Origin of the sequence: Pseudofrankia sp. EUN1h (assembly GCF_001854645.1) — a bacterium.
GTDB classification, from domain to species: Bacteria; Actinomycetota; Actinomycetes; order Frankiales; family Frankiaceae; genus Pseudofrankia; species Pseudofrankia saprophytica.
The window spans coordinates 57,672-115,342 of record NZ_MBLN01000063.1; the positions used below are offsets into that span (position 1 = coordinate 57,672).

The window sequence follows — 57,671 nt, forward strand, 5'->3', positions numbered from 1 at the left end:
TCGCGTTCTTCCAGATCGCCCCGGGCGACCAGATCCCCGACGGCACGATCCCCACCGGCTGGCCGGCCGCCGGCAAGGACGTGACGATCGAGCGCGAGGACGGCACGCCGCTGCCGACGGGCCAGACCGGCAACGTCGTCGTGACCTCGCACTACCTGTCCGCCGGCTACTGGAAGGCGCCGGAACTGACGGCCGGCAAGTTCACCGAGCTGCCCGACGGCCGGCTGCGCTGCCCCACCGGCGATCTCGGCCGGTTCGAGCCCGACGGCCGGCTCGTCCTGCTCGGCCGGGGCGACGCCGCGGTGAAGGTTCGCGGCTACCTGGTGGAGCCGAGCGAGATCGAGTCGGCGCTGCTGTCCCTCCCGGACATCAGCGAGGCGGTGGTCGTCGCGGTGCGCAACCCGCCGGAGCCGAACCGGCTGGTCGCCTACGTCGTCCCCCGTTCGGGCAACGCGACCCTGGCGGCGGCGACGATCCGCCGGCTGCTGCGCGCGAAGCTGCCGAGCTACATGGTCCCGGCGACGATCATGACGCTGCCCGCGCTGCCGCGCACCGAGCGCGGCAAGGTCGACCGGGCCGCGCTGCCGGCACCGCTCGCGGCGCCGGCCCGCTCCGGCGTGCCGCGTACCCAGTGGGAGGTGCTGCTCGCCGACCTGTGGACCCGGGTCCTCGAGCTCGAGGAGGTCGGCGTCGACGACGACTTCCTCGAGCTCGGCGGCGACTCGCTGGCGGCGGAGGAGCTGCGGGCGCTGGTCCGCGAGGAGCTGGGCGTCCACCTGCCAGCCACGGCGGTGATCGACGCGCCGACGCTCGCCGAGTTCGCCCGGAAGGTGTCGGTCGCGGACCGGTCGGGGCCCGCGCACCCGACGATCGTGCCGCTGCGTGCCCACGGCTCGCGCCCGCCGCTGTTCTGCGTCGCGGGCGCGGCGGGCCTCGCGCTGGGGTTCGTCTCGCTGTCGCGCCGGCTCGGGGAGGACCAGCCGGTCTTCGGCTTCCAGGCGCGCGGGCTGGAGCAGCGCGGCCTGCCGGACTGGACGGTCGAACGCGCGGCCCGCCGCCACCTGCAGCTGCTGCGGGTGATCCAGCCGTACGGGCCGTACTTCCTCGCCGGGCACTCGATGGGCGGCCTGATCGCCCTGGAGATGGCCCACCAGCTCGATGCGGCGGGCGAGGAGGTCGCGCTGCTGGTGCTGGTCGACACCTACCTGCCAGCCTCGCTGCGGTTGGCCTGGGGCAGCGAGGAACGACCCGCCGACCCGACCGCGGCCCCCGTCGGCGGCCGGGACGGCACCGGTGGCGTGGGCCTCGGGGTCGCCCGGGAGTACCAGCGCCGGACACGGGTGCGCCCGAGGCTGCGTTCGCTGGGCCGGGTGCTGCTGCCGGAGCAGCGGCGCAACCTGCTCAACAAGGAGACCCTGCGCCGCATCGCCCAGCTGCCGCTCACCGGCCTGCTCGTGCTACCGGGGCTCGACGAGTTCGAGGCGTTCTTCAACTACTCCCGGATGCTGGAGCGGTTCTACCGGCCCCGGCCGTGGCCGGGGCGGACGGTCGTCTACCGGGCGATGGGCAATCCCGACGAGCCGCAGGCCTGGTCGCGCTACCTGACCGGCGACCACACCTACCACGACGTCTCGACGGAGCACTTCTCGGTGCTGCGGGAGCCGCACATCCGCCAGATCGCCGAGGGCATCCGCGCCGGGATGGACGAGGTCCTCGCCGCCCGCGCCGCCGCGCCCGACGGCCGCGCCGCCCGTTGACCTTCGACCGCCTCCGGCGGGGTCAGCGGCCCTGGTAGCGGGGCGGGCGGCGCTCGACGAAGGCGGTGACGGCCTCGTTCAGGTCGTGGGACGGCAGGAAGGCGGCGTTCCAGGCCGCGACGTAGCGCAGCCCCGCGGCCACCGCCGGGCCGCGGGCGACGTCCAGGATCTCCTTGACGCCCTGCACGACGAGCGGCGGGTTGGCGGCGGCCTCGTCGGCGAAGGCGTGCGCGGCGGCGAGCGCCGCCGCCTGGTCGGCCACGACGTCGTTGACGAGGCCGATCCTCTCGGCGCGCGCGGCGTCGATGTCCTTGCCGGTGAGCGCGAGCTCGCGCAGGTGGCCGTCACCGATGATCGCCGGGAGCCGCTGCAGGCTGCCGAGGTCGGCGACGATCGCCACCTTCACCTCCCGGACGCTGAACCGGGCGTCGGCGCTCGCGTAGCGGACGTCGCAGGCGGCGGCGAGGTCCACGCCACCGCCGATGCACCAGCCGCTGATGGCCGCGGCGACCGGCTTGCGGCACCCCGCCACCGCGTCCAGAGCCCGCTGCAGGGAGCGGACCTTCGTGAGCATCGCCGTGCGAGCCCCGGCGAGGCCGCCATCGTCCGCGCCCCCAGCGGTGAGCCCACCGAGCATCGCGGTCAGGTCCAGGCCGTAGCAGAAGTGCGCGCCGGAGCCGGCGATCACGATGGCGCGCACCGAGTCGTCGCCGTCCAGCGCCGCGAAGACCTCGGGGAGCTCGCGGAAGAAGTCCGGGCCCATCGCGTTGCCCTTGCCCGGCCCGAGCATCGTCACCTGGACGACCCGGCCGCCGTCGCCGCGGCGCTCGACCCGCAGCGCCTTCAGACCCGGCGCGTACCCGTAGTCGGCCAGCTGGGCCGCCGGGTCCGCCTGGCCGCCGGCCTCGCCGTGGTCCGTCGTCGTCATCGCGGCGCCTCCGCTGGCCGGGGGTGTCTGTGCCCCGGGAGTGTCCTGGCAGTCCCCGGCCCGCCGCCTACCGTCGCACATCCGGCGCCTGACGCGCACGGGCCCGGGCGCGCAGCGCGCGCCCGGGCCCTCGTCGAGGCGGAGTGTCCCGCCCTACCTCACTTCTTGTCCTCCTCGTAGGTGACGGTGACGTTGGTGTAGCCCAGGGCGCCGAGCAGGCCCTTCAGCATCGCCGTCGTGTTCTGCTTGCCCAGCGCGATCACCTGGCCGTCACTGGCCGCGGCGGCCTGCATCTGCTCGGTCGCCCGGACGTAGAGGTCCTGGTCGGTGCTCTGGCCGCCGAACAGGCCCCCGATCCGGTCGAGCGCGCCGCGCTGGCGGGCGACGACGTAGCTCTTCTTGGGATCGAGGGTCGCCTTGCCGATCGTCGGCGCGGGCAGCCTGATCGTCACGGACTTGGTCGCCTCGTCGACCGTGACCCGCTTGCTGTCGAGGCCGGCGAAGTTGACCACCGAGTCGACGGTGCCGACGCCGACGAAGAGCACCCGCTCGCCCTTGAGCGAGGACGGGATCCACTTCGTGTCGTCCTCGACGTCGACGACCACCTCCATGTGGGCGCTCGCCGCGTGGTAGTCACTGAGGTTCTCCAGCGAGCGCAGCACCGGCGGCGAACTGCGGTCGACCTTCTTCTCGCTGAAGGGGTTGTGAAGCAACGACGGCCAGCCGGCGACGAAGCTGACCACGCTGGCGAGGACCACCAGCGCGACCAGCAACGTCACGATCTTGAGTAGGCCGCCGAGGGAAGGCGGCCATGCGCTCCGGCCACCGCGGCGGGACGCGGCGGCTCCGTCGGGGGTGGTGGGAGGCAGGGTGTCGGTCGATTGCGAGGTCGACCGACCGGACTCGTCGCTCATGGCTAGGGATCTACCCAAAAACACTGCCATCACGCAGGTTCGTCGCCCACAGGACAAATAACGAGGCCAGAGGGCTAGGCCCGAGCGCGGCGGGCTCCCGGCACGCTCGGGCTCAGCGAGAGCGCGATGGCGGTGCGGTCGTCGCTGGGGCGACCGGGAGCGTGGTCGCGCACGGCGGCGAACACGTCGTCGAGCAGCCGGTCGGGTGAGCGTCCGGAGACGCGGACCAGCTCGCCGACGAGCCGGTGGCGGCCGAACAGCCGGCCGCCGTCGTCGCGCGCCTCGACGAGGCCGTCGGTGTAGACGAACAGCACGTCGCCGTGGCCCAGGCGAAGCCGGCCGGTGCGCCAGGCTCCCGGCTCGGCGACCAGGCTGGACATCAGCGGCCCGGTGGATGCCAGCGGCTCCACCAGGCCCAGCCCGGCCAGCCGGTCCAGGCCCTCCGGATCGTCGAGATCATCGAGGCGGTCGAGCCCGACGAGGTCGTTGACGTCACCGAGGCCGTCCCCGTCACCAAGCTCGTCGAGGTCGTCAAGGTCCTCGAGCTCGTCGAAGTCGCCGCGGCCGCCGGGCTCGCCGCGCCCGCCGCCGTAGCCGGGGCGATAGCCGGCGGCGGCGCGGGCACGCGTCCGGGCGCCCGCGCCGGCCGCGGCGGGCCTGGCCGCGCGCAGCACGAGCGCGTCCGGGTGGCCGGCATTGGCGTAGATGATCTCGCCGTCCCACGGGTCGACGACCGCGATCAGCACGGTCGCGAACGTCTCGTCGGTGTCGCCGAGCGCCTCGACCACCCACTGCACCGCCGTCGCGGGCTCGGAGCCACGCGACAGCGACGCCGTGAGCAACTGCTTGAGCCGCAGCGCGAAGACGCCGGAGGCCGCGCCGTGCCCGGCGACGTCGCCGACGACGATCGCGACCCGGCCATCGGGCATCTCGATGGCGTCGAACCAGTCGCCCGCGAGCGCGCCCTCCGCCGGGTCGACCCGGCCGAGCAGCTCCAGCCCCGCCGTGTCGCGCAGCGACGACGGGGTCAGCGCGTCCCGCAGCGCCAGCACCGCCGGGCCCTCCTGGGCGAGCGCCTCCCAGGAACGCTCGTTCTGGCGGACCAGGCTCACCAGCTGGGCGCGCATCGTCTCGACGTTGCCGGCGAGGTCGACGATCTCGCGCGGGCCGACGGCGGGGATCGTGGTGTCGTGGCGACCGGCGGCGACGGCGTTCACCGCCCGGCGCAGCTCGTTGATCGGGACGATGAGCCAGCGCCGGGACAGGACGAGCATCAGCAGCGACATCGCCAGCAGCACGGCGACGATGGTGCCGACAGAGGTCAGCAGCAGGTCCGCCGAGTTCTTCACCCGGCCGGTCGCCGCGGACTGCTCGTCCGCGATCGCCTTCGTGAGGCCCTCGGTGGCCGAGCGCAGGTCGCGGAAACGCAGCAGGCTCTCGTCGCTGATCTCGAGGAGCTGCGCGGCCAGGGCGTTGCCGCCGGCCGCCTCGTCGAGCTCCGAGCGGACGACGCCGGTCCGCCAGGTCTGGTAGGTGCGGCTCAGCGCGTCGACCCGGGTGAGCAGGTCGGGGAAGTCGGTGACCAGGTCACGCAGACTCGCGGTCAGGACGGGGATGTTCCGCTCGGCGTCGCGAAAGGGGTCGAGCAGCTTGTCGTTCGCGCCGTCTGAGATGAGGTAGCCGCGCAGCGCGCTGCGCTGGTCGACGAACGCGGTGTAGAGCTGGGCGGTGACGGTCGCGGCCGGGTCGAGCCGGTTCGCGCGCTCCGCCGCGGCGTCGTTCGCCCGGACCGACGAGTAGACGGCGAGGACCATCGTCGCGACGATGGCGACGACGGCGAGCCCGACCAGCACGCGGACGCCGTGGCGCACCCCCGCCGATCCGCCCACGATCACTCCCTGGCATCCACGGCGCCGGCGTCATGCCGGCGCTCCTCTGACCCGACCCCGCCTGACCCAACCCCGCCCCCGCGCACGGAACCGGAGTGCCTCCCTCCGGACTACACATTGTGGGCCATTGTCGCCCAGCGGCTTGGAAGCGGACACGGCCGGTCGGCACTGGTGACGCGCGGTCACCACGTGGTATGCGCCCGTCTCGACGTGCGGCGGTGGCCGCCGAGCTGCCACGTGGCCTTGGGCCGAAGCCCGAGCCGACACCGGAGCCGGGGTGCGCATCCGGTAGGGCCAACACCAGAGCGGGTAGGCCTGCGCTAGGACGCACGCACCGTTATCCGATGGATACCTAGCGCGCACAGTCGAGATCGGCCTCGCGGGAGGAACAACCGGATGACGTCGGGCGAGCGGGGACGGGCGAGCCGGCGTCGGCGCGGCGACGCCGGCCCCGCGCAGGTCAGGGAGCCGAGCTCGTCGGTGTTCCCGAACCTGCCCAACCTGCGGCTGCCGCACCCGCTGCTCGGGCACACCCATCTGCCCCACCCGCATCTCCCCCACCCGCACCTGCCGCACCGCGACCCCCACCGCGACCCGTACGCCAGCCTCGGCCGGCGCCCGGACGCGGCCATCTGGACCCGCGGGCTCACCAAGCTGCACGACGGCCGCCGTTCCGTGGACCACCTGGACCTCGACGTCCCGGTCGGCGCGCTGTCCGGGTTCGTCGGGCCCAACGGCGCGGGCAAGTCGACGACGCTGCGGATGCTGCTCGGGCTGATCCGCCCGACCGAGGGGGTCGGCTACGTGCTCGGGGAACCGGTGAGCCATCCCGAGCGCTACCTCAGCCACGTCGGCGCGATGATCGAGGGACCGACCTTCCACCCGGGGCTGTCGGGCCGGGAGAACCTGCGGCAGCTGGCGGTGCTGCGCGGCGTCGACAACCGCCGGATCTACGAGGTACTGCGAATGGTCCGGCTCACGGGCCGCGCCGGCGACCCGTTCGCCAGCTACTCGCTCGGCATGAAGCAGCGGCTCGGCATCGCCGCCGCGCTGCTGCCGATGCCGGAGCTGCTGATCCTCGACGAACCGACGAACGGGCTGGACCCGGCAGGCATCCTGGAGATCCGCGCGCTGCTGCGCGAGCTCGTCGACGACGGGATGACCGTGTTCGTCTCCAGTCACCTGCTCGCCGAGATCGAGCAGATCTGCGACCACGTGGTGATGATCCGCGGCGGGCGGCTGCTGTTCCAGGGCCGCACCAGCGAGCTGCTGGCTGCCGGGGAAGCGCGGATCCTGCTGGCCCCCGAGCGCGGCGCCGACGCGCGCCGGCTGCTCACCGTGCTCGCAGAGGACGGTGTTCGGGCGGAGATCCGCCTCGACGGGCCGCCGACGGTCGCGCCGCGCTCATGCGACCAGCGTGTCGTCGTCGTCGCGCACGCGCCGGAGCGGATGGCCGCCGACCTGAACCGGGCCGCGATGCGGGCTGGCATCGCGCTGCGCGGCCTGCGCGCCCACCGGCCGAGCCTGGAGGAGACCTTCCTGCGTGCCACCGGCGGGTCCGACGGGTCCGACGGCGACGGCGACGACGGCGACGCCCTGTCCGGCGACACGATGCCCGGCGCCCAGCCGGTCAGGGGCCACGGCGTCGCGGCGCCGACGGCCGAGACCGGCGCGGACGACGCCGCCGCGTCGGCGGTCTACCCGGCCGAGCCCGGCCATCCGGCCGACACCGGCCGTACACGCTCATCCCCGGTCCTTCGGGCCGGGTCGAGCCGGCACCGGGGAGGTCGATAGATGGTCAGGGCATTCCTCGCCGAATGGTTCCCGCTGCGACGTCGGCGGTTCGTCGTCGGCACGTTCAGCGCGACGGCGGCCGTCGCAGCCCTCGGCGCCGTGCTGACCTTCATGGCCACCGGCGGGCGCGATTTCTACGGCGACTACCTGCACACCGCCGCCCTGTCCCGGCCCAGCGGCATTGTCGAGGGCCTGAGCTCGATCAGCATCCTGCTCGGCGTCGTCGGGCTGTGCGTGGTCGCCGCGGCGCTCGCGGGCGACTACAGCCGCGGCACCCTGCGCAACCAGCTCACGGCCCAGCCACACCGGTTACAGCTGCTCGCGGGCAAGTGCCTGGCGCTCGCGTCGTTCATCGCGCTGGTGGTGCTCGCGGCGGCGGCCGTCAGCGTCGCGCTGTCGTTCGTCCTCGCGCCGATCAAGGGAGTGTCGACGGACGCGTGGACGTCGGCGGCGGGGGTGCGCGAGCTCGGCAAGGGGATCGCGAACAACCTGCTCAACGCCTGGGGGTACGGGGTACTCGGTGCGTTGATGGCGATCGTGTTCAGGTCTCCAGCCGCGGCGATCTCGGTCGGCCTCGCGTACGTGCTGCCAGTGGAGATCATCATCACCGGCATCTGGGGGACCGCCGGCCACTGGCTGCCCGGCCAGCTCCTGCAGGACATCGCCAACGGCGGCCACGGCTACTCGACCACGTACGCCGACGCCGGCCTGCGCATCCTGCTCTACGGCCTCGTGGCCGCGCTCGTCACCGCCCTCCTCTTCCGCTACCGCGACATGACCTCCTGACCGCGCGGCCCAGCCGGCTGGCCGCGGCGCGCGCTGGCGCAGGATCAGCGTCCCGGCGACGGCGGCGGTGAACGCCTGGCACCCGAGACCGGCGAGCGCCGTACGCATGACCAGGCCGTCGGCCAGGGCGAGGACCACGGCGGTCAGCGGCGCGCAGCCCGCGAGCACCCAGACAATCTGCCGGGAGCGCGCGCCCAGCAGGAACGACGCGAACAGCAGCGTGACGGACAGGCAGGTCATCGCGAGCGCGAGCACCCACAGCCCGTCCGCGGCCGCCGTCAGCCTCGGTCCGAACACCAGCGCGAGGAGCTGGTGGCCCGCGACCGCGCCGACCGCCGCGAGCAGCAGCCCCGGCGTGACGACGACGCCCAGCGCCATCGCCAGCGCCTGGCCCGCGGGCCGGCCGTCCCGGCGCCGCAGCGCCGCCTCCGCGAGCAGGTAGTTCGCCACCGCCAGTCCCATGAACACCGGCACCTTGCAGGCGGTGGAGATCGCCGCGTAGCCGGCCACCGCGTCCGGGTTGCGCCAGCCGACGATGACCACGTCCATGTTCTGCAGCAACGCGAGGGGCACCAGCGTGGCCAGCGCCGTCGAGGTGTCGACGGCCAGGCCGTCCCGGGTCCGCCGGTGGACGCCTTGGCCGCGGGCGCGCGCGGCCGACGGCACCGCCCGGGTGGTCTCGCCGCCCGCCAGCCCGCCGGACGCCGGCAGCCAGGCCGGTCGAGAGGTGCCCGCCACCGCCCGACGGGCGAGCACGGCCCCGACGGCGACGCCGAGCACGAGCCCGAGCCCGACCCCGTCCACGCCGAGCCCCGCGCAGGCCAGGACGATGATGCAGGTGACCCGCAGGAAGGTCTCGAGGAACAGGTTGGCCGCCAGTGCCGGGTAGTCGCGCCGGGCCTGGAGCAGCCCGCGCTCGACGCACAGGCTTACCCACACCGCGGCGGCGAGCGCCGCCTCGGCGATCGCGACCGGGTGCGGGTAGGACAACAGCGTCGCCACCGGCCCGCACAGCGCGAACGCGACCAGCGCGGTGGCCAGGGTGGCGAGCAGGACCAGACCGCGCAGGCGCCGGGCCCAGCCCCGCCGCGCGTCGGTCTCCTCGTCCCGCGCGGCGAGGTCGCGGTGCACGACCGCGATCAGGACGGCGGTGCCGACGACCGACAGGACCATGAAGATGTTCGTCTGCTCGACGACGGCGCCGTAACCGTCCGCGTCCAGGACCCTGGCCAGCACGAGGTTCATGACGAGGTTGAGGAGGTTCACCCCGGCCGCGGCCGCCGCCAGCGCCATCGGACCGCGCAGCAGTTCGACGACGAGCTCCCGTCGGACCACCGCGTTCAGGGCCATCGGTGGCACCGCGCCGCGGCTCGGCCCGGCGTCATCGACGCCCGGCCGAGCTGGCTGGTCGCATCCGTGGCGAGCGCGGCAGCGCGGACCTCGCGCCGGCCCGCAGCCAGCTCTGCGGCGGCGCGGATGCCGGTGGCGGCGGCGGAGCCGGTGACGCCGACATGTCCGGCGACGTCGGTGCCGGCACCGGCGAGGCCGGGCCGGGCGGCCCGGGCGGCGCCGCCGGTGCCCGGCCAATGCGCCGAGGCCTCGCCGGATGCGACGACGGGGTGGGCGAGCAGGGAAGAACGGACCTCGCCCCAGCCAGCAGCCACGCCGGTGACGTCGACGGAGCCGGTGGTGTCGAGCCGGGTGGGGCCAGGCCGCAGGGTCTCTGCTCCGCCGCGGCCGCCGACGGGGCCGCGGCTGGCCGGGCGATCGCGCCGAGGGCGGCCGGGTCCGGTCCGCCGCGGGCGCCCAACCCGAGGCCGCACCACCCGCCGTCGTCAGCCGCCGGGCCGGCGGGCCTGAACCTGGCGACCCGCGCCCGCTGGCTGGCCCGGGTGATGTGGCGGCGAGCCTTGAGCAGATCGACGAGCATCGCCGGGGTGTGCCGCGCGGCGCTGAACGTCCCTTCCGGCTTCTCGATCCAGCGAACCGGGACCTCCGCTATCCGGTAGTCCAGCGACCGCGCGATGGCGAGCACCTCGACGTCGAAGGCGAAGCCGGTGACCTGGGACTGGCCGAAGAGGATCTTCGCCTCTGCCCGCCGGAACGCCTTGAAGCCGCACTGGGTGTCGGCCAGGCCGAGCGGAACGAGCCGCCGGGAGATCCCGTGGAACGCCCAGCTGCCGAGCCGGCGGGTGACGGCACGGTCGGCGCCGCGGCCCAGCCGACGCGACCCGAGCGCCACCTCGGCCTCCTCCAGCGCCGCCAGCAGCGCGGGCAGGTCGGAGATGTCGGAGGCCAGATCGGCGTCCATGAACACGATCGCCTCACCCGTCGCGGCGGCCACGCCGGCCCGCACCGCGGCGCCCTTCCCGTTGTTGCTCGGCAGGCTGATCACCCGGCCTTTCGCCAGGTCTCGCAGTAGTTCTGTGGCTATCCCGGCGGTGTCGTCGACGCTGCCGTCGTCAACGACGATCACCTCGGCGTCGTGGAGCGCGAGGCCGTGCAGGGCATCCGAAAGAACGGGGAGGGAGGACGGAAGCCGGTGAGCCTCGTTGAATGCCGGGATAACAACACTTAAAGGGATTTTGCCCATCAGAAACCCCCGCCGTGTCAACAGGTGAACAACAGGGCATGTGGGGCCGTCGCGCGCGCCGCATCCGGCCATCGGACAAGCAGACAGTTACTACAGGACATGTCAAGCGTGCCAGCACTGTAGCCACTTGCGTACGCATGCGCACGTTTTGTCGGCCGATGACATTCCGTCACCCTTGCCAGGCTTCCGCCCGGGCGACGTGACTGGTCGCGTCCAGCCGCGACCACCGCCGGCACGGCTCAGGGCACGGCGGAACTCGAACAGCCACTGCCGGTCACGCGGGCTTCATCGATCGCCGTCCGGCTGTGTCAGCTCACCGTCACACTCGGCGAGGGCTGTCCTGACCCGTCAGATGATGCCCGGTCTGTGCCGCTGGTGCATCAAATGGTTTGTTCGCCCCGGTCAGGCCCGGTACGTCCGACGCGATCGTGGCATCGGGTGGCATCGGGGTCGCCGTGCCCGTGGCATCCGTCACGCCGTGGCGCCCGCCACGCCCGCGGCATCCGTGCGTTCCGTGGCGCCCGCGAGTCCCATCATGCCCGTCGCCTGCCGGGCCCCAGGGCCGGCGTCCGCGGCGGGCCGTCCGCTCCCCCGTCCTCCGCGACGGAGCCGCCGTCGGGGGCGATCGCGGCCACGGTCGATCCGTCGGGCCCGGCCTCCTCGGCCTCCTCGCCTTCCTCGGGCTCGGCGAGGCCGTCTCGGGCCGAGGGAGACGCCTTGGCGGGCCGGGGCGCGGCGGCCGCCGTGGCGGCCAGCGCGGTCGCGGGGCCGCGAGGGGGGGCCGCCACCACGGTGTCGGGGCGCGGCGAGGGCACGGCGCCGTCCACCGTCCGGCCGGCGGCGAGGTGGTGGCTGTGCAGCCGGTACACGAGCGCACCGGCGACGGTCGCGGTGAACGCCTGGCAGGCGAGACCCGCGACGGCCGTCCGCATCACCGCGCCACCCGCGAGCGTGAGCACGACCGCGGTCAGCGGGGTGCAGGCGGTGAGCGCCCAGACGATCTTCCGGTAGCCCGCGCCGAGCAGGTAGGTGGCGAACATCAGGGTCACCGCGAGGCACGTCATCGCGAGCGCCAGCACCCACAGCGCCGACGACGCCACCGCCAGCTCCGGACCGAACACCAGGGAGAGGACCTCGTGGCCCGCGACCGCGCCGACGGCGGCGAGGAACAGCCCCGGGGTCACCACGAACACCAGCGCCATCGCGAGCGCCCGCCCGGCGGGCAGGCCTTCCTTACGCCGGCGGGCGGCCTCCGGCAGCAGGAAGTTGGCCACCGCCAGGCCGATGAACACCGGCACCTTGCAGGCCGTGGAGATCGCCGCGTAGCCGCCGATGCCGCTCGGGTTGCGCCAGCCGACGATGACGACGTCCATGTTCTGCAGCAGCGCGAGCGGCACCAGCGTGGCCAGCGCGACCGACGACTCGGCGATCAGGCTGTCCCGGGTACGCCGAGGCGACGCCGCGACCGGCACGATCGGGATCGGCCCCGTCGCCGTGGGCGTGAGGCCCTCGGTCCGTTCACTCAGCCGGGCGCCTGAGGACCGCCGGATGAGCGACGGCGTGCGCGCGACCGCGTGGCGGGCGTGCTCGCCGCCGGCCAGGCAGCCCAGGGCGAGAGCGAGACCCGCGCCGTTCACGCCGAGGCCGGCGGAGACCAGGGCGACGACGCAGGCGATCCGGAAACCCGACTCGAAGACCAGGTTGCGCGCCAGCGCCGGATAGTTGCCCCTGGCCTGCAGCAGGCCGCGCTCGACACAGAGCGCCACCCAGATCGCGGCGGCGATGGCGGCCTCGGCGATCGCGAGCGGGTGGGGGTAGGAGAGCATCACCGCGACCGGCTTGCACAGCGCCAGCGAGACGACCGACGCGACCAGGATCGCGGCCCAGGTGACGTTGCGCAACTGGCGGATCCAGGCGCGCCGTTCGCGGCGCGTGTCACCGATGTGCGCCGACTCGCGGTGCACGGTCGCCGTCAGCACAGCGGTGCCGACAACCGACAAAATCATGAAAATGTTGGTCTGGACGCCGAAGGAACCGTATCCATCCGGGCCAAGCGCCCGGGCCAGCACCAGGTTCATGATCAGGTTGAAACCGTTGATCAGGACGCCGGCGACGGCGAGGGCCGCCGGGCCGCGCAACAGCTCGGCGACGAGATCCCGCCGAACCGCGAGCGCCATTGCCCTCTCCCACTACGCCGGGTCACGGTCTCCGGGCGGCCATGTCGGCCCAAGACCCGCGCAATCGTATGACTGAGCCGTGGGCACCTTCCCCCCGGGCGTGGTCATGGCCCCGCGCGCCGTCGCGCTGGACGGCGGCGCCCTTCGCGCCAGTTGGGTCCCCTTGGGCTAGGTTGTCGGGCGCGGTCCGCGTGGCCGTGGGTCCTGGTGACGGACCGGCGTGACGGACCCCGGCCGGCGAGGAAACGACCGGCTGGTGCAGAAGGAGAGGACCACCAGTGCGCACCCCCGGCGCCGCGCCCGGCCAGCAGCCGCCCGCCGATGCCGCGCGGCGCGCCGTCGGCCGGCTGGCCGGCCGGCACGTGGTCTTCCTGAACTGGCGTGACCTGGAGCATCCCCAGGCGGGCGGCGCGGAGCTGTTCTGCCAGTCGGTGGCCGCGCGGTTCGCGGCCGCGGGGGTGGAGGTCACGCTGCTGACGGCCCGGCCGCCGGGGCTGCCCGCCCGCGCCGACGCGGACGGGGTGGTTATCCGTCGCGGCGGCGGCGCGTTCGGCGTCTACCCCTCCGTCCTGGGACGGCTGGCCCGGCTCGCCAGGTCGGCGCGCGGTGTCGACGCCGTGGTCGACTGCCAGAACGGGATCCCGTTCTTCAGCCCACTGGTGCTGCCCGCGGCGACCCCGGTGGTGCAGGTGCTCCACCACGTGCACCAGAAGCAGTTCCCGCTGTTCTTCCCCGGCCCGGTCGCCCGCGTCGGCCAGCTGCTGGAGGCACCGGGGAGCCGCTGGGTCTACCGGCGCCGCCCGGTCGCGGCCGTGTCCCCGTCGACGCGGGACGAGGCGCGTTCCGTGCTGGGCCTGCCCGGGCCGCGCTTCCTCGTCCCCAACGGGGTGACCCCGGCGGTCGCCCCCACCGACGCCGGCCCGTCGCCGAGCCCGTCGATCGTCTGCGTGGGCCGGCTGGTCCCGCACAAGCGGTTGCACCTGCTGCTCGAGGCGGTCCCCACCCTGGCCGCGCGCCATCCCGGCCTGGTGGTGCACCTGGTCGGCGACGGCCCCGACCGGGAGCGGCTGACCGCACGCGCCGCCGAGCTCGGTCTCGACCAGGGCGGGCCGGACAGCGCCGCCGTGCTGCGCTGGCACGGCCACACCGACGCGACGACCCGCGACGCCCTGCTGGCCAGCGCCTGGCTGACGGTCAACCCGTCGCACGGCGAGGGCTGGGGGCTGTCCGTGCTGGAGGCGAACGCGCTCGGCGTCCCGGCGCTCGCCTTCCGGGTACCGGGTCTGCGCGACGCGGTCCGCGACGGCGAGACCGGCTGGCTGGTCGATGCACCCACCCGGCTCACCGAGGCCGTCGACCTGGCGCTCACCGAGCTGCGCGACCCGGCGCGCGCGGCCGCGCTGCGCGCCGGCGCGCGCCAGTGGGCGGCCGGATTCCGCTGGGAGGCGACCGCCGCGCTCCTCGCGTCGGTCCTCGACTCCGAGCTCGCCCGCGCCGGCCGGCGCGACCGCCGGCGGGCCGACGACGCCGTCACTGTCGCCCAGTTCCCCCTGGGGCGCGACGACCCGCCACCGCGACTGCGCCGGACGGATCTCGTCTACCGGACGATCTTCGCGGACGGCGCCGGCCAGCACGCCGCGTCACCCTCGGACGGCGCGGTGGCCCTGCTCTACGGCGCGTCGCCGGCCCAGGCGCGCGCCGCTCTCGTCCGGGCCGGTGTTCCGGGCAACGCCGTGCGGCTGCGCCCCGCCATCGGCACCGACCTGCTCGTCGCCGCCGGCCGGGCCTGGACCCGCGACGCCGACGGGGACGACGCCGTCTCCCCCCGCGTCGTCCCGCTGTCCGCCGAGAGGCTCGCGCACGACCAGGAACCCGCCTCGCCGCCTGGACCCGCCCGGCGGGCCGTCGGCTAGGGCACGGCCTCAGCCGGTGCCGTCGGTGTCACGCCAGCCCGCCCCGGTCGGCCGGCGCCGCTGGCTGGTAGGCCGGCGGCGCTAGCTGCCGCGGATGCCGCCGGCTTCCTGGGGCATGGCTGATGGCTGCGGCTGCGGCGGCGGCCCCGGCGGCGGGCCACCGGCAGCCGCCGCGGAAGGGCTCGGCGGCGGCGGGCCAGCGGCCTGGTCCGCCGGGCGGGCGGGCCCGGCGGTCGGCCCGGCGGCGTCGCGACCTCGGCTCGGCGGCCACGCGGTGGGCTTCGCCGGCCCGGCTGGCACGGCTCGCTGGGCATGACGGCGTGCCCGCGCGAGCTCGGCCAGCATCGCCGGGGTGTGCCGCACGACCCGGAAGGTCCCGCCCGGCTCCTCCGACCAGCGGACCGGGATCTCGGCGATCCGGTAGCCGAGCGACCGGGCGAGGCTGAGCACCTCGACGTCGAAGCCGAAACCGTTCGCCCGCGACAGGCCGAAGAGAACCTTCGCCTCGGCGTGCCGGAACGCCTTGAAGCCGCACTGGGTGTCGGCGAGGTCGAGGGAGACCAGCGAGCGGGTGAGCTGGTTGAACGCCCAGCTGCCCAGGCGGCGGGTGGCGACGCGGTCGGCGCTTCGGCCGAGCCGGCGCGAGCCGAGCGCCACCTCGGCGTGCTCCAGCGCCGCCAGCAGCAGCGGCAGGTCGGCGACGTCGGAGGCCAGGTCGGCGTCCATGAACACGATGGCCTCGCCGACGGCGGCGGCCACCCCGATCCGGACCGCGGCGCCCTTCCCGTTGTTCCACGGGAGTCGGATCACCCGGCTGTCCGGCACGTCACGCAACAGCTCGGCGGCTACTCGGGCGGTGTCGTCGGTGCTGCCGTCGTCGACGACGATCAGCTCGGCACCAGGAAGGCGACGCAGGACGTCCGAGAGGACAGGGAGCGACCATGGAAGCCGGCGGGCCTCGTTGAATGCCGGAACCACGACGCTCACGGGCACCCGGTCCAAGTCCCACCCCACGCTGCGCCGACCCCGTGCGACTGGCGTTTGCCGGCCGTCGCGCGAATAGTACCTTCGTGCTATTTGCCGAGAAACATCGTCCAGGGACGAGTCCGACGTTCCGGAACTTTACTCACCTGTCCGACACCAACTCGTTGGACAAGTTGACCGATGGCGCGTCGTTGCCCGTCCGTTGACGTCTACATTGACGTGACAGTGCGGTACGACCGACACGAACCGTCCCTGACCGGAATGCCACAGAACGTGCACATACCGAGGGCACAGCGGCGGATCTCGCCGCTCGCGTCCACCGCCCCGGGGTCACGGTCGCGCATGGTCGACCGCCTCCACTCACCCCCAGCCGCCCCCCGTTGCTTCTGCCGTGGGCGACCAGTGGGCAGTGAATGATCATTCAGTGAACCGGCTGCGGACGGACACCCCCCACGTCGCCGACGGTCACGACGGAGAATGGTCTCCCTGCCGTCCACCGCCCGTCTCCAGCCGCGCGGCCGGCGACGGCGCGAACGGAGGAGACATGGCCGATCCGGGGCAGGACCGAAGGCGGGACGGCTGGCGCGACGGTGACGGCGCGCTGCGCGGGCTCGTCGGCGCGGGGCGCAGCAAACTCAGCCCGAGCGCGGCGATGCGGGCCCGTGACGTCGCCCACCCGGACGCGGAGGATCTGGCCCAGGCCGAAAGGCTGATCGCCGAGCGGCTCCGGGGACGCGCCGGCGCCGACCGGCCCGGTCTCGACCGGGCGGCGAGCGACGGGGCGCGGACCGCCCGGCCCGGCGGGCGGCCGTCGCCTGGCTGGCTCATCCGGCGCGGCCAGCCCGCGCCACGGGACCGACCCACGTCACGGGACCGACCCGCGCCACGGGACCAGCCCATGCCGCCAGGCCCCGCCTCCGGTCAGACCGCGGGGGGAGCGGGAGCGCCTGAGGGGACGGGGGGAAGCTCGCCGGTGCGCTCGTAGGCGGTCAGCATCCGCAGGCGGCGGGTATGGCGGGCCTCGTCGGAGAACGAGGTCGACAGGAACACCTCGGCGAAGGCGAGCGCCTCGGTGACCTCGTGCATCCGGGCACCCAGGCTGAGCACATTGGCGTCGTTGTGCAGCCGGCCCAGGCGCGCGGTCTCCTCGGACCAGGCGAGGGCGGCGCGCACCCCCGCCACCTTGTTGGCGGCGATGGCCTCGCCGTTGCCGGAGCCGCCGATGACGATCCCCAGGCTGCCCGGCTCGGCCGCGACGGCCGCGGCAGCGGCCATGACGAACGGGGGGTAGTCGTCGTCGGGGTCATAGTCGGTCGGCCCGTGGTCTATCGGGGTGTGGCCGAGCTCTGCCAGCCACTCGCCGAGGGCGGCCTTCAGGTGGTAGCCGGCATGGTCAGAACCGAGATGGACACGCACGATGAGCCATCATGCCCCCTCCGGCGGGGCCACGAGCACCCAGAGCCCAATAACGCTACCGAGTGCCGAGATCCTGCCGGGCCGGCGATGGCGCGACGATCACTGCCACGCCACCGTCGGCCGCGGCCGCGCGCGTCAGGACTCGCGGGTCAGGACTCGCGGGAGACGAGGCCCGCCGGCCGTTCGATCGGCTCCGGCGTGGCGGCCGGGTTCTGCCGGACCAACCCGCCGAAGGTCGCGTCCACGCTCACCGCCGGCGCGTCGAAGGTCAGGTTGTCGAACGTTGGCCCGACGTCGCGGGTCCGCTTGAGCTCGTAGAAGCCCGGCGTCTGCGCGACGAGCAGGAAGCCGTCCCACAGCCGGCCGGCCGCCTCGCCGGTCGGCGCCGGCGTCATCACCGGGCCGAACAGCGCCACGTCGCCGACGGCGACCACCGGCGTGCCGACATCCATGCCGACCCGGCCGATGCCCTCGGCGTGGCTCTCGCGAACCCGGTCGTCGTACTCGGTCGACTCGGCCGCGTCGGCGAGCGACTCCGGTAGGCCGACCTCGGCCAACGCAGCCTCGAAGACGCTCCGGCTCCATTCGGCCTTGTCGATGTGCCGGCGCCGGGCCAGCGCCGTGTAGAGCGGCCCGAGCACCTCGTCGCCGTGCGCGGCGGCCGCGGCCACGGCGATCCTGACCGGGCCCCACATCAGCGGGATCATCGACTTGTAGGGCTCGGGAATGTCGTCACGCCCGCCGTTGAGCACCGCCAGGCTCATGACGTGCCAGCGGACCTCGACGGAGCGGACCTTCTGGACCTCGAGCATCCACCGGGACGTCAGGAACGCCCATGGACAGCTCGGGTCGAACCAGAAGTCGGCCACTACCGCCGGCCCGCTCTCGGCCACCGATGACACAGTTTCGACGCCTGTACCTGCGGTCATGTGCTGTCTCCTGTCCGGACGGCGCACCCGACGGGCCATCGCCCGCCGCGTTCCCCCTCCGGCGTCAACCATCCGCCGCGGGCGGTRCCTTCCCACTTGTGGCGAGATATCTCGCCACCCGGTTGATCACAGCCACGGTCGGCACGGCGACGACCGCTCCGGGGATCCCGGCGAGCACGCCTCCGGCCGACAGCGCGATCACGATCGCGAGCGGGTGCAGCCRCACCGCGCGGCGCATCACCAGTGGCTGCAACAGGTGGCCCTCGACCTGTTGGACGAACAGCACCACGCCGAGCACGATGATCGCCGGCACCACTCCCTTGGCCACCAGCGTGACCAGGATGGCCGCGACGCCAGCCGCCGTCGCGCCGATGATCGGGATGAACCCGCCGAAGAACGTCAGGAGTGCCAGCGGAGCGACCAGAGGCGTGCCCACCGCGACCAAGCCGATCGAGATGCCGATGGAGTCGACGACCGCGACGAACACGGTGCCGCGGATGTAGCCGGTGAGGGTGTTCCACGCCTCCACCCCCGCGCCGCGGACCCGCTCCTCGGCGGTCGCCGGGAACCGGGACACGATCCAGTCCCAGATCCCGGCGCCGTCATAGACGAAGAAGAAGGTGGCGAACAGCGTGACCAGGATGGTGGTGAGCACCTCGAACAGCACCGAGGCTGTTGTGATCACACCGGACAGCACCTTGCCCCGGTTCTCGCTGAGCGAATGCTGGATGCTGTTGACCAGGTCGTCGATCTGCTTCTGCGACAGGTTCAGCGGACCGTTGATCAGGTAGTCGCGGACCTGGTCGATACCCGCGCTGACCTGGTCGATGACCTTCGGCAGTTCGTTGGCCGCGTTGAAGCCGACGGCGACCGCCGCGCCGCCGATCAGGATGAAGAAGGTCAGCAGCGCGATGAACGCCGAGGCGAGCCGCGGCACGCCGATCCGCTGCAGCCGGTGCGCGATCGGGACGATCAGCGCGCTGATCAGCAGGCCGGCGACGACCGGGATGACGACGGTGCGGACCCGCCCGATCGCGACCACCACGACGTAGACCGCGGCGCCGACGACGAGCAACCGCCACGACCACCCGGCGCTGACTCGTAACGCCAGCGGCACCGCCCGCTCGGCCCGCTCCCGCGTCGAGAGCCGGGCGGCCTCCTCGGCCGCCGCGGCCCGCCGCGCGGCGGCCTCGGCCCGGCGCGCCGCCGCCTCGGCCTCGGCCACCTCGGCGGCCCGGCGGACGGCGGCGGCTCTGGCCTCCCGGCGCGCCAGGACCCGCCCCTGCAGGTTCGCTCGAAGGCGCCCGCCCCGAGGGGGCGCTCCGGCGCCCGGTCCGTCGTCACCCGGTCCGTCGTCACCCGGCCCGTCGTCCGGATCAGCGCGGTCGGCGCCAGCATCGGCGTCGACGTCGCCCGCGTCGCCCGCGTCGCCGACCTCGTCGGTGCTCCCAGTACTGTCGCCGTCCGCGGCGCCGCTCCCGGCGCCGCCGCTGTTGGCGGGGTCCGCGACCTCGGCGGTGTCGTCGACCTCGTCCGTGCCGTGGGCGTCCGCGTCCGGCGTGTCGTCGCCGCCAGGCGGCGACGGGTCGGACTGCTCTCCGCGCGCGGCCCGTTCCACCTGGGGCTCTCCTCCGGTCGTCCGGTCGTCCGGTCGAGCGTCGTGCCGGATAGCCGGCGCTCAGGGTCGGCGACCAGCGCGTAGCGCACCGCTGAACCGGCCGGCCGGACACGCGGCCCCGAGACTACGCCGGAATCGTCCCACATCGTTGACAGGCCGCCGGCAGCTCGACCCAGCACGCCCAGCGGCGGGCAACGCCGTGAGCGCGGGCACGGCCCGGTCGCCCACGCAGCGTGGAAGACTGGCGGGAATGGTTCTTCCGCCGCGCCTCCGGAGGCCAACCGGAGCCACCTGGCCAAAGGAGGCGCGAAAATGTCCTTCTTCGCGCCTCCGGAGGCCAACCGGAGTCATCTGGCCAAAGGAGGCGCGAAAATGTTCTTCTTCGCGCCTCCGGAGGCGACCGGAGCCAAGAGAGGATCCGAGTGCCGAACAACCTCACCCGTGACGAAGCAAGCAAACGCGCCGGGCTGCTGAACGTCTCCTCCTACGACGTCGAGCTCGACCTGACAACCGGTCACGAGACCTTCGCGTCGACGACCGTCGTCACGTTCACCGCGACCGAGCCCGGAGCGACGACCTTCATCGAGCTGGCGGCGCCGGCGGTCCGCGAGATCGCGCTCAACGGCGTCGCGCTGGACCCCGCCGAGGTGTTCGACGGCGAGCGGATCACGCTGGCGAACCTCGCCGAGTCGAACAGGCTCGCCGTCGTCGCCGACTGCGCCTACTCGCGCACGGGTGAGGGCCTGCACCGGTTCGTCGACCCGGTCGACGAGGCGGTGTACCTCTACACCCAGTTCGAGACGTATGACGCCCACCGGATGTACGCCTGCTTCGACCAGCCCGACCTGAAGGCGGCCTTCACGCTGAGCGTCACCGCCCCGGCCGACTGGAAGATCATCTCGAACAGCCCGGTCGCGGCGGTCGCCGAGGCCGCGATCGGCGTGCGCGTGACCCGGTTCCTGCCGACCGTGGTGATGTCGACCTACATCACCGCGCTGGTCGCCGGCCCGTATCACGAGGTCCGCGACCACCACGACGGCATCGACCTCGGGCTGTACTGCCGGCGCTCGCTGGCCGAGTTCCTCGACCCGGCGGAGCTGTTCGAGATCACCCGGCAGGGCTTCGACTTCTACCACCGGGTGTTCGACTACCGGTACCCGTTCGGTAAGTACGACCAGCTGTTCGTGCCGGAGTTCAACGCCGGCGCGATGGAGAACGCCGGCTGCGTGACGTTCCTGGAGGACTACGTCTTCCGCGCCAAGGTGACCGAGGCGCGCCGGGAGCGGCGCGCCGAGACGATCCTGCACGAGATGGCGCACATGTGGTTCGGCGACCTGGTGACCATGCGCTGGTGGGACGACCTGTGGCTGAACGAGTCGTTCGCGACCTACATGTCGGTGCTCGCGCAGGTCGACTCCACCCGGTTCACCAACGGCTGGACGACCTTCGCGAACGCCGAGAAGGCCTGGGCGTACCGGCAGGACCAGCTGTCGTCCACGCACCCGATCGTCGCGGACGCCGTCGACATGGACGCGGTGCGCACGAACTTCGACGGCATCACCTACGCCAAGGGCGCCTCGGTGCTCAAGCAGCTGGTCGCCTGGGTCGGCCAGGAGGAGTTCCTCGCCGGCCTGCGCAGCTACTTCCGCGCCTACGAGTACAGCAACACGGAGCTGCGCGACCTGCTCGACGAGCTGGAGAAGTCCAGCGGGCGCAAGCTCACCGCCTGGTCGCGCGACTGGCTCGAGACCACCGGCGTCAACACGCTGCGGCCGCGGTTCGAGACCGACTCGTCGGGGCTGTTCACCGCGTTCGACGTCGTCCAGGAGCCGGCGTCCTCGCCGCCGACCGCGTCCCAGACGCTGCGGCCGCACCGCGTCGCGATCGGCCTCTACGACCGGGACGAGCAGGGTGACCTGGTCCGCCGCGAGCGGGTCGAGCTCGACGTCGTCGGCGAGCTCACCGAGGTGACGAAGCTGGTCGGAGCCCGCCGCCCCGAGCTGCTGCTGCTCAACGACGACGACCTGACGTTCGCCAAGATCCGTCTCGACGACCACTCGTTGCGGACGCTGGTCAGCGACATCGGGAAGGTGCGGGCGTCACTGCCACGCACGCTGTGCTGGGCGGCGGCATGGGACATGACCCGCGACGCGGAGCTCGCCGCCCGCGACTACGTCCAGCTGGTGCTGTCCGGCGTCGATGCCGAGGACGACATCGGCGTGGTGCAGACGCTGCTCGCGCGGGCCGCGCTCACGCTCGACAGCTACGGCGACCCGGCGAACCGGTCGGCGGCGCTGCGGGCGCTGTGCGCGCGGGCCGAGGAGCTGATGCGGGCGGCGGGCCCCGGCAGCGACCTGCAGCTGGTGTTCACGACGACGTTCGCCCAGGCCGAGGACCCCGACCAGGTCGAGAAGATCCGGGCGATCTTCGAGGGCCGCGACACGATCGAGGGCCTCGCGCTGGACACCGAGCTGCGCTGGACGCTGCTGACCCAGCTGGTCGCCCGCGGCGTCTACGGCGACGCCGAGATCGACGCCGAGCTGGCCCGCGACGCCACGGCGGCGGGTGAGAAGCGCGCGGCCACGGCACGCAGCGCCCGACCGACCGCGGAAGCGAAGGCCGCGGCGTGGGCGGCGGTCATGGAGTCCGACACGCTGTCCAACCATCTCCTGGTGGCGACGCTGGGCGGCTTCTGGATCTCCAGCCAGCGGGAGCTGACGAAGCCCTACGTGGACCGCTACTTCGCCGAGATCGCCGAGATCTGGAAGACGCGCAGCTTCGACACCGCGCAGACGATCACCCAGGTACTCTTCCCCGACGGGGTCATCGAGCAGGCAACGGTCGACAGGGTGGACGCCTACCTGGCGAGCGAGGACCCGGCGCCCCCGCTGCGCCGTGCCCTGGCCGAGGGCCGAGACGGCCTGGTCCGGGCCCTGACCGCCCGCGCCAAGGACACCGCGGCGTCGTCGGCTTAGGCCCCGCCGCCGCCCGGCTCCGGCCTCAGGGACGGAGCCGGGCGGCGGGGTCGCAGGCCGGCGAAGGCGATCACCGAGGCCGCCAGGCTGCTGGCGGCGACGAACCACCAGCCCTCGTGGAAGGCACTCACCAGGTGCTGACGCGCCGGAGCGCCGACGACGGCGATGAGGACGGCCACGCCGAGGACGCTCGCGACCTGGCGGGACATGTTCATCACCGCGCTGCCGGTGGCGAACCGGTCGGCTGGCAGGACCGTGGTCGCGCCGGCGGTCAGCGTCGGCAGCACCAGCCCCACGCCGACCCCGGTCAGCAGCATGCCGGGCAGGATTCCCGCCGCGTAGTGCGTGTGCAGTCCTACCCGCAAGGCCCACCAGGCCGCTCCTACGGCGTAGATCAGGGCGCCGGTGCCCGCGACCCGCCCGAGGCCGAACCGGGCGACCAGCCGGCCCGCCAGCAGCAGCGCCACCGGCGGCACCATCGCCGGCCCGGGGGTGACCGCGAGGCCGATCTTCAGCGCCGACCAGCCCCAGGCACTGTCCATGTAGGTCACCAGCGACAGCAGCATCGCCGCGAACGCGACGCTGAACAGGAACAGCGCGCCGATCGCCGGCGAGAACCCCGGCGAGCGCAGCACGGAGAGCTCCACCACCGGCGCCGGGTGGCGGGCGGACCGCGCCACGAACCCGGCCAGCAGCAGGGCGGCGCCCGCGAGGCTGCCGATGACCGCCGCCGACCCCCAGCCCCAGTCGGACGACTCCACCAGGCCGAGAGCGAGCAGGCCGATGCCGGCGGTCAGCGCGAGCACGCCGACGAGATCCGGCAGCGGCCCGGGGTTGTCCTCCCTCCGCCGCGGCAGCACCCGCGCGCCGAGCACGAGGGTCGCGATGCCGACCGGCAGGTTCACCAGGAACACCCACCGCCAGTCGGCCTCGACGAGCAGGCCGCCGGCGACCGGGCCGAGCGCGGCGGCGAGCCCGCCGACCGCCGCCCAGCCACGCACCGCGGCGGCCCGCCGCGCGGGCGGGGTGGCCGCGAGCAGCAGAGCCAGGCTCGTCGGCAGCAGCAGCGCCGCGCCCGCCGCCTGCGCGACCCGGCCGACGACCAGCGTCACGATTCCCGGGCTCGCCGCGCACAGCGCGCTCGCCGCGGTGAACAGCGCCGTCCCCAGCAGGAAGCCGCCCCGGTGCCCATACCGGTCGGCCAGCCGCCCGGCGGGCACCAGCAGCGCCGCGAAGGCGATCGCGTAGCCGTTGAGCACCCAGGACAGCGTCGACAGCCCGCCACCGAGGTCCCGGTGAATGTCCGGGAAGGCGATGTTGACGATGAACAGGTCCAGATTGGACATGAACACCGCCGCGGACACCACGCCCAGCACCACCCGTGCCCGCCGTCTCACCCCGGGCTCGGCGGCCGCGGGAGGCGCGGCACCGGTCGCCGTCCGCGCCGCGGGGACCGACACCGGCCCCCGCTCGGCCGCCGGGGGCGCCGTCCGCAACGCGTCGTCCACCGTCAGAAACCTCCTCGCCGCCGTCCGAGCCTCGGACGACCATCTGAGTTCATATATCGAACTCAGATGGGCCGCAAGGGTCCAGGGCGCATCGGTGGACGCCGTGGTGCGACGTCACATCCGAAGATCAGGTAAGCGCGAGGCCCGGGCCCTGCTCGACGGGTGCCGCCCGGGCCGTCCGCCTCGCTATGCCAGGCCGGGCTGAACCGCGCCTGGCCGAGACACGCCGGGCCGAGGGGATTCGGACGGCGGTCCGGCCGCGTCCGCGAGCTGACGGAGCCCCGAGACCAGGCCGCCGACCAGGTCGCCGACGGCGAAGCTGGACGTCATCGCCAGCGTGGCGAGCGAGGCGGCCACGTCGGGGATCCGGCGGCGGGCGGCCGGGGTGGTGGCGATCCGGACGAACCGCTGCCCCGGCGAGACGAGAATGAGCACGGCGGCGGGCTGGCCGTCCGCGATCTCGCCGAGGATCCGGTCAGCGGCGGCCTTCGGATCACCGGAGACCGCGCCGACGCGGACATGAAAACCGATACCGGTCTGCCGCTCGGCTAGAAGCCGCGCGTGGTTCAGCCGGTCAAGCTGGTCCTGGCGGAACGCCTCACCAGCTGCCACTGGCTCCGCCGGAGCCCGGCGCCGCCGTGTCCGCGGACTTCTGCGCCGTGGGCTCGGCGTCCGGGGCCGCTCCCTCGCCGCCGAGCCAGACCTCGCGGTGGTCCCAGGGCTGCCCGGGCCGGTAGCGGTCCGAACTCTTGCCGCCGGACAGCGCGGTGATGATCAGGGCGACCAGGAAGCCGCCGACGATCGTGCCGCCGTAGATCAGCCAGGACGACAGTGGGGAGAGCGGATCCGGGCTGTAGTGCGTGCCGATTCTCCCCCCGTCCGCGAAGGCGGCCGTGGAGAGGAGCGGAACGGTCAGAGCGGTCAACGCGGCGAGCGTCAGCGCACGACGCGCCCCGCGGCGCACAGGACGGCGAGTCACGGTTCCGAAGACTACCGGCATCGGTTCTCTTGCGAGAGCCGCATGGTCCCCCCGTGTTCTACCGGACGTAGACCGTTGAGCATCCGCCCCGTCAGCCCAAAACCAGAGCTCCATCGGCGCCCCGGACCGGGGCCTTCCGCCGGCGGGCCCGACGGCCCACCGGCGCGGGGTTCAGGTGGCGGCCGGCGGATCGGCGGTGGACACCTCGGACAGGATCTCGACGAGGCGGGCGACCCTGGGGTCGACCATCAGGTCCTCGAGGGTGATGGCGACGCCGCGGCCGTCACGAAGCGGTAGGCGCCAGTTCGGGTAGCTGTCGACCGTGCCGGGCAGGTTGGGCTGGTGGCGGTCGCCGACGGCGTCGCCGGGGGCGGCGAGGATGATCCGCGCCGGCGTGGCGACCAGCAGCCGGTGCATCCCGAGCACGGCGGCCCGGACGAGGGCCGGGTCCAGCTCGTCGCCGCCCGTGGCCGACTTCTCGGCGGCGGCCGGGTCCTCGGTGTCAGCCCGCTCCTCGGCGGCGGCCTGGGCCGCGGCCGGGTCCTCGGTGAGCAGGCCGTGGGCGCGCAGGTGGGTCAGCAGGCCGTCGCGGGCGGCGCGCCAGTCGGCCGTCTCGTCCGCCAGCGGCCGGGCGAGCAGGCCCCGGTCGGCGCGGGCCCTGACGTGCTCGCCCAGCAGGAAGCCGGCGGCGGTCGGCAGGTCGTGGGTGGTGACGCTGGCCATCGTGTGCTCCCGCCAGGCGCTCGGCGGGAGCGGGACGCCGTCGGCGTCGTTCTCGAACCACAGCACCGACGACCCGAGCACGCCGGCGTCGGCCAACCGGCTGACGACCGTCGGCTCGACGGTGCCCAGGTCCTCGCCGACGATCACCGCGCCGGCCCGCGCCGCCTCCAGCGCGATCACGCCGAGCATGGCCTCGGCGTCGTAGCGGACGAACGTGCCGTTCGCGGCGCCCGCACCGGCCGGGATCCACCACAGCCGGAACAGTCCCAGGATGTGGTCGACGCGCAGCCCGCCGCCGCGGGCGAGGACCGCGGCGACCATCTGGCGCAACGGCGCGTAGCCGGACGCGGCGAGCCGGTCCGGTCGCCATGGCGGCAGGCCCCAGTCCTGGCCCTGCTGGTTGAACGTGTCCGGCGGGGCGCCGATGCTCGCGCCCGCCGCGTAGGCGTCCCGGCCGGCCCAGGTGTCGGCGCCGGCGCGGTCCACGCCGACGGCCAGGTCGTGGACGACGCCGACCCGCATCCCGGCGTCCCGGGCGGCGGCCTGCGCCGCCGCCACCTGCCGCTCGCAGCGGTCCTGCAGCCAGCGGTGGAACGCGACCCGGTCGGCGAGATCGCGCTGGGCCGCGGCGACGGCGGCGGGGTCATGGTCGCGCAGCCCGGCGGGCCAGGCCCGCCAGTCGGGGCCGTACCGCTCGGCGAGCGCGCACCAGGTCGCGAACTGGGACAGCTCGTCATCCGCGGCCTCGCCACCGCCACTGGTGGCGGTGGCGGTGGCGGACGGCGAGGCGGGGACGGGGCCGGGGACGGCGAACAGCAGCTCGAGCGCTGCCCGCTTGGCCTCCCAGACGGCGTCCCGGTCGATCAGGGGGCCGAACTCGTCGTCGCCGTCCGCCGCCAGCGCTGGAGTGGCCGCGTTGCTCCCGCGCGCCCGCGCGGGCGGTACGGCGCCGTCGCCGGCCTGCGCCTTGCGCGCCGCGGCGGCGTAGCCGTCGACGGCGGCCCGGGTCGCCTCGCTGGCGGCGGCGTACTCGGGGGTGTGCTCCGGGCGCAGGTAGAGCGGGGACAGGAAGCGCCGGCTCGTCGGGTAGTAGGGCGACGACTGGACGGGCATGGTGGGCGCGGCCGCGTGCAGCGGGTTGACGAGCAGGACGTCCGCCCGCCCGCCGGCTGGCGAGCCCGACCAGGCGGCGAGCTCGGCGAGATCGGCGTAGTCACCGATCCCCCACGAGCCGGCCGAGCGCAGCGCGTAGAGCTGCGCCATCCAGCCCCACATCCGCCCCGATCCCGAACCCGTGGGCCCGTCATCCCTGGGCTCGGGCACCCGGTCGGGCACGGCGACGACCTGGGTGCGGCTCTCCCGCCCGCCCGCGCGCACCCGCAGGACATGGTCGCCCAGCGGCAGCCCGGCGGGCAGTAGCGCCGGCACCGCGGCGAGCTCCTCGCCGTCGACCTCCCGCCGCTCCCCCACCGGGCCGAGCGGTACCGCCACCCGCCCGCCGCCGTCACCCAGCTCGAGCTCGCAGCCGACGGCGCCGTCGGTGGCCGCGGCGGCGGCCACCGACGACGGGCCCGTCGCGGTCGCCGCGAGTCGCGCGGGCAGGCGCAGGATGACGGGCCGCGGCGCCGAGGCCTTCACGACCACGCTCGCTGGCGAGAGCAGCCGCCACGGGGCGGCCTGAACGTCGGCGAGCGCCGCCGCCGGGTCGGCGGTGTCGACGCCCATCAGCTCCAGCACGCGGCGCACCGCCGTGGCCGAGACGGCGACCGGCTGGTCGTGGGCGTCCAGGTAGCCGGTCGCGACACCGTAGGCCCCGGCGAGCGCGGCGAGCGCGGGGTCGACAAGATCCATGACGAGCAGCCTAAGGCTCGGCGTCGGCGCCCCCGCCGGGGCTGTGCGGGTCGGGGCGACCGGCGGCGGTGAAACCGAGATAGGCGCGGCGGACGGCCTCGTCGTCAGGGTCGCGAGGATCCGGCCGGCCCGGCGTGTCGCGCGCCCGCGGGCTCGCCGGGCTCGGCGACACGGGATTGGGCGCCCCAGGGCTCGGCGCCACGGGGCTCGGCGCCACGGGGCTCGGCGTCTCCGGTGGTCGCTCGGGCAGGAGATCGGGCTCCGGTGCCGCCCAGGGCTCCCCCGGCTGAGCCCGCGGCCCGTCCCAGAGTGGTCCCGGCTGCGTCTCCGGCGGCGCGGCGAGGGGCAGCCACATCCGCATGCGGGCGCCGCCGCCCGGGGCCTCGCCCGCTGTGACCGTGCCGCCGTGGGTGTGCACCGCGTCGGCGACGATCGCCAGGCCCAGCCCGGACCCGGGCAGGCTGCGGGCGTCGGTCGACCGGTAGAAGCGCTCGAAGACGTGCGGGCGGTCCTCCGAGGAGATGCCGGGCCCCTCGTCGCTGACGATCACCTCGCCGGCGGCGGTCTCGACGCGCACGGTCGAGTCCGCCGGGGAGAACTTCACCGCGTTGTCGAGCAGGTTCGTGACCGCCCGCTCCAGCATGTTCGGCCGCCCGTCCACCCAGGACGCAGCCGACGCCACCTCGATCACGATGCCCTTCGGGGCCGCGCGCCGCCGTGCCCGCGCGACGGCCGCGGCCACCACCTCGGCCAGGTCGAGCCGCTCGACCTCCTCCACCGGCGCCTCGTCGCGCGCGAGCTCGACGAGCTCGCTCACCAGGCCGGTCAGCTCGCGCGTCTGGCCGTCGACGTCGCGCAGCAGGTCCGCCCGGTCGGCCGCGGGCAGCGCGCGGTGCGGGTTCGCCTCGGAGCGGATGAGCAGCTCGATGTTGGTACGCAGGCTGGTCAGCGGGGTGCGCAGCTCGTGACTGGCGTCGTCGACCAGCTGGCGCTGCCGTGCCTTGGAGGCCGCGAGGGCGCGCAGCATGCTGTTCAGGCTTCCGGCGAGCCGGGCGATCTCGTCGGTGCCGGTCACCGGGATGAGCGCGGACAGGTCCTGGGTGCGGGCCACATGCTCGGCCGCGGCGGCCGTGGCGTCGACCGGCCGCAGGGCCGCGCGTGCCACGAGCAGACCGGCGACCGTCGAACCGCCCACGCCGACGATGCCCACGACCAGCATCACCAGACCGAGCTCGCCCAGTGTGCTGGTCACATCCGACATCGGGCGGGCTAGCTGAAGGCCGAGCCTGTTCGGCGTCATCTGGTAGTCGGAAGGGAAGGGGCTGTTGGCGAAGTTCTTCGACGTTATCCGCAGGGCGACGGTGGCGACGCGGTACTCGTTGCCGTCGACCTTCACCGTCCGCAGCCGGAGCTGGTCGTCCTGCGCCTGCGAGACAGYGATGTCGGCGCCGTCCACCGGCAGCTGGACGTAGTCGGTGGGGTTGGACGGCCCGAGGATGGTGCCGTTCGGCCAGAACACCTGCATGCGCAGGCCGAGCGGGTTCGCGTAGATCTGGATGCGGTCGTCCTCGAGGCTGTTGGGATCGGGCCCCTCGACGTACCAGAGCTTGATGTTGTCGCCCGCGACGTTGACCTGCTGGCGTAGCTGATCGTCGATCGAGTTGCGCAGGACGACGTTGGTCGCGCCGAGCGCGACGCCAGCGACCACCGCGATCCCGGCCAGCACGGCGGCGCCGACGAGCATCGCCATCCGGTTGCGCAACGCGAGCCGGGAGAACCACCTCCGGCGCCGCTGGCGCGGCGCGATGACGGTGGACCCGACCCGGGCTCCCGCGTGGCCACCGCCGGTGGAGGCATCGGCCGGGCGGATGGTGTGCCTGTCGGCGAGGAGATCGAACGGGTCGGTCATGAGGGTGCCGGGGTCGGCGACTGCTCACGCAGCACATAGCCGACGCCGCGGACGGTGTGCAGCAGCCGGGGCTCGCCGGCCGCCTCCAGCTTGCGCCGCAGGTAGCTCACGAACACCTCCAGCGAGTTCGACGACGGGCCGAAGTCGTACCCCCAGACCCGTTCCATGATCATGGAACGGGACAGCACCTGGCGCGGGTGGGTGAGGAAGAGCTCCAGCAGCTCGAACTCGGTCTTGGTGAGCGTCAGCTCCCGGCCGGCCCGGACGACCTGCCTGCTGCTCGGGTCGAGCGCCACGCCGCCGTAGCTGAGCACGCCCGTGCCGGCCGCCGCGGCGGAGCCTGCCCTGGCGCCGGTGCGGGCCGTGAGCGCCGAGCGGCGAGCGAGCGCCCGCAGCCGGGCGAACAGCTCCTCCAGCGCGAACGGCTTGACGAGGTAGTCATCCGCCCCGACGTCCAGGCCGCTGACCCGGTCGGCGAGCCCGTCACGGGCCGTGAGCATGAGCACGGGTAGGTCATCCCCGCGGGCGCGCAGCTGCCGGCAGGACTCCAGCCCGTCCATCCGCGGCATCATCACGTCCAGGATGGCGATGTCCGGCCGTTCCCTGGCGATCAGCTCCAGCGCCGCGACGCCGTCGGCCGCCGTGGCGACCTCGTACCCCTCGAACCGGAGCGACCGTTCCAGGGACTGCCGAACCGCCGCGTCATCATCCACAACCAGTACCCGCACGTGCCCAGTCTGCTCCGGCCGACGCCTCTCGGGGCTGTCCCGACAAAGGGCTCAGGGATATCTCGCTCCCCGTTCAGCATCCCTTCAGGCGGCGCCGGCCGGCCGCGCCATCCGCCGGGACGTCACCGGATGCCGGGCKAGGCAGGGGATCCCGGGCAGGCGCCAGGAGGCGAAGGGCGCCTCCGTCGGCCCGCGCCGCTGTGGGGACGCCAGTCCCCGTACCACCGTGGAGACGCCAGTCCGGCGCGGGCCAGGCGGACGGCTCAGGTCGCGGAGCCGCCGCGCCCGGCGCCCGGGCCCTGGGACGGCACCGGGCCGGGCTGGGCCGGTGGGTCGATGCGGGGGATCTCGTCCTCACCGAACTGCGGCGGCRCGCCGGGTTCCTCCTCGTCGTCGCCCTCCTCGGGCGACGGCTCGTCGTCGTCGTCATCGACCATGACGAGGCTGCGCTGTACGGCGCCCAGGTTGATGCCGGCTCCGACAAGGGCGAGGCGCAGGCGCTCGCGCAGCTCGCGGGCGACGTCCCACTGCTTGAGCGGCAGGGTCTTGACGGCGACGCGCAGCGTGTAGCCGTCCGCCGTCATCGACTCCATGCCCCAGACCTCGGGCTCCTCGATGATGAGCGCGGCCCACTGGTCGTCACGCCACATCGTGTGGGTGGTCTCCAGCAGGACGTCCTTGGCGCGGGCGACGTCGGTGTCGTAATCCAGCGGCACGTCGAGCACGGTGCGCGCCCATTGCTGGCTCTTGTTACCGATTCTGGTGATCTCGCCGTTGCGGACGTACCAGACGGTTCCCTCGACGTCGCGCAGCCGCGTCATCCGGAAGGTGACCGCCTCGACGGTGYCGGAGATGGTGCCGCCGACGTCGACGACATCGCCGACCCCGTACTGGTCCTCCAGCAACATGAAAATTCCGGAAAGGAAGTCTTTGACCAGGTTCTGTGCGCCGAAACCGACAGCGATTCCGAGTACGCCCGCGCTGGCGACGATCGGCGCGAGGTTGATGCCGAGCTCGCCCAGAACCAGGATGAACGCGATCCCGTAGATCACGATCGACACGACGCTGCGTAGCAGCGAACCGACCGTCTCCGCGCRCTGACGGCGCCGTTCCAGCAGGATCGCGCTGTCGCCGAACAGGCTGCCGCGCAGCAGCCCGCCGTTCCCGGTCACCGACGCCATATGCCGCGTGGTCCGTTTGATCAGCCGGTGCAGCAGCGATCGAATGATGGTCGCGACCAGCAGGATCAGGATGATCGTCACCGGTGTGCCGAGGAAGACCTGGGCGCCGGAGGCGAGATAGTCGCTGTGCGTCGAGTCGTAGACGGTCCGGCACAGGAAGCCGGGCGGATTGCCACAGGCGTCCATGAGCGCGGCCTTGACCCCGTCCAGGCTGACGTCAGGCAGGCCGGGGCTTGGCGTGGGGGACGTCGACAGCGACGGTGTCGGCGTCGCGCCGGCGGCAAGTGTCAGGGGCAGGGGCACGGCCTGGTCCTCCTCCTCGGATGGTCAGATCCTCGGTCGGTCGACTCCTCGGGCGGGGCGCACGCCGGCTGGCGGCGGCGAGCCGCTCACCGCGTCGCCGGACCACCGGGTCGCCGGTATCGCCGGGCGCGCGCCGAGGCACGCCTGGGCTGCCTGCGCGCGGCGGCGCCGCCGGGTTCGGACGGGCCCAGCCGGGACGGCACGTCCGTGCCCGTCACAGGCCCACGGCCAGCACCTTACGGGGTGCCGCACACACCCGACTGATCGGTACCCGTCACCCGGCCCGGGTCGCGGCATGCCCACGACGCGCCCACGGAGGGGGAGCGCGCGGGGCCAACGGGGCGGCACGCAGCGCGACAGCGCGGTCATCTCACCGATACCGTGGCGTGACAAAGACGACCAGATATGCCCATCGCCACTTTCACCGACCAGATGACCATGCAAACACGCTCGCGTTCCGCGCCGGAACACGGTTGACTATCCATTGTCACCGGAGACGCTGGTTAGAACGGGCTCCCGGGTGGGCGCCCGCCTCGACTTCGGCAGGAGGTCCGCGCGTGGCAGAGGCGCTGGTTCTCAATGCCACGTACGAGCCCCTGTGCGTGGTGTCCCAACGTAGGGCACTCATCCTCGTCCTGACGGACAAGGCGGTGGTGGTCGAGTCCGGTGGGCTGGTGCTGCACTCCGCATCAGCGTCCGTCGAGGTTCCCGCCGTCGTCCGGTTAGCGCGGTTCGTGCGGGTTCCCTATCGCTCGCAGGTCCCGCTGACTCGCAAGGGCGTGCTCGCTCGCGACCATCACCGGTGCGTGTACTGCGGCGCGCCGGCGACGTCGCTCGACCATGTCATCCCTCGGTCCCGTGGGGGCCCGCATGTCTGGGAGAACGTGGTGGCGGCCTGCGGCCGCTGCAATCATGTTAAAGCGGACCGCGCCGTCGCTGATCTCGGCTGGCGGCTCCGCACGGCGCCGCGCGCGCCGAGCGGAGCCGCCTGGCGCATTCTGGGCAGTCGTCGCATGGATCCCCGCTGGTCCCAGTACCTCAGCACCGAACTCGGCGAGGCGGCGACCGCTTAGTCTCCGGTTCGCTCCGTGCGGGCACGGCGCTACGGCCCCTTCCCTTGCTTCGCTGCAGGAAGGGACCTCCGCGCCGTGTCCTCCTCCGCTCACGGGCGCTCCGGCGACCTCGCTGCGGCCCAGCCCCGTTCGCTTCGCTCCGGGGCTGAGCCTCCGCGAGGCACGCCTCCGCGCCGGACAGTCACGTCTGGCTTGAACGTTACCAATTCAAGATCATCACAGTCTCGGGGGCACGCCGCCGACCCTAGGCCGGCGGACGGCCGAAGGTTGGCGCGTCGTCGGGAGGGGCCTGGCGGAGCAGGTCGAGGTCGAACCAGACCCGTTTGCCGCCGGGGGTCGTCTGGACGCCCCAGGCGTCGGCGAGGGCCTCGACGAGCAGCAGGCCCCACCCGGACTCTGCCTCCGGGTCGCCGCGGGCCGCCCGGCCAGGCTTTGGCAGTGTCGCGCCCTCCCGGTCCTCGACGCTGATCCGTAGCCGAGCCGGCTCCGCCCACACCCGAAGCGTCAGCTCGCTGCGCGCGTGCTTGATCGCGTTGGTGCAGATCTCGCTGACCAGCAGGGCGGCGTCGTCCGCCCGGCCCAGGGCGCGTGCCCCCACCACCGCGCGCACCGCCGTCCTCGCCTGCGCGGCGGACGCGGCCACCGGCGGCAGCGCCAGCTCCAGCAGCGGCGGGCCTGCGGCCTGCGTGGTCAGTACCAACAGCGCCGTGTCGTCGTCGGTGTCGGAGGGCAGGTCGGCGGCGAGCAGGCTGAGCTCCAGCAGGGCGCGAGCGGCGTTCTGCGGCCACTGGCTGTCGTCGAGGTCGACGGTGTCCGGCCCCGACCAGCTGCGGACGGAGAACCCGCCCCGGGTGCGGCGACGACGGTCGCCGCCGCGGCGCCGCTCGATCCCGCCGGGCGGGCGGCCGGGGCCCGGCGCGCGCCGGTCCCGGGTACGCCGATCGGCCCCCGTACGCCGTTCCGGACCCGTCCACTGGTCGCCTCCGCCGGCCCGGCGGTCCACCAACGGCTCGGGGGCCGGCCCGCCCGGACCCGGCAGACCGGGCGAAGCGGGCGAGGCGGGCGAGGCGGGCGCGCCCTCGGGCGCCTGCGCGGCCGGCGTGGCGGCCGGGTGGCGGCGCCGCGCCGCGTCGATCTCCGCGCGCCGCGCCGCGCCCCGGCGGCGAGTGAGCTGCTCACCCATTCCGACGCGCAGCAGGTCGAGGCCGTCAGACAGCGGGCGATGACGCGACTCGACCAGGCCGTCGGTGAAGAACACCAGGCTGGAACCGGGCGGCAGCTCGACGGCCGACTCGACGAACTGCGCGGGGTCGCCGACGCCCAGGGGCAGCCCGGGGTCGATCTCGAGGTAACGCGGATCGTCGTCAGGGGGCACCAGCAGCGGCGCCGGATGGCCGGCGCCGGCCAGCACGACCCGGGCGCACTGGTGGTCCGGCCCGTCCCCGGCGGGGTCGGCGTCTCGCGAGCCGGCGACCGGCGTCGCGGCGCGCGCCGGCTCGTAGATGCCGTACAGGCAGGTCGCGAACGGCAGGCCCGGCAGCGAGGAGACCATCACGTCGAGCCGGGCCAGCAGGTCGGCGGGCCCCCACTCCTCCAGCGCGTAGGCGCGCAGCGCGGCGCGCAGCTGGCCCATCACCGCGGCGGCGCGCAGCCCCCGCCCCATCACGTCGCCGATCGCGAGCCCGACCCGGCCGTCGGCCAGCGGGATGACGTCGTAGAAGTCGCCACCGACCTCCGTGCCGGCGGTGCCCGGCCGGTACTCCATCGCCACGTCGGCGCCCTCGAGCACGGGCGGGTGCGCCGGCAGCAGCGAGCGCTGCAGCGCCCGGCCGGCCTCCTGGGACTCGCGGTACATCCGGGCGTTGACGAGCGCGAGCGCGGCCCGGCCCGCGAGATCCTCCGCGAGTGTCTGCTCGACCTTCGTGTACGGAGGGTGGCCGTGTGCCCGACTCAGAGTCAGGGCCCCGATGACCTGGTCGCCGTACGGCATCGGCACGGTCATCGACGGCCCCCAGCCGAACTGACGGAAGCGCGCGTACTCCCGGGAGTCGGGGAACAGCGAGCGGCGCAGCGTCGGGGTGAGGTCCTCGATGCACATCGGCTCGCCGGTGCGCACCACCAGGCCCGGGGCGTAGTCGTCAGTCACGCGGGGCGGGTGGGTGGCGGTGAGCGCCCGGACGTAGGCGGCGGCCTGTGGGTCGGCATGGTCGACCAAGACCAGGTCGAGCACGTCGCCCTCAGGCGCACGCAGCCAGAGCATGGCGCCGTCGCCGAGGCGCGAGCGCGCCAGCTCGATCACCATCTCGATGATCCGATATGGCTCGAGTGAGCCGCCGAGCCGCAGGCTCGCGGCCGACAGGAACGACAGGCCCTCAAGGGCGGCCCGCTCCTCGGCGTGCCGCCGCCGCGCCCCGCGCAGCGAGCGGACGGCGCCCCACAACAGCTCGGCGCCGCGCGATCCACCAATCCTGGCCGGCCCGGATCCGCCGGGGGTGTCAGCCTCGGCCGACCCGCGGCTRCCGACCGGCCCGACCAGCCCGATCGGCAGCTCGGTCGCGACCGCCGGGTCGTTCTCAGTCGGCGAATCGGTATTCGCCGGCACGTCAACCGCCATCGCCACCTCGGCCGCCGGCGGAGCATCGGCCGCCGGCGACGTGTCAGCCGCCACCGGGAGCTCGGGCGCCTGGCATCCCGGCTCCGGAAGACGGTCCCGTCCCTCCGCACCGAGAGCCCTTAAGCGAGAACTCTTCGGAGTGGAACGATAACGGGCAGTCACGTCGTCCACTCGGGAAGTGTAGTTCAGCTAACCCAATGCTCGCTTGGTGAGAACATCTGCACCTTGCGCAACGAGGGCCCACCAGCCGCGACGACAGCCGGATGTCCTCCGCGCCATGACATCGGCCGACCTCGACGACCTCGACGGCATCGGTGATCTCGGTGCCCTCGGTGCCCTCCGTGACCTCGCCGATCTCGCCGATCTCGCCGACAGCCGGCGCCGCCAGCGGCTTGAATGCCCCTATGGCCCTGACCCCCGGCTGGTGGCGCGACGCCGTCTTCTACGAGGTCTATGTCCGCAGCTTCGCGGACGGCGACGGCGACGGGATCGGCGACCTCGACGGCATCCGCGCCCGGCTGCCCGAGCTGGCGGAGCTCGGCGTCGACGGCCTCTGGCTCACGCCGTTCTACCGCTCGCCGATGGCCGACCACGGCTACGACGTCGCCGACCACCGCGACGTCGACCCGCTGTTCGGCGACCTGGCCGCCTTCGACGCGCTCCTCGCCGAGGCGCATCGCCTCGGCCTGGCCGTGCTCGTCGACCTCGTCCCCAACCACTCCAGCGACGCCCATCCCGCCTTCCAGGCGGCGCTCGCCGCCCCACCCGGTGACCCGGCGCGGCACCGCTACCTGATCCGGCGAGGGCGCGGCGCCGCCGGCCTGGAGCCGCCGAACAACTGGATCTCGACCTTCGGCGGCGGGGCCTGGACCCGCCTCGACCAGGCCCGCCGTTTCCCGGCCTCCGCCGCGGCGACTCCGCCGACCACAGGCGACGAGGTGGCCAGAAGCGACCAGCCGGCCAAAGGCGACGAACCGGCCGAGTGGTACCTGCACCTGTTCGCGCCCGAACAGCCGGACTGGAACTGGTCCGACCCGGCGGTACGCGCCGATCACGAGCGGACCCTGCGGTTCTGGCTCGACCGGGGGGTCGACGGGTTCCGCATCGACGTCTCCCACGGCCTGATCAAGGACGACGAGCTGCGTGACAACCCACCGGGGCCGGCCGCCACCCCGGCGACCAGCTTCCGGGAGAAGCTGGAACCGCGCGTCTGGGACCAGGAGGGCGTGCACGACGTCTACCGGTCGTGGCGCACGCTCGTCGACGGCTACCAGCGCTCGGACGGCCGCGAGCGGGTGCTCGTCGGCGAGACCTGGGTCGAGGACCCGGACCGGCTGGCCCGCTACGTGCGCCCCGACGAGCTGCACCTGACGTTCGCGTTCTCGCTGCTGACCGTCGAGTGGTCGCCGGAGCAGTGGCGCCGGGCGATCCAGGAGGGCCTCGCGGCCACGGCCGCCGTCGGCGCGCCGCCGACCTGGGTGCTCGCCAGCCACGACGCGACCCGCCCGGTGACCCGCTACGGCGGCGGCGCGGCCGGCCTGCGCCGCGCCAGGGCCGCTCTGCTGACGCTGCTGGCGCTGCCGGGCGTCGTGTTCCTCTACCAGGGCGACGAACTGGCCCTCCCGCAGGTGGACGTGCCCCCGGAGGCCCGTCAGGACCCGGTCTGGGAACGCTCGGGGCACACCGCGGCCGGCCGGGACGGTTGCCGCGTGCCGATGCCGTGGTCGGGCGACAGGCCGCCGTTCGGCTTCGCGGCCCCCGGCGTCATCCCCTGGCTCCCGCAGCCCGCCGACTGGTCCGCGCTCACCGTCGAGGCTCAGCGCGCGGACCCGTCGTCCACCTGGCGGCTGGCCCAGTCGGCGCTGGCGGTCCGCCGTTCCTTCCAGGAGCACTCCGACCAGGAAGACCCTGACCAGGAAGGCCCCGCCGGGACCACCGGCCTCGGGTGGCCACGGGTCGCGGACGGCGTGCTGGCCTTCGAGCGCCGCGTCGTCGCGACCGAGCCGGCGCCGCCGCGGTCCACGCCCGCCGGGGCGCTCACGGACGCCGCCAGGAGCGCCCTCGCCGAGGTGCTCACGCGCGCCGGCCACGATGGGCCGCCCGCGGCCGGTCAGGGCGCCGGGCTCGTCCTGAGCTGCTTCCTGAGCACCGGGGCCGAGGCGCGGATCCCGGTGGCCGGCCGGCTGCTGCTCGCGAGCGACCGGGTCGAGCACGACGGCGAGACCCTGGTCATGCCACCCGACACCGCCGCCTGGATCATCCGGGCGGCGACCGGCGACGACGGCCGCGCGGCCTGAGGCGAGGCCTTCGGGCCGGACCGTTCCTCGGCGCGGGTCAGCCCACGGGCAGAATGGAGCGGTGAGCCGACAGCCGTCGCCTGCCCAGCCGACCCCCGAGCCGGCGCCAGCGCGACCGCCGGCGGACGCCGCGTCGCCCTCGGCGGACGCGGCGCGTCCCCCCTCGGGCCCGGCCCAGCCCATGCTGCCCGTCGGGCCGCCGCCAGGAGCGGACGAGACGTTCTACGCGTCCGTCGGCGGCGAGGAGACCTTCCGGCGGCTCGTGGCCCGCTTCTACGAGGGGGTCGCCGCCGACCCGGTGCTGCGCCCGCTCTACCCGGAGGAGGACCTCGGCCCAGCCGAGGAGCGGCTGCGGCTCTTCCTGATCCAGTACTGGGGCGGGCCGACGACCTACCACGAGCGGCGTGGCCATCCCCGCCTGCGGATGCGGCACGTCCCGTTCGCGATCGGCCCGGCCGAGCGGGACGCCTGGCTTGCCCACATGCGCGCCGCCGTCGACTCGCTGGACCTCTCCCCCAGCCAGGACGAGACGCTCTGGTCCTACCTCGTCTACGCCGCGGCCTCGATGCAGAACCGTCCCTAGCGAGCCGGGACGGCCGGCGCCGCGGCTTCCACGGTGCCCATCGTGCCGAGCGACCCGGAGACGGCGAGCGCGGGCGCGGYGGCGCCGCGCGGCAGCAGGAGGGTGCCGACACCCGCGATCGCGATCCCGACGAGGTCGAACACGAGGGCCGCGATCATGGCGTCGGCCAGGCCGCCGCGGTCCGCCACCGCGAAGAACACGGTCCCCATCCCGGCGACGCCGAGGGCCGACGACGCCTGCTGGGTGGTCRTGAGCAGTCCGCTGACCGCACCGCTGACGTCGGCGGGCGCGCCGGCGAGGACCGCGGCGACGAGCGCCGGGATCACCAGGCCGTTGCCGGTCCCCACCGCGAGCAGCGGCGGCATCAGCTGGGCTGTCGGAATCCCGGTGCCCTCGGCGGCGACGAGAGCGAGCATCCCGATCAGGCCCGCCGTGCTGATCAGGGCACCGACGGTGAGGGTCCGCGGGCCGTACCGGGCGACCAGGCCGCGCGCCGCCATGGACGACAGCGCGAACGCCACCCCGAGCGGCCCGAACACGAGCCCGGCGTTCAGCGGCGACCGGTGCTGCCCCTCCTGCAGGAAGATCGTGGCCGCGAGCAGGAAGCTGCCGAGGAAGGTGAAGAACCCGAAGCTGACCAGCAGCCCGGCGATGGTCCGCCGGGTCCGCAGCACGGCCGGCGGGACGATCGGGTGGCCGCCCGTCCGGGCGAGCCGGACCTCCCAGCGGCCGAACGCGGCCAGCACCAGCACGCTGGCGGCGAGCGCCACCCAGGTCCACAGGGGCCAGCCCTCGTCCCGGCCGAGCGTCAGCGGGACCAGCACCAGACCCAGCCCGGTCGCGAGCGCCGAGAGTCCGATGAGGTCGAGCGGCTCGGGCCGGGCGGCCTTCGACTCGGCGAGCAGCCGCCAGACCACCGCCATGGCGACGATCCCGATCGGCACGTTCACCAGGAAGATCGGCCGCCAGGCGAGCCCGAAGAGGTCCGCGTCGACCAGCAGGCCGCCGATGACCTGCCCGGAGACGGCGCCGAGGCCGATGGTGACACCGAAGAACGCGAACGCGCGTGGCCGCTCGGACGCCGGGAAGATCACGTTGATGATGGCGAGCGCCTGCGGCACCATCGCCGCCGCGCCAATGCCCTGCGCGAGCCGGCCGATGATCAGCGTCGCCTCGCTCGGGGCCACGCCGCACAGCGCCGAGGCGGCGGTGAACACCCCCATGCCGATCAGGAACATCCGCCGGCGGCCGGAGCGGTCGCCGAGCCGTCCACCGGTGATCAGCCCGGCCGCGTAGGTGAACGAGTAGCCGGCCACGATCAGCTCCAGGCCGGCGTCCGACGCCCGCAGGTCGCCGCCGATGCTCGGCGCCGCCACGTTGACGACGAAGACGTCGAACAGCGACATGAACGTGGCGACGAGGATCGCGGGGAGCACCCGCCAGCGCCGTGGGTCCGGTTCCGCCGGCTCGCCGGGCCGGGCCGAGCGGGCCGGCCCGGCCGCGCCGGCGGGCGCGGGAACGGCGACCGGGGCACGGCTGGCTGTGCTGGGCGAGGACAGCGGCGATGAGGGCGCACCCGCGGGCGTCTCGGTCGCGGGCTCGTCGACCTTGTTGGAGGCCATCAGGCTCCTCGACTCGTAGTTCGAGATCCGTCGAACTACGAGAAGTCGTCCGTGGCCCAGGGCATTCCCGGGAAACGATGCGAGCCTCGCGGCGTTCCTGACTGTGGTTGTCTGGTGGCCCGGGGCCGCGCCCCGAGCCGAGGGCTGGGAGGTGGGTCATGGGCACGCTGCCGATGCCGGCGACCCAGGACATCGATCTCGTCACCGTGCTCGCCTCGCTGGGCGACCCGTCCCGCCTCGAGATCGTCGGCGCGCTCGCCCAGGTCCAGGAGGCCGCCTGCGGTGAGCTGCTCGCCGGCCGGATGGCCAAGTCGACCCGCAGCCATCACCTGCGGGTCCTGCGCGAGGCCGGTGTCATCGCCACCCGCGCCGAGGGCACCCACAAGTTCTCCCGGCTGCGCCGCGACGACCTCGACGCCCGCTTCCCCGGCCTCCTGGACGCCATCGTGACCGGCGCGCTCCCGGCAGCGACCATCCCGCCACCTGCCACCCCGCCAGCGGCCACTCCAGCGGCGGCCACCCCGCCGGCCGCCGCCAGTGCCGGCCCCGCCCAGGCGCCGTCCTGATCGACCGCCGGCCAGCCCGGCGTCCCAGTGGCCTGGCGCGCGACAGCCAGCGTCAGGTGAGCACCGCGGCATGGTGCGCGGACCACTCGGCCAGCGCCCGCAATGGCCCGGAGGCGAACGACTCGCCCAAGGTCGTCAGCCGGTACGCGGAGCCAGGGCCTTCCTCATGAGTCAGCAGGCCCCGGGACACGAGGCGGCCCAGCGACTCGTGCAGGACCTTGTCACTGAGGCCACCGATCTCGCGGATGAGATCAGCTCGCCGGCGGGGTCCACGTCGAAGGGCCGTGAGCACCACGGGGTCCCAGGTGTGGGCCAGCAGTTCCGCGCCCGCTCGCACATGACAGTCGGCCACGAAGGTTGGGCAGTCCACGTCGTTCAGTCTCTCGCCTTTTCGCCTACCAATCGGTAGGACCGGGATCTCTAGCGTCCACGGCATGACCGATATCGGAATCCTCGGAACCGGCAACCTCGCCACCGCGCTGGGCACCCGCTGGGCGCGCGCGGGCCATGACGTCGCCATCGCGGGCCGTTCCAGCGACCGCGCCGCCACGGTCGCGGCGACCGTCGGCGGCCGTCCGACCACTCCGGCCGCCCTCGCCGCGGCCGAGGTGATCGTGCTGGCGATCACCCCGGCAGGCGTGCAGGAGGCGCTGACGCTGGCCGAGGCGACGAGCGGGGCGTGGAACGGCCGGGCACTCATCGACTGCACCAACGCCGTCGACTACGCCACGGGCCAGTTGCTGGTGCCCACGGGCTCCTTCACCGAGCGCGTCGCGGGGTGGGCGCCCGGCGCGCACGTGGTCAAGGCTCTCCACCTGTTCGCCGGGCAGATGTGGCTCGACGACCCCGACGCGCCCCGCACCGTCGCCGTCTGCGGCGACGATCCGGACGCGCTGGCGCTCACGTCCCGCCTGATCACCGACCTCGGGGGCCAGACCGCGGTTGTGGGCGGGCTCTCGGCGGCTCGACAGCTCGAGGAGGCCGCCGGCTTCGTCATGAGGCTCGTCGCGGCTGGATACAACCCGAGGACGGCCGTGCCGGACGTCACCCCGGCGCGTTAGGCGAAGGCCTTGGGCGCCGTTCGGGCCTCCGGTCGCGCTGGCTTCGCCGCCGTCGCGCGGCCGGGAGGCCCGCCAGCGGGTGTCAGGGCGCGCGCCGGTCCGTCCTGGGACGGTCCCAGCCGGGCGTGAGGGCGAACGGAAGGGCGCGCCAGGCCGGCTCCGGGCGAAAGTCGTGCCAGGTGCCGTCGAACGGGAAGAGCCCGGCCTCGACGTCCTTGATCAGTCGTTCGCCCTCGGCGCGGACGGCGGCGGCGTCGCGCACCCAGTAGCGGTCCGGGAAGGCGAGGCGCTCCTCGAGCTCGTCCTCGTCCTTCCACTCCCAGCCACGGTCCGGCCAGACCCAGATGTCGAGATCCTGGTCACAGCCATCGACACCGACGGCGCCATCGCCGTCACGCCAGCGGGTGACCGGCTCCTCGAGGTTGACGTACCAGGCGTCGAACTGGCCACGCCAGTCCCAGAACCACCAGACGCTGTGCGCCCGGTCGGGCGGGATCAGCATGAAGATGTCCGGGCCCCACCAGGTCGTCCGGGTGAGCACCGTCCGCTGCGTGATCCACTCGGCGAACGGCATGTCCCGGATCCCGCGGCCATCCTCGCTCATCCGGACCGCCGCCGGACCGCCGTGCGGGATCCAGACCCGCAACCCGCGCTCGTCGTCGCCGACCACGACGCCGCAGCGGACGAAGACCAGCTCGTCGTCGGTGAACATGCGGTGCAGGATCAGCTCGCCCGGCTCGAACGGCGGCCCGCCATGATCCACAGGCCCCACGATAGCGCCTTTCGGAGGCGCCTCGGCCCGGACGGCGCGGCGCGGGTCGGCCAAACGGTGGGAAACCGGTGACAAACGGGCACGTGCGGCCTCCCCTCCGATCACCGCGTCGCCGGGACCGCGGCACGGACCAATAGGGTTGACGCATGGCGCAGTACGTCTTCCAGATGCGCAAGGTGCGCAAGGCCCACGGCGACAAGGTCGTCCTCGACGACGTGACCCTGGCGTTCCTGCCAGGCGCCAAGATCGGGGTCGTAGGTCCCAACGGTGCGGGGAAGTCGTCCCTGCTCAAACTGATGGCCGGGCTCGACCAGCCGAGCAACGGCGACGCCCTGCTCTCTCCCGGCTACACCGTCGGCATGCTGGCTCAGGAGCCGGTGCTCGACGAGACCAAGGACGTCCGCGGCAACGTCGAGGACGGCGTGGCCGAGATCCGCAAGGTGCTCGCGGACTACGAGGCCATCAACGAGAAGATGGCCGACCCGGACGCGGACTTCGACACGCTTCTCGCCCGGCAGGCCGAGCTGATCGACAAGATCGAGGCCGCGAACGCCTGGGAGCTCGACAGCCAGCTCGACCAGGCGATGGACGCGCTGCGGCTGCCGCCCGGCGACGCCGACGTCTCCAAGCTCTCCGGTGGCGAGCGGCGCCGCGTCGCGCTGTGCCGCCTGCTGCTGGAGGCACCCGACCTGCTGCTGCTCGACGAGCCGACCAACCACCTGGACGCCGAGTCGGTGCTCTGGCTCGAGCAGCACCTGGCCCGCTATCACGGCGCCGTGCTGGCCGTCACCCACGACCGGTACTTCCTCGACAACGTCGCCGGCTGGATCCTCGAGCTCGACCGCGGCCGGGCACATCCCTACGAGGGCAACTACAGCACGTACCTGGAGAACAAGGCGGCCCGCCTCAAGGTCGAGGGCGCGAAGGACGCCAAGCGGCGCCGGATGCTCTCCCAGGAGCTGGAGTGGGTCCGCTCCAACCCGAAGGCCCGGCAGGCCAAGAGCAAGGCCCGCCTGTCCCGCTACGAGGAGCTCGCGGCGGAGGCAGACAAGTCCAGGCCGCGCGACTTCGACGACATCCAGATCCCGCCCGGCCCGCGGCTGGGCAGCCTGGTGATCGAGGCGAAGAACCTGACCAAGGGCTTCGGCGACCGGGTGCTCATGGACAACCTGTCGTTCAGCCTGCCGCGCGGCGGCATCGTCGGGATCATCGGCCCGAACGGCGTCGGCAAGACCACCCTGTTCACCATGCTCACCGGCGAGGCGAAGCCCGACTCGGGCGCGCTGACGATCGGCGACACCGTCGACATCTCCTACGTCGACCAGAGCCGGTCCGGCCTCGACGGGAAGAAGAACGTCTGGCAGGTCGTCTCCGACGGGCTCGACCACATCATCGTCGGCAAGGTCGACTTCCCGAGCCGGGCGTACGTGTCCTCGTTCGGTTTCAAGGGCCCCGACCAGCAGAAGCCGGTCGGCGTGCTCTCCGGCGGTGAGCGCAACCGGCTGAACCTGGCCCTCACCCTCAAGCACGGCGGCAACGTGCTGCTGCTCGACGAGCCGACGAACGACCTCGACGTCGAGACGCTGCGCTCGCTGGAGGACGCGCTGCTGGAGTTCGCCGGCTGTGCCGTGGTCATCTCCCACGATCGCTGGTTCCTCGACCGGGTCGCCACCCACATCCTCTCGTGGGAGGGCGACGACGAGAACCCCGCGAAGTGGTTCTGGTTCGAGGGCAACTTCGCCGACTACGAGGCCAACAAGCTCGAGCGCCTCGGCCAGGAGGCCGCCCGCCCGCACCGCGTCACCTACCGCAAGCTCAACCGCGACTGAGGCCGTCCCGTGCCGGACGCTCCGCGCCCGACGCCGGGCCGGGAGCCGGGGCCAGAGCCGCAGGGCCGCCGTCACAACGACGGCGGCCCCGCGGCGGTGATGTCATGGGCGCTGTCATGAACGGCTCGCCCGGTCGAGGCCGAGGCGCGGCACGCGGCGCGGACACCCGGTGGCCAGGCGACGCGGTTAAGGCGGTCTGACCGGGGAATCTCGCCGATGCGCTGTTCGCTGCACGAAACACGCTGCCGAGAGGCGCCGGCGGTCCTCCGGACCTCCGTTCATCGATGCTCCTTCGCAACCACCTGAGCATCGACGGCCTGTTCACTGGATGGCCGACTTTCAAGTCAGGCCGCCAGGCTGGTGAGGCTTCTCTGGCCCTTTTCCGCCGCGTTTCCTGGTCAGTAGTCGTCATTGGCGGCCGGTCATCACGGCTTGCCGCGCCACGTTTGTCATGCGTTCTTCTGGAGGTCGCCGCAGTGACTGCCACCCGTTACCCGCCCGCGACGTACCGGCCCGTACGCAACTTCTCCGGAACGATGATCCAGCCGACCAGGGGCCTCATCCCGCACGTGCAGGTGGGTCATGGCTCGCTGTTCCACTGGTTCGACAACCCGGCAAGCAGGGTCAGCGCGCATCTGTGGATCTCGAAGAACGGCACAATCGAACAGTACGTGCCACTCGACAGGAAAGCCTGGGCACAGGCCGCCGGAAATCCGCACTGGATCAGCGTCGAGTGTGAGGGGCTCGACAGCGAGGATTACACGCCTACCCAGGTGAAGCTACTGGGCGAGCTCTATGCCTGGGGCATGGACGAGTTCGGCTGGCCCGATCAGATCACCGACTCGCCGAATGGCCACGGCATCGGAACGCACCGGATGGGCGCCGGCCCGTGGGGCGGCCACTCGTGTCCCGGCAACATTCGGGCCAACCGGCGCCCCGACATCCTCGCCGTCGCGGTGGGCCTGCAGGGACCCCAGCCGAGGCCCGACGAGCACCCGCACTTCGCGAATATGCCCACGCTCCGTGAGGGGTCCCGCGGATCCGAGGTCGTGACGCTGCAGAATGCCCTCAACGCCGTGTTCAGTGCCGAGATCAGCGCTGGTCATCTTCCCGGGCTCGCCGCCGACGGCGCCTACGGGACGCTGACGTTGTCACGGGTGGCGTCGCTGCAGCGGTTCGCGTCGCCCTGGTTCGGGCCCATCGACGATGACGGGGTATGTGGTCCTGACACCTGGCGCAAGATCGACCACATCCTCGCCGGGATGCGTCAGCCAGTACCGGCATGACGGGACCACCGCCCGTGCCGCGCCACGGGCGGTGTCGCGTCCGACCTAGGACCAGGACGATCGAAGTCCGGGCGGTGCTCCCCGGCCGCAGGGCCGGGGAGCACCGCCCGGCGGAGCGCCCGTGTGTCCTCGCGACCGATGCGACCGTCCACCGATACGACCGTCCGAGGACCGTTTCCGGTCCGGGTACGCGGCTGTCTGATGGCAGGTTGGCCCTTTACTGGCCCGGCGCACGGTCCCGTGGCCCTGTCCTGCGCCCGCCATCTGCCGCGGCGGGGGCGGGGTATGCGGGCGATGTAGGCGACGTGGCCGGGTCGTCGATGTAGGCGGCGGCCTGGAGGGTGAAGAGCTCGGCGTACTGGCCACCGACGGCCATCAGCTCGCGGTGGGTGCCGGACTCGGTGATGCCGCCGTCCTCCAGGAAGATGATCCGGTCCGCCTGCCGCACCGTGGAGAAGCGGTGCGAGATGTAGAAGGCGGTGCGGCCGGTCGCCAGGGCGCGCAGCCGGGTGAACAGGTCGTGCTCCGCGCGGGCGTCGAGGGCGGCGCTCGGCTCATCGAGGACGAGGATCCGGGCGTCGCGCATGAAGCCGCGGGCGAGGGCGACCTTCTGCCATTCGCCGCCGGAGAGGTTCACCCCGTTGCCGAACCAGCGGCCGAGCGACGTGTCGTATCCGTGCGGCAGGGCACGGATGAAGCCGTCCGCGCCGCCGTCCAGGCCGGCCTGTTCGACGCGCGGCCGATCGGAAAGCGCGGCGAGCTCGCCCAGGCCGATGTTCTCCGCGGCGCTGGCCTGGAAGGAGACGTGGTCCTGGAAGACCGCGCCGATCTGGGCACGCAGCGCGTCCGCGTCCACGTCGGCGATGTCGACGCCGTCGACGAGGATCCGGCCGCCGTCGGGTGTGTAGAGCCGGCACAGCAGTTTGATCAGCGTCGACTTCCCGGCGCCGTTGCGGCCGACGATCGCGATCGTCTCCCCGGCGCCGACCTCGAAGCTGACGTCGTTCAGCGCCACCACCTCGGTGCCCGGGTAGCGGAACGAGACACCCTCGAAGACGACGTGCCCGCGCAGCGGCGTCGGCAGCGGCACCGGTGCCGGCAGCGGCGCGGGCGCGGGTGCCGGTTCGGGTGCGGGTGCGGCCCGCGGCGCCGGCACGGTGGCCGGGGCGTCGACCGGCGCCGCCTCGATCGCCGCCGCCTCGATCGCGGCCGCCTGGATCACCACCGCCTCCGATGCCACCCCGGGCGACGCGGCCGCCAGCCGGGCCGCCTGGTGCGCGGCCTGCCGCTCCGCCTCGGTCGGCGTGGCCAGCAGCCGGTACAGGTCGTCGACGTACAGGTTGTTCTCGTACATCTGGGTGAGCGAGCCCAACATGCTCGACACGTTGCCCTGCACGCTGGAGGCGGCGGTTCCGTAGAGAGTCAGGTCGCCGAGCGTGAGCCGCCCGGCGGCGGCCTGGAGCGCGACGTAGAGGTAGCTGCCCGAGCGGGCGAGCTCGGCGAGCAGGCTCCAGCCCAGTTCGGCGAGCTGACGGCGGATGGCCAGCTCACGCAGTCGTTGGTTGTAGTTGGCCGACAGCAGCCGGAATCGCTCGACGAGGTAGGGGCCCAGGTTGAAGATCCTGATTTCCTTGGCGTCGGTGTCCGTGGTCAGCACCCGCTGCAGGTAGTTGATCCGCCGGTTCACCGGCGACGTCCACCTGCTTCGCATGTAAGTCCACCGGCCGTAGCGGGTGTCGATGACGAAGGCGGGAATCGGCGCCACCAGCACGATGACCCCGAGTAGTGGGTTAAGGCTGACGAGCAGGCCGATCATGCTGACGAACGTCACCACCGTCTGCAGCAGCCCGAAGAACGTGGTGAGCGTGTCGAACGGCCGGGTGCCCTGCTGAGAGGCCCGCTGCAACAGGTCGTACGACTCGGACTGCTCGAAGAAGCTCAGCTCGAGCTGGCTGGCCTTCTCGACCACCATCGTCTGCACGGTGAGCGACAGCCGGTCGGACAGGATGCGTTGGACGATGGACCGCGCGGCCGACAGCAGCTGGCTGAGGATGGACACCGCGAACTGGATCAGAGCGAGCCAGAAGACGACCTGGGTGCTGGTCAGCGTGGCCACCCGCGGGCTGCCGGGCACCGGCAGTGCCAGGACCGACTGGTCGGGCTGATGGCCCGCCCGGATCTGCACCGCCCGGACCACCGCGTCGACGAGCAGTCGCGCCGTCGAGGCGGTCAGCGCGGGGAACAGCCCGACCACGACGGTCAGCAGCGCGAGCATCACCGTCGCCGACGCGCTCGCCCGCCAGCACAGCCGCAGCACCCGGGGAAGCCCGACCACGGTCGCCTTGGTGCCACGGCCGGCGTCCCGTAGCCGTTCACGCCACGGCTTCGGCGGATCCGGTGGCGGATCGGGGATGTCGACCGGCCCGGTCAGGCCGCTCGGCAGGCCGGACTCGTCCCGCTCCGGCCCGCGTCTGACGGAACGGCGCCTACCCGGCATGCGACCCCCTCGCGCTCCTCGACCGCTGGCGCCGGCCGGGTAACTCTCTCTGCCGGGACCATCGTCCTCTCCCGCGCATTCGGGACTTGCGACGTTCGCGCACGGCCGACCGAGACGCCGCCTGCGGACGCCGGCCGGCCGCCGGCGCAGGTTGTGGGGGTTGGCTGCCGGGTACGGGCCGACGTATGCCCGCAAGGACCCACGCGGCCCCCCGTGGACCGGATGGGCGGCCGCAGGCGAGGACCAGTGGCCACCCGCGGCCCTCATATCCGCCGGACCCGCTCGCAGCTGCCACGATGCGCCGGGCGCGCCCCGCTCACGGGGGACGGCCGGGCGGGTCGAAGCGGCCTCGGCGCGCGGCCATGGGCCGGCTCCAGGCGGCCTGGTCGCGGCGCACCCTGTGGGCGGTGGTGCTCCCGGCGCTCACCCTGCTCGCGGTGATCCTGCTGGAGATCAGCAATCGGACGTGGACGATCCGCGAGCTCGTGGTGATCAGTCCCATGGCCGCCGCGACGCTCGCGGGCCCGGGACTGACCGCCGCGTACGCGGTCGCCGCGGTCGTCACCGAGTTCGGGCTCGGTTGGTACGACGACCTCGACACGGCCGCGGCGGGCGGCTGGACGGCACAGATCGTCCGGCTCGGTGGGGTCGCGCTCGGCGGCGTGCTGGCGGTCCTGGCCAGCCGGTACAACACCGGGCGAGAGACCAAGCTGGCCAACGTCAGGCGGGTCGCGGAGGCCGCGCAGCAGGCGATCCTCACCGAGGTGCCGCCGACGTCCCGGGAGGGCCTGCGGCTCGCGGTCCGCTACGAGAGCGCCGCCGCCGAGGCGAGGGTGGGCGGCGACCTCTACGACCTGGTCGACAGCCCGTGGGGCACGCGGCTGCTGGTGGGTGACGCTCGCGGCAAGGGGCTCGAGGCGGTGCGGCTGGCCAGCCGGGTGCTCGGCTGCTTCCGCGTGGTCGCCCGCGGCCGCCAGCACATCCGCGAGGTCCTGCCCGACCTCGACGCCGAGGTGGCCAGCGTCGGCGGGCTCGACGACTTCGTCACCGGCATCGTCGCCGAGCTCGACGGGCGCCGGCTCACCCTGGCCAACGCCGGCCATCCCGACCCGCTGCTGTGGCGGCGCGGCCGGGTGCGGCTGCTCGCCCCGCTCGACCGCCAGCCGCCGCTGGGCCTCGGCGCGGGGGCCGCAGGGGCCGACGCGGGCGTGGTCACCGTGCGGCTGGAGCCGGGCGATCGCCTGCTGTTCTATACCGACGGGATCGCCGAGGCCCGGGAACGACGCACCCGTGCCTTCTTCCCGCTGCTCCCCGCCACCGAGCRTGCCTTCGGCCGCGCGGGCACCCTCGAGGAAGCCCTCTCGGATCTCGCCGCGGCGGTCCGCGCGTGGACCGGCTCGGCCCTGAGCGACGACGTCGCCCTGCTCGCCGTGGAAGTGCCGCTCGCCGCGGAGCCGCCGACCGACTCACGCTTCATCCCCGCGGGGACCTCGGCATGGAACCGGCCAGACCAGGCACCCAACCCGACAGGACATCCGATCAGACAGGACATCCAACCGGACAGGACACCGAGACGACGCTGGAAGGCGGGGGATGACGGGGATGACTCCACTCACCGAGCTGGACCTGCACCTACCCGAGCCGGTGCTCGACCTCCCACCGGGTGAGGCCGTACCGGAGACCGAGTTCATCGAGGCCGCGATGCGCTGGCATTTCGGCCCGACCACCGGCTCGCCGTTCTGGCTGCGGGCGGCCGATGACCTCGACTTCGACCCACGCCGCGACGTCCACACCGTCGCGGACCTGGCGAAGTTCCCCAACCTGGTGGACCTGCTGCGCGAGGTGCCGGCCTTCGACCTCGTCCCCCGCGGCTACGGACCAGACCCCGGGATCGGCGGGGTGTACGAGAGCGGCGGGACGACCGGCCCGCCCAAGCGGGTCGTCTTCCTGGAGGACTGGCTGGACTGGCTGATGGGTTACAGCGTCGCCGACCTGGCCGCCCGGCGCTGCCCCAGCGGCGTCGACTGGCTCGCGGTCACGCCGAGCGGGCCGCACATGTTCGGTGCCTTCATCGAGCGGTTCGTGCGCCGGTCCGGCCGGCTCCGGTTCACGATCGACCTCGACCCGCGATGGGTGAAGCGCGTCATCGCCGAGGGCCACGCCGACGAGGCCGACCGGTACGCCGACTACCTCATCGACCAGGTCCGGCACGTGCTGACCACGCAGGACATCCGCGTCATGGTCATCACGCCGCCGCTGCTGGAGCGCCTCGCCCGCCGCGACGACCTCGTCGAGCTCGTCCAGGCGAAGGTCAGGATGATCGAGTGGGGGGGCGCCCACATGGACGCCGACACCCGCGCCCTGTACATGACCGAGGTCTTCCCCGACGCCACGCTCTACGGCCGCTACGGCAGCACGATGGTCCTCGGCGCGGCGGTCGAGCGGCATGGGCTCACGGCGGACGACCCGTGCGTGTTCGACCCGCCGTCCCCCTACGTCACCTTCTCGGTGGTCGACCCGGAAACGCTGCGGCCGGTCGAGTACGGCGCCAGGGGGCAGGTCGTGATGAACCACGTGAGCCGCTCGGCGCTGCTGCCGAACAACCTGGAACGCGACCTCGCCACCCGCGTCGAGCCCCCGCCGGGGTCCGGACAGGCGGGCGACTCGGTCGCCGACGTCACTCCGGTCCACGTGTTCGGCGGGGAGACGGTGGTCGAGGGGGTGTACTGATGACCAGTCCGGTCAGCACCGACCTGCTGCAGCTGGACGCGCTCGGACCGGGCGGGCCGTTCCGGTCGCGGGAACGGCTGACGATCAACGACGTGACGGGGACGCCGATGGCCGAGCTGAGCCTGGTCCCCCGCCTCTTCGTGCACCGCGCCATGGCCGCGCTGCGGGGGGCGCAGACCTTGCCGGCGCAGGAGCGGCTCGCGGCGCTGGCCCGAGCCGCCGAGGCGTTCGAGCACGGCGCGCCCGCCGAGATCCCGACCGACGAGTACACGCACCTGGTCAGCCGGATGTCCGGGATGCCGATCTCCGTGGTGCGCTCGGCCGTGAAGGGAATCGCGCGCAGCCTCGCCGGCGCCGGCTCGGATGTCGGGTGCGCCCGCCCGACGGCCGCCGTCGAGAGCTGGCGGGACCCGGCGACCCGCGAGGGAAGCGCTGTGTGGACCCGGCGCGCCGAGGTGTTCGCGGTCCACGCGGCCGGCAACCACCCGGGAGTGCACTCGCTGTGGCCGGAGGCGCTGGCGCTCGGCTACCGGGTCGCCGTCCGGCCGTCGCGCCGCGAGCCGCTGACCCCGTACCGACTGATCACCGCGCTGCGCGACGCCGGCTTCGGCGCCGACCAGGTGGTGCTGCTGCCGACCGACCACACCGTCGCCGACGACATCCTGCGGGCGGCGGACCTGTCGATGGCCTACGGCGGCGACGAGGTGGTCCGCAAGTACGCCCATGACGGCACGGTGCTGCCACAGGGGCCGGGCCGGTCGAAGATCCTCGTCTCCGGCGGGGACTGGCGGCCACACCTGGACATGATCGTCGACTCGGTGGCCGACGAGGGCGGCACCGCGTGCGTGAACACGACCGCGGTCTACGTCGAGGGCGACCCGACCCCGCTCGCGAAGGCGCTGGCCGAGCGGCTGGCCGCGCTCCCGAGCCTGCCGCCGCAGGACGAGGCAGCGGTGCTGCCCACCCAGCCGATCGAGACGGCMCGCGCGGTGGAGAAGTACCTGCTCGACCACGCCGGTGACGCCACTGGGCGCCTCGGCGGCGACGGGATCGTCGACCCGCTGCCCGGCGGCGGCGCCGTGCTGCGCCCGGCCGTCTTCCAGGTGGACCGCGCCGACGCGCCGCAGACCGGCATCGAGCTGGGCTTCCCGTGCGTCTGGGTGGCGCCGTGGTCGGCGAAGGACGGCGCCGGGCCGCTGCGCGACACACTGGTGCTCACGGCGATCACCGAGGACGCCGGGCTGGTGGACCGGCTGGTCGACGACCCGTCGATCAGCAACGTCTACCTCGGCGACCACCCGACGTACTGGATGCGCCCGAACGTTCCGCACGACGGCTACCTCGGCGAGTTCCTGATGCGCACCAAGGCCGTCATCCGGGATTAGGCCTGCTCGATGCCAGCAGACGAACGGCGGCCGGCCGCCAGGCGAGACGCCTGGCGGCCGGATACGTCGTTGCTTGGCGAGCGGTTACGCCCAGCCCGGCATGGGGTAGCCGGCGGTGAGGTCGCGGACCTCGCCGGCGATCTGGGCGAGGACCGCCTCGTCGTCGTCCGCGGCGGCCTTGACGGCCTGGTCGATCCAGGCGGCGATCTGGCGCATCTGCCCGGGGCCCATGCCGCGGGTGGTGACCGCGGCGGTGCCGAGGCGCAGCCCGGACGGGTCGAACGGCTTGCGGGTGTCGTACGGGACGGTGTTGTAGTTCAGCTCGATGCCGGCCCGGTCGAGCGCCTTCGCGGCCGGCTTGCCGCCGATGCCCTTGCTGGTGAGGTCGACGAGGATCAGGTGGTTGTCGGTGCCGCCGGAAACCAGGTCGAAGCCGCGCTCGGTGAGCGCCTCGGCCAGCGCCGCCGCGTTCGCGACGATCTGGTGGGCATACGTCTGGAAGTCGGCCGTCGCCGCCTCGCGCAGCGCGACGGCGATCGCCGCGGTGGTGTGGTTGTGCGGGCCGCCCTGCAGGCCGGGGAAGACGGCCTTGTCGATCGCCGAGGCGTGGGCCGCGTCGGTCATCAGCATCGCGCCGCGCGGGCCGCGCAGCGTCTTGTGGGTCGTGGTCGAGATGACCGGTGCGTAGCCCACCGGCGACGGATGCGCGCCACCGGCGATCAGGCCCGCGATGTGCGCGATGTCGGCGGCCAGGACCGCGTCGACCTCGCGGGCGATCTCGGCGAACGCCGGGAAGTCGATCGTGCGCGGGATCGCGGTGCCACCGGCGAAGATGACCTTCGGGCGCTCGGCGAGCGCGAGCTGGCGGACCTCGTCCATGTCGACCCGGCCGGTGTCCTGGCGGACGTTGTAACGCACCGAGCGGAACCACTTGCCGGTCGCGGAGACCGACCAGCCGTGGGTGAGGTGGCCACCCATCGGCAGCGCCATGCCCATCACGGTGTCGCCCGGCTGCAGGAACGCCAGGTAGATGGCGAGGTTGGCCGGCGAGCCCGAGTATGGCTGGACATTGGCGTGCTCGACGCCGAACAGCGACTTGGCCCGCTCGATGGCCAGCGCCTCGATCGGGTCGATGAACTGCTGGCCCTCGTAGTACCGCTTGCCGACGTAGCCCTCGGAGTACTTGTTCGTCAGGATCGTGCCCGCCGCCTCGAGAACGGCGGTGGAGACGTAGTTCTCCGACGCGATCAGGCGGATCTTCTCGTACTGCCGCCGTGCCTCGGACTCGACCAGGTCAGCGATCTCCGGATCGGCGCTGACGAGGTGTTTGATGGCTGGCTCGTGCATGGGAGACCTCCAGGGATGTGGCTGCCCGGCCCGTCCGCGTCCACACGTCGCCGGTAGGTCGTCCGCATGGGCCGCCGACGGACGATGYGCACTGTGGGCAGGCGCTGTCCGCCGGTGACACCCAGGCGCACGGTGCCGTGCCRATCGGTCGCTCCCCGGTGGTTGATTCCACCCCAGCACGCCAGTCACGACTTGGCCTGAAGTCTAGCCGCCCGCCCCTGGCGAGCTTTCCACGCCCGGCGGGGGCACCGGACCGACGCGGTCAGGAGCGGTCGGAGCAGTCGGGAGCGGTCAGGGGCTGTCCGGCGGTCAGGAGCAGACGGTGCCGGGCTTGGGCGTGACCAGGTCGATCAGGTAGCGGTTGACGGCGTTGTGGACGCAGGTGCTGGGGCCCTCGTAGGCGCCGTGGGTGTAGGAGCGCCACGTCAGCAGGACGGCGTTCTCCAGCTGGCCGGCAAGCGAGCGTGCCTCCGGGTACGGCGTCGCCGGGTCGCCGGTGGTGCCGACCAGCAGGATCGGCGGCGAGCCCTCGGCCCGGAACGGCCCGGTGTAACGGTCGGCGGACGGGACCGGCCAGAAGGCACACGTCATGCCGCCGAGCGCCAGGGACGATCCGAAGCGCGGGGCCTCCCGGGAGAGATCGCGCACGAACCGCCGGAAGACGGCGAGGTCGGCTGGATAGGTCTGGTCGGCGCAGTTGATGGCGGTGTTCGCGTCGAAGGAGTTGTCGTACGTGCCGTCCTGGCGCCGTCCGGATCCCTGGTCCGCCAGCGACCGCAGCACGGAGCCGTCGTTGAACTCGTCGGCCAGCTCCAGGGCGACCGCGAGGATCGGCCACTGCTCCTCGCTGTAGAGCAGCTGGAGCACGGCCGTGATCGCGGTCGAGTCGTCGACCGGCCGGGTCCTGTCGGCGTCCTTGCCCTGTGCGTAGATCGGGTGCTTGGCGAGCCGGGCGATCAGCCGGTCGTAGGCGCCCCCGGGGTCGCCGTGGCCGAAGCCGCAGTTCGGGTCGCTCGCGCAGCTGGCGAGGAAGGCGTTGAAGGCCGCCTCGAAGCCCAGGGCCTGCAACCGGGTCTCCGCGAACGGACTGTTCGCGGACAGCCTCGGGTCGACCACCGCGTCGAGGACCATGGCGCGAATGTGGGTCGGGAACAGCTGGGCGTAGGTGGCGCCCAGCTCCGTGCCGTACGAGGCGCCGTAGGCGGTCAGCCGATCGTCACCGAGCGCGGCGCGCAGCACGTCGAGGTCGCGGGCCGCGAACTCGGTCGACAGGTACGGCAGCAGCGTCGCGCTCCAGCGCTCGCAGCCCCGCGCGACCAGCCGGTCCGACGCGGCGGTGTCCTCGAAGCCGGCCAGCACCTCGCCCTCCCGGGCGGGTGGCTGCCCGGCGGGCGCGGCCGTGGCGGGCGACGAGGACGGGCCGTGAGCCGGGCTGACGACGTCCGGGGAGACGGCCGTGGAGGAGCCCGAAGAGCCGCCCGGTAGCCGGTCGACGTCCTCGTCGATCTCCTCGCCGGCCCCGGCACCCGCACCGGCACCCGCGCCCGCGCCGGCTCCGGCGGCCCGGTGCGGAACGACGGCGCCGCCGGACAGCTCGCTGGCCTTCTGCCGGTCGGTGAGGCAGCGGACGGGCGCGCTCGCGCCGACACCCCGCTGGTCGAACCCGACGATGTCGAACCGGTCGCGTACCGCCTTGTCGAACAGCTCCGGGTACGTCCGGATGGAGTCGACGCCGGAGACCCCGGGGCCGCCTTCCAGGTAGACGAGGGATCCAAGTCGCCGCGCCGGTTCGCCCGCCGGTCGGCGGATCACCGCCAGATCGATCGTCCCGTTGCCGGGATGCGCGTAGTCCAGCGGGACGGGCAGCGTCGCGCATTCCAGTCCCGTGCCACACGCCGTCCAGGCCGACAGCCGGCCCGTCCCGGCCTGCGGCGACGGAGCCACCGCCATGCCGGCGGCCGGCGCCGGGGCGACCAGGCCGGCCACGGACAGCGAGGCCAGGGCCAGGGCGCTGGTGAGCCGCGCCCGCCGCGAGCCGGCGGGCGCCGCGGCGCTGGTGGTCCCCCGGGGACCGGCTCGCCGATGATCTCGACGAGGCCCTCGACGCTCGGCCCGACGCTGGCCTTGGTGCTGGCCTTGGTGCTGGTACCGCCAGGGCTGGTTCACGGGCCTCGGCCTCCGGTCGGGTCGGCGCGGCGCCCGGGGGTCCCTGCCAAATCGGCGGAACCGATCCGGCAGGTCTGTGGCGCGGCGATCAGCGACGAGCCGCCAACACAAGCGACAGCTCAGTCACAGTGCGTGACAGTCGCGTCGTGCTCCCTCCCCGTCCCGACCGGACCCCAACCCTCGGCGTCGACAACCCCCCGCCGGGTGCGACCCCTGCCCAGTAGCGAGGCCGGGTGCGTTTCGGGCAGGAAAGCGGCAGACTCCGGGCGTGGACTATCCAGCGCTGTTCCAGGCGGAAGCGGAGGCGCTGCTCGCCGCCGCGACCAAGGACCTCGATGCGCCCGTGCCGTCCTGCCCCGGCTGGGACAACCGCCGGCTGCTGAGCCACGTCGGCYGGCTGCTGGACTCGACGGTGACGCACCTTCCCCGCGGCGTCGTCGACCCACCGCCCCGCGTCGAGCGGCCACCGGCCGAGAACGACGCGCTCGCCGGGTACTTCCGGCGTGGAGTCGCCGGCACGCTCGCCGCGTTCCGGGATCTCGACCCGGCGGCTCCGGCGTGGAACTTCACCCTCGAGCCGAAGGTCGCCGGCTTCTGGCGACGCCGGCTGGCCCACGAGACGCAGATCCACGCCTGGGACGCGGCCGGCGCGATCGGCGAGACCCGCGAGTTCGACCCGGCGTTCGCCGCCGACGGCATCGACGAGGCACTGCGCGTCCTGCTGCCGGCCGCCCGCGCCGCCGGCCTGTCCAAGCCCGGCGACGGAACCGCCCACATCCATCTCACGGACACGCCGGGCGAATGGATGATCAGCCTGAATGGCGGGACCGTCGACGTCACCGAGGGCCACCACAAGGGTGACGCCGGCCTGCGCGGCCCGGCCGGCCAGGTCCTGCTGGCCCTCTGGGGCCGGGTCCCGTTCGACGCCCAGGGCCTGAACGCCTTCGGCGACCAGGACCTCCTGGTCGCGCTGCGCCCCACCTGATCCCGGTCGCCCGGCGTGCCGTCAGCTGGCGAAGTTGGCCTGGATGCGCTGGAGAAGGTAGTCACCGGCGGTGATGTCCGGGTGGCGGCCTGAAGGACTGCTGATCACGGCGTCGGTGTTGGCCTGGGCGAAGAACGCCAGGCTGTAGCGGGAGCCGTCGCGCTCCCCCGCGCCGGGCAGCCGGACGCGGTGGAACGTCGACGGCAGCGCGTCGTCGCTCCAGCGCATCAGCATGTCGCCGATGTTGCACGTGACGGCGTCCGCGGTGGCCGGCACCGACGTCCACCGCTCGTCGGCGGCCTCCTTGCCCGGCATGACCTGCAGGCCGCCCTGCCCCTCCCGCTGGAACAGCAGGGTGAGGCAGTCGAAGTCTGTGTGCGCGCCGGCGCGCCAGATCCCGGGTGTGTCACGGACCGCCGGCGGCACCGGGAAGTAGTGCAGCAGCCGCAGCGTGCTCTGGTAGGTCGGGCGCGCCGGGTCGTGGGCGGCGGTGAAGAAGTCGCGCGGGAGGCCGAGGCGATCGGCGAAGCAGCCGAGCACCCGCATCGCCAGCTCCCAGCAGCGGCGCTCGAACCCGAGCATGGTGGCCTGGAACCCGGCGAGCTCGTCCTCACTGGGCCAAAGTCCGTCCATCCGCGGCCGGGTGACCTGAAACGACTCCTTCTGGTCTGCCGTCCGGGTGGACGGCMGGACCTGGGTCATCTTCTCCCAGCCGGCGTTCTGTCCCTTCTTCAGCGGGAACCGACCCTTCACCGCGTCCGGCAGCGCGAAGAACGCCTCCGTCGCGGCGAACGCCGTGTCGACCTCCTCGGAGTCGATCCCGTGGTCGACGAGTTGGAAGAACCCGATGTCGGCCGCCGCCGCCCACAGCTCGCCGGTGATCTCGTCCCGCCGGGCGTCGAAGTCCCGCAGCGAGATCCGCCGGATCTCCCGGTCGGTCGCCTCGGTCCCAGCCCCGCCCAGCCGGCTCTCCCTGGCCAGCTCGGTCAGCGCGTATTCGGGT

40 protein-coding genes and 1 riboswitch (2 of these 41 cut by a window edge) are annotated in these 57,671 nt (G+C 73.5%); of the genes, 16 read left to right on the top strand and 24 right to left on the bottom strand.

All coding sequences use genetic code 11. From position 1 onward, the window contains the following. Positions 1–1,757: the 3' portion of an alpha/beta fold hydrolase gene (locus BCD49_RS23065; RefSeq protein ID WP_007515099.1), read on the top strand. It extends 1,156 nt beyond the left edge of the window; 1,757 of the gene's 2,913 nt are visible here — the last part of the coding sequence; its start codon lies off the left edge, out of view; the stop codon is at positions 1,755–1,757. Between the two features lie 22 nt (positions 1,758–1,779). On the opposite strand, the gene BCD49_RS23070 is transcribed toward BCD49_RS23065, so the two are convergent. The 3 genes from BCD49_RS23070 to BCD49_RS45925 form a co-directional block, all read right to left on the bottom strand. Beyond that, the gene (locus tag BCD49_RS23070) at positions 1,780–2,685 is read right to left on the bottom strand and encodes a crotonase/enoyl-CoA hydratase family protein (protein ID WP_007515098.1); all 906 of its coding nucleotides are present in this window, start codon (positions 2,683–2,685) and stop codon (positions 1,780–1,782) included. Positions 2,686–2,843: 158 nt separating this feature from the next. Beyond that, positions 2,844–3,599 (bottom strand): DUF4230 domain-containing protein, encoded by a 756-nt coding sequence (locus BCD49_RS23075; protein ID WP_007515097.1) that lies wholly within the window; start codon positions 3,597–3,599, stop codon positions 2,844–2,846. 74 nt (positions 3,600–3,673) lie between these two features. After that, positions 3,674–5,488, bottom strand: a complete 1,815-nt coding sequence (locus BCD49_RS45925) for a PP2C family protein-serine/threonine phosphatase (protein WP_051467273.1) — start codon at positions 5,486–5,488, stop codon at positions 3,674–3,676. A gap of 396 nt (positions 5,489–5,884) precedes the next feature. Here BCD49_RS45925 and BCD49_RS23085 point away from each other — a divergent pair, with 396 nt between their 5' ends. Together BCD49_RS23085 and BCD49_RS40945 are read left to right on the top strand one after the other, a co-directional pair. Continuing rightward, positions 5,885–7,282 carry an ABC transporter ATP-binding protein gene (locus BCD49_RS23085; RefSeq protein ID WP_007520065.1) on the top strand — a complete coding sequence of 466 codons (1,398 nt, stop codon included), beginning with the start codon at positions 5,885–5,887 and terminating at the stop codon, positions 7,280–7,282. Further along, the gene (locus BCD49_RS40945) at positions 7,283–8,068 is read left to right on the top strand and encodes an ABC transporter permease (RefSeq protein WP_083401645.1); all 786 of its coding nucleotides are present in this window, start codon (positions 7,283–7,285) and stop codon (positions 8,066–8,068) included. A gap of 1,381 nt (positions 8,069–9,449) precedes the next feature. Here BCD49_RS40945 and BCD49_RS44250 read toward each other — a convergent pair. Next, a complete protein-coding gene (locus tag BCD49_RS44250) occupies positions 9,450–10,661 on the bottom strand; it encodes a glycosyltransferase (RefSeq protein WP_007520062.1) in 1,212 nt (403 codons plus the stop codon). Positions 10,662–11,194: 533 nt separating this feature from the next. Continuing rightward, positions 11,195–12,838, bottom strand: a complete 1,644-nt coding sequence (locus BCD49_RS23100; RefSeq protein WP_007520059.1) for a lipopolysaccharide biosynthesis protein — start codon at positions 12,836–12,838, stop codon at positions 11,195–11,197. 278 nt (positions 12,839–13,116) lie between these two features. Here BCD49_RS23100 and BCD49_RS23105 point away from each other — a divergent pair, with 278 nt between their 5' ends. Beyond that, entirely contained in the window at positions 13,117–14,751 is a 1,635-nt protein-coding gene (locus tag BCD49_RS23105; RefSeq protein WP_007520057.1) for a glycosyltransferase family 4 protein, read from the top strand. Positions 14,752–14,832: 81 nt separating this feature from the next. Here BCD49_RS23105 and BCD49_RS23110 read toward each other — a convergent pair whose 3' ends face one another. The 4 genes from BCD49_RS23110 to BCD49_RS23130 form a co-directional block, all read right to left on the bottom strand. Further along, a complete protein-coding gene (locus tag BCD49_RS23110) occupies positions 14,833–15,738 on the bottom strand; it encodes a glycosyltransferase (RefSeq protein WP_241832382.1) in 906 nt (301 codons plus the stop codon). 918 nt (positions 15,739–16,656) lie between these two features. Next, positions 16,657–17,151 carry a ribose-5-phosphate isomerase gene (locus tag BCD49_RS23120; RefSeq protein ID WP_007520577.1) on the bottom strand — a complete coding sequence of 165 codons (495 nt, stop codon included), beginning with the start codon at positions 17,149–17,151 and terminating at the stop codon, positions 16,657–16,659. Positions 17,152–17,300: 149 nt separating this feature from the next. Further along, complete coding sequence (locus BCD49_RS23125; RefSeq protein ID WP_007520575.1) at positions 17,301–18,080, bottom strand: mycothiol-dependent nitroreductase Rv2466c family protein; 780 nt, start codon at positions 18,078–18,080, stop codon at positions 17,301–17,303. Between the two features lie 64 nt (positions 18,081–18,144). Then, the gene (locus BCD49_RS23130; protein ID WP_083401650.1) at positions 18,145–19,698 is read right to left on the bottom strand and encodes an AI-2E family transporter; all 1,554 of its coding nucleotides are present in this window, start codon (positions 19,696–19,698) and stop codon (positions 18,145–18,147) included. A gap of 422 nt (positions 19,699–20,120) precedes the next feature. Between BCD49_RS23130 and pepN the strand changes: the two genes are divergently transcribed. Further along, positions 20,121–22,673 carry an aminopeptidase N gene (gene pepN / locus BCD49_RS23135; RefSeq protein WP_007519612.1) on the top strand — a complete coding sequence of 851 codons (2,553 nt, stop codon included), beginning with the start codon at positions 20,121–20,123 and terminating at the stop codon, positions 22,671–22,673. Here pepN and BCD49_RS23140 read toward each other — a convergent pair. The 7 genes from BCD49_RS23140 to BCD49_RS23170 form a co-directional block, all read right to left on the bottom strand. Then, positions 22,670–24,181, bottom strand: a complete 1,512-nt coding sequence (locus BCD49_RS23140; protein WP_007519611.1) for an MFS transporter — start codon at positions 24,179–24,181, stop codon at positions 22,670–22,672. The genes pepN and BCD49_RS23140 overlap by 4 nt on opposite strands. A gap of 186 nt (positions 24,182–24,367) precedes the next feature. After that, entirely contained in the window at positions 24,368–24,793 is a 426-nt protein-coding gene (locus BCD49_RS23145) for a DUF5130 family protein (protein WP_007519609.1), read from the bottom strand. After that, positions 24,780–25,181 (bottom strand): hypothetical protein, encoded by a 402-nt coding sequence (locus BCD49_RS23150; RefSeq protein ID WP_007519607.1) that lies wholly within the window; start codon positions 25,179–25,181, stop codon positions 24,780–24,782. Before BCD49_RS23150 ends, BCD49_RS23145 begins: the two co-directional genes overlap by 14 nt. A 150-nt stretch (positions 25,182–25,331) precedes the next feature. Further along, positions 25,332–27,734, bottom strand: a complete 2,403-nt coding sequence (locus BCD49_RS23155) for a 4-alpha-glucanotransferase (RefSeq protein ID WP_007519605.1) — start codon at positions 27,732–27,734, stop codon at positions 25,332–25,334. 10 nt (positions 27,735–27,744) lie between these two features. Next, positions 27,745–29,643, bottom strand: a complete 1,899-nt coding sequence (locus BCD49_RS23160; protein WP_071041894.1) for a HAMP domain-containing sensor histidine kinase — start codon at positions 29,641–29,643, stop codon at positions 27,745–27,747. Beyond that, the gene (locus BCD49_RS23165; protein ID WP_007519601.1) at positions 29,640–30,371 is read right to left on the bottom strand and encodes a response regulator transcription factor; all 732 of its coding nucleotides are present in this window, start codon (positions 30,369–30,371) and stop codon (positions 29,640–29,642) included. The genes BCD49_RS23160 and BCD49_RS23165 overlap by 4 nt, the downstream gene beginning before the upstream one ends. A gap of 263 nt (positions 30,372–30,634) precedes the next feature. Then, positions 30,635–31,855, bottom strand: coding sequence for a mechanosensitive ion channel family protein (locus BCD49_RS23170; protein WP_071041895.1), 1,221 nt, complete (start codon positions 31,853–31,855; stop codon positions 30,635–30,637). Between the two features lie 557 nt (positions 31,856–32,412). Between BCD49_RS23170 and BCD49_RS23175 the strand changes: the two genes are divergently transcribed. Then, positions 32,413–32,928, top strand: a complete 516-nt coding sequence (locus BCD49_RS23175) for an HNH endonuclease (protein ID WP_007519597.1) — start codon at positions 32,413–32,415, stop codon at positions 32,926–32,928. Positions 32,929–33,172: 244 nt separating this feature from the next. Here the strand turns inward: BCD49_RS23175 and BCD49_RS23180 are convergent, their stop codons facing one another. After that, positions 33,173–35,596 carry an ATP-binding SpoIIE family protein phosphatase gene (locus BCD49_RS23180; RefSeq protein ID WP_071041896.1) on the bottom strand — a complete coding sequence of 808 codons (2,424 nt, stop codon included), beginning with the start codon at positions 35,594–35,596 and terminating at the stop codon, positions 33,173–33,175. A 350-nt stretch (positions 35,597–35,946) separates the two neighbouring features. Between BCD49_RS23180 and BCD49_RS23185 the strand changes: the two genes are divergently transcribed. Then, a complete protein-coding gene (locus BCD49_RS23185) occupies positions 35,947–37,839 on the top strand; it encodes an alpha-amylase family glycosyl hydrolase (protein ID WP_007517283.1) in 1,893 nt (630 codons plus the stop codon). 181 nt (positions 37,840–38,020) lie between these two features. Then, on the top strand, positions 38,021–38,422 hold the full coding sequence (locus BCD49_RS23190; protein ID WP_007517285.1) for a globin: 402 nt from the start codon (positions 38,021–38,023) through the stop codon (positions 38,420–38,422). Here BCD49_RS23190 and BCD49_RS23195 read toward each other — a convergent pair. After that, complete coding sequence (locus BCD49_RS23195; RefSeq protein WP_083401651.1) at positions 38,419–40,044, bottom strand: MFS transporter; 1,626 nt, start codon at positions 40,042–40,044, stop codon at positions 38,419–38,421. The genes BCD49_RS23190 and BCD49_RS23195 overlap by 4 nt on opposite strands. Positions 40,045–40,202: 158 nt before the next feature. On the opposite strand from BCD49_RS23195, the gene BCD49_RS23200 reads away from it, so the two are divergent. After that, the gene (locus tag BCD49_RS23200; RefSeq protein WP_007517294.1) at positions 40,203–40,610 is read left to right on the top strand and encodes an ArsR/SmtB family transcription factor; all 408 of its coding nucleotides are present in this window, start codon (positions 40,203–40,205) and stop codon (positions 40,608–40,610) included. Between the two features lie 52 nt (positions 40,611–40,662). On the opposite strand, the gene BCD49_RS23205 is transcribed toward BCD49_RS23200, so the two are convergent. After that, positions 40,663–40,980, bottom strand: coding sequence for a winged helix-turn-helix transcriptional regulator (locus BCD49_RS23205; RefSeq protein ID WP_007517295.1), 318 nt, complete (start codon positions 40,978–40,980; stop codon positions 40,663–40,665). Between the two features lie 64 nt (positions 40,981–41,044). Here BCD49_RS23205 and BCD49_RS23210 point away from each other — a divergent pair, with 64 nt between their 5' ends. Next, entirely contained in the window at positions 41,045–41,671 is a 627-nt protein-coding gene (locus BCD49_RS23210) for an NADPH-dependent F420 reductase (protein WP_007517296.1), read from the top strand. Positions 41,672–41,753: 82 nt separating this feature from the next. On the opposite strand, the gene BCD49_RS23215 is transcribed toward BCD49_RS23210, so the two are convergent. Next, a complete protein-coding gene (locus BCD49_RS23215; protein ID WP_007517297.1) occupies positions 41,754–42,443 on the bottom strand; it encodes a DUF402 domain-containing protein in 690 nt (229 codons plus the stop codon). A gap of 146 nt (positions 42,444–42,589) precedes the next feature. Between BCD49_RS23215 and ettA the strand changes: the two genes are divergently transcribed. Next, positions 42,590–44,272 (top strand): energy-dependent translational throttle protein EttA, encoded by a 1,683-nt coding sequence (gene ettA / locus BCD49_RS23220; RefSeq protein WP_007517298.1) that lies wholly within the window; start codon positions 42,590–42,592, stop codon positions 44,270–44,272. Positions 44,273–44,748: 476 nt separating this feature from the next. Then, positions 44,749–45,558: a peptidoglycan recognition protein family protein gene (locus tag BCD49_RS23225; protein WP_007517299.1), complete on the top strand. Its 810-nt coding sequence runs from the start codon at positions 44,749–44,751 to the stop codon at positions 45,556–45,558. A 217-nt stretch (positions 45,559–45,775) separates the two neighbouring features. On the opposite strand, the gene BCD49_RS23230 is transcribed toward BCD49_RS23225, so the two are convergent. Beyond that, positions 45,776–48,055 (bottom strand): ABC transporter ATP-binding protein, encoded by a 2,280-nt coding sequence (locus BCD49_RS23230; RefSeq protein ID WP_007517300.1) that lies wholly within the window; start codon positions 48,053–48,055, stop codon positions 45,776–45,778. Positions 48,056–48,417: 362 nt separating this feature from the next. Between BCD49_RS23230 and BCD49_RS23235 the strand changes: the two genes are divergently transcribed. The 3 genes from BCD49_RS23235 to BCD49_RS23245 are packed head-to-tail and all read left to right on the top strand — an operon-like array spanning position 48,418 to position 52,170. Continuing rightward, positions 48,418–49,722, top strand: a complete 1,305-nt coding sequence (locus tag BCD49_RS23235) for a PP2C family protein-serine/threonine phosphatase (RefSeq protein WP_071041897.1) — start codon at positions 48,418–48,420, stop codon at positions 49,720–49,722. Further along, positions 49,658–50,785: an AMP-binding protein gene (locus BCD49_RS23240; RefSeq protein ID WP_035925375.1), complete on the top strand. Its 1,128-nt coding sequence runs from the start codon at positions 49,658–49,660 to the stop codon at positions 50,783–50,785. The genes BCD49_RS23235 and BCD49_RS23240 overlap by 65 nt, the downstream gene beginning before the upstream one ends. Then, the gene (locus BCD49_RS23245) at positions 50,785–52,170 is read left to right on the top strand and encodes an aldehyde dehydrogenase family protein (RefSeq protein ID WP_007517307.1); all 1,386 of its coding nucleotides are present in this window, start codon (positions 50,785–50,787) and stop codon (positions 52,168–52,170) included. The genes BCD49_RS23240 and BCD49_RS23245 overlap by 1 nt, the downstream gene beginning before the upstream one ends. Positions 52,171–52,254: 84 nt before the next feature. On the opposite strand, the gene glyA is transcribed toward BCD49_RS23245, so the two are convergent. Together glyA and BCD49_RS40965 are read right to left on the bottom strand one after the other, a co-directional pair. Beyond that, positions 52,255–53,517, bottom strand: a complete 1,263-nt coding sequence (glyA, locus tag BCD49_RS23250) for a serine hydroxymethyltransferase (RefSeq protein WP_007517309.1) — start codon at positions 53,515–53,517, stop codon at positions 52,255–52,257. 112 nt (positions 53,518–53,629) lie between these two features. Further along, positions 53,630–53,716: riboswitch (ZMP/ZTP riboswitch) on the bottom strand. Between the two features lie 110 nt (positions 53,717–53,826). Next, positions 53,827–55,683, bottom strand: a complete 1,857-nt coding sequence (locus tag BCD49_RS40965; RefSeq protein ID WP_007517310.1) for an alpha/beta hydrolase — start codon at positions 55,681–55,683, stop codon at positions 53,827–53,829. Between the two features lie 268 nt (positions 55,684–55,951). On the opposite strand from BCD49_RS40965, the gene BCD49_RS23260 reads away from it, so the two are divergent. Next, positions 55,952–56,668, top strand: coding sequence for a maleylpyruvate isomerase family mycothiol-dependent enzyme (locus BCD49_RS23260; protein WP_071041898.1), 717 nt, complete (start codon positions 55,952–55,954; stop codon positions 56,666–56,668). Between the two features lie 21 nt (positions 56,669–56,689). On the opposite strand, the gene BCD49_RS23265 is transcribed toward BCD49_RS23260, so the two are convergent. After that, a protein-coding gene (locus BCD49_RS23265) for an isopenicillin N synthase family dioxygenase (RefSeq protein ID WP_071041899.1) crosses the window boundary here: on the bottom strand, positions 56,690–57,671 show its 3' portion. 8 nt of this gene lie beyond the right edge of the window; only the last 982 of its 990 coding nucleotides appear in the window; its start codon lies beyond the right edge, outside the window; it ends in the stop codon at positions 56,690–56,692.

Bases quoted from the DNA above. Each gene is read 5' to 3' on its own strand.
- BCD49_RS23070 (WP_007515098.1), bottom strand. From the start codon at position 2,685: ATGACGACGACGGACCACGGCGAGGCCGGCGGCCAGGCGGACCCGGCG.
- BCD49_RS23075 (WP_007515097.1), bottom strand. From the start codon at position 3,599: ATGAGCGACGAGTCCGGTCGGTCGACCTCGCAATCGACCGACACCCTG.
- BCD49_RS23085 (WP_007520065.1), top strand. From the start codon at position 5,885: ATGACGTCGGGCGAGCGGGGACGGGCGAGCCGGCGTCGGCGCGGCGAC.
- BCD49_RS40945 (WP_083401645.1), top strand. From the start codon at position 7,283: ATGGTCAGGGCATTCCTCGCCGAATGGTTCCCGCTGCGACGTCGGCGG.
- BCD49_RS44250 (WP_007520062.1), bottom strand. From the start codon at position 10,661: ATGGGCAAAATCCCTTTAAGTGTTGTTATCCCGGCATTCAACGAGGCT.
- BCD49_RS23100 (WP_007520059.1), bottom strand. From the start codon at position 12,838: ATGGCGCTCGCGGTTCGGCGGGATCTCGTCGCCGAGCTGTTGCGCGGC.
- BCD49_RS23125 (WP_007520575.1), bottom strand. From the start codon at position 18,080: ATGACCGCAGGTACAGGCGTCGAAACTGTGTCATCGGTGGCCGAGAGC.
- BCD49_RS23150 (WP_007519607.1), bottom strand. From the start codon at position 25,181: ATGCCGGTAGTCTTCGGAACCGTGACTCGCCGTCCTGTGCGCCGCGGG.
- BCD49_RS23155 (WP_007519605.1), bottom strand. From the start codon at position 27,734: ATGGATCTTGTCGACCCCGCGCTCGCCGCGCTCGCCGGGGCCTACGGT.
- BCD49_RS23185 (WP_007517283.1), top strand. From the start codon at position 35,947: ATGGCCCTGACCCCCGGCTGGTGGCGCGACGCCGTCTTCTACGAGGTC.
- BCD49_RS23190 (WP_007517285.1), top strand. From the start codon at position 38,021: ATGCTGCCCGTCGGGCCGCCGCCAGGAGCGGACGAGACGTTCTACGCG.
- BCD49_RS23200 (WP_007517294.1), top strand. From the start codon at position 40,203: ATGGGCACGCTGCCGATGCCGGCGACCCAGGACATCGATCTCGTCACC.
- BCD49_RS23210 (WP_007517296.1), top strand. From the start codon at position 41,045: ATGACCGATATCGGAATCCTCGGAACCGGCAACCTCGCCACCGCGCTG.
- ettA (WP_007517298.1), top strand. From the start codon at position 42,590: ATGGCGCAGTACGTCTTCCAGATGCGCAAGGTGCGCAAGGCCCACGGC.
- BCD49_RS23230 (WP_007517300.1), bottom strand. From the start codon at position 48,055: ATGCCGGGTAGGCGCCGTTCCGTCAGACGCGGGCCGGAGCGGGACGAG.
- BCD49_RS23240 (WP_035925375.1), top strand. From the start codon at position 49,658: ATGACTCCACTCACCGAGCTGGACCTGCACCTACCCGAGCCGGTGCTC.
- glyA (WP_007517309.1), bottom strand. From the start codon at position 53,517: ATGCACGAGCCAGCCATCAAACACCTCGTCAGCGCCGATCCGGAGATC.